The sequence below is a fragment of the Labilibaculum manganireducens genome (genome assembly GCF_002843385.1).
GTDB classification, from domain to species: Bacteria; Bacteroidota; Bacteroidia; order Bacteroidales; family Marinifilaceae; genus Labilibaculum; species Labilibaculum manganireducens.
The window spans coordinates 1-57,671 of record NZ_MVDE01000011.1; the positions used below are offsets into that span (position 1 = coordinate 1).

General features: G+C 35.1%; 48 protein-coding genes. 21 read left to right on the forward strand and 27 right to left on the reverse strand.

Annotated elements, in window-relative coordinates:
• Window positions 1–145: 145 nt before the first annotated feature.
• The 5 genes from BZG01_RS08845 to BZG01_RS08865 form a co-directional block, all read right to left on the reverse strand.
• Window positions 146–760 (reverse strand): cytochrome b/b6 domain-containing protein, encoded by a 615-nt coding sequence (locus BZG01_RS08845; RefSeq protein WP_101309474.1) that lies wholly within the window; start codon window positions 758–760, stop codon window positions 146–148.
• Between the two features lies 1 nt (window position 761).
• Entirely contained in the window at window positions 762–1,724 is a 963-nt protein-coding gene (locus BZG01_RS08850; RefSeq protein WP_101309475.1) for a cytochrome c3 family protein, read from the reverse strand.
• 92 nt (window positions 1,725–1,816) lie between these two features.
• Window positions 1,817–2,221, reverse strand: a complete 405-nt coding sequence (locus BZG01_RS08855; protein ID WP_218973063.1) for a c-type cytochrome — start codon at window positions 2,219–2,221, stop codon at window positions 1,817–1,819.
• Between the two features lie 30 nt (window positions 2,222–2,251).
• On the reverse strand, window positions 2,252–3,166 hold the full coding sequence (locus tag BZG01_RS08860; protein WP_143470867.1) for a DUF5777 family beta-barrel protein: 915 nt from the start codon (window positions 3,164–3,166) through the stop codon (window positions 2,252–2,254).
• Between the two features lie 11 nt (window positions 3,167–3,177).
• A complete protein-coding gene (locus BZG01_RS08865; RefSeq protein WP_101309477.1) occupies window positions 3,178–3,549 on the reverse strand; it encodes a hypothetical protein in 372 nt (123 codons plus the stop codon).
• 337 nt (window positions 3,550–3,886) lie between these two features.
• Here BZG01_RS08865 and BZG01_RS08870 point away from each other — a divergent pair, with 337 nt between their 5' ends.
• The gene (locus BZG01_RS08870; RefSeq protein WP_101309478.1) at window positions 3,887–4,591 is read left to right on the forward strand and encodes a Crp/Fnr family transcriptional regulator; all 705 of its coding nucleotides are present in this window, start codon (window positions 3,887–3,889) and stop codon (window positions 4,589–4,591) included.
• 37 nt (window positions 4,592–4,628) lie between these two features.
• Here BZG01_RS08870 and BZG01_RS08875 read toward each other — a convergent pair whose 3' ends face one another.
• Both BZG01_RS08875 and BZG01_RS08880 read right to left on the reverse strand, forming a co-directional pair.
• The gene (locus BZG01_RS08875; RefSeq protein WP_180327268.1) at window positions 4,629–5,597 is read right to left on the reverse strand and encodes a CobW family GTP-binding protein; all 969 of its coding nucleotides are present in this window, start codon (window positions 5,595–5,597) and stop codon (window positions 4,629–4,631) included.
• Between the two features lie 12 nt (window positions 5,598–5,609).
• Window positions 5,610–6,164 (reverse strand): nitroreductase family protein, encoded by a 555-nt coding sequence (locus BZG01_RS08880; protein WP_245870324.1) that lies wholly within the window; start codon window positions 6,162–6,164, stop codon window positions 5,610–5,612.
• 150 nt (window positions 6,165–6,314) lie between these two features.
• Here BZG01_RS08880 and BZG01_RS08885 point away from each other — a divergent pair, with 150 nt between their 5' ends.
• Genes BZG01_RS08885 through BZG01_RS08895 form a run of 3 tightly spaced genes read left to right on the forward strand, consistent with a single transcriptional unit; the run spans window position 6,315 to window position 8,779 of the window.
• Complete coding sequence (locus tag BZG01_RS08885; protein ID WP_218973064.1) at window positions 6,315–7,430, forward strand: MFS transporter; 1,116 nt, start codon at window positions 6,315–6,317, stop codon at window positions 7,428–7,430.
• Between the two features lie 2 nt (window positions 7,431–7,432).
• Complete coding sequence (locus tag BZG01_RS08890) at window positions 7,433–8,284, forward strand: hypothetical protein (RefSeq protein ID WP_101309482.1); 852 nt, start codon at window positions 7,433–7,435, stop codon at window positions 8,282–8,284.
• Window positions 8,285–8,290: 6 nt separating this feature from the next.
• Entirely contained in the window at window positions 8,291–8,779 is a 489-nt protein-coding gene (locus BZG01_RS08895) for a YchJ family protein (RefSeq protein WP_101309483.1), read from the forward strand.
• Between the two features lie 59 nt (window positions 8,780–8,838).
• Here BZG01_RS08895 and BZG01_RS08900 read toward each other — a convergent pair whose 3' ends face one another.
• Entirely contained in the window at window positions 8,839–9,498 is a 660-nt protein-coding gene (locus BZG01_RS08900) for an aspartate kinase (RefSeq protein ID WP_101309591.1), read from the reverse strand.
• A gap of 172 nt (window positions 9,499–9,670) precedes the next feature.
• Here BZG01_RS08900 and dapA point away from each other — a divergent pair, with 172 nt between their 5' ends.
• The 14 genes from dapA (at window position 9,671) to BZG01_RS08975 (ending at window position 28,606) form a co-directional block, all read left to right on the forward strand.
• Window positions 9,671–10,558 (forward strand): 4-hydroxy-tetrahydrodipicolinate synthase, encoded by an 888-nt coding sequence (gene dapA, locus BZG01_RS08905; RefSeq protein WP_101309484.1) that lies wholly within the window; start codon window positions 9,671–9,673, stop codon window positions 10,556–10,558.
• A gap of 407 nt (window positions 10,559–10,965) precedes the next feature.
• Entirely contained in the window at window positions 10,966–11,748 is a 783-nt protein-coding gene (locus BZG01_RS08915; RefSeq protein ID WP_101309486.1) for a hypothetical protein, read from the forward strand.
• 370 nt (window positions 11,749–12,118) lie between these two features.
• The gene (locus BZG01_RS08920; protein ID WP_143470868.1) at window positions 12,119–14,212 is read left to right on the forward strand and encodes a hypothetical protein; all 2,094 of its coding nucleotides are present in this window, start codon (window positions 12,119–12,121) and stop codon (window positions 14,210–14,212) included.
• A gap of 52 nt (window positions 14,213–14,264) precedes the next feature.
• Window positions 14,265–15,293 carry a DUF6340 family protein gene (locus BZG01_RS08925; protein WP_143470869.1) on the forward strand — a complete coding sequence of 343 codons (1,029 nt, stop codon included), beginning with the start codon at window positions 14,265–14,267 and terminating at the stop codon, window positions 15,291–15,293.
• Between the two features lie 89 nt (window positions 15,294–15,382).
• Window positions 15,383–16,621, forward strand: coding sequence for a M48 family metallopeptidase (locus BZG01_RS08930; protein WP_101309489.1), 1,239 nt, complete (start codon window positions 15,383–15,385; stop codon window positions 16,619–16,621).
• A gap of 4 nt (window positions 16,622–16,625) precedes the next feature.
• On the forward strand, window positions 16,626–17,864 hold the full coding sequence (locus BZG01_RS08935; protein ID WP_101309490.1) for a competence/damage-inducible protein A: 1,239 nt from the start codon (window positions 16,626–16,628) through the stop codon (window positions 17,862–17,864).
• 252 nt (window positions 17,865–18,116) lie between these two features.
• Complete coding sequence (locus tag BZG01_RS08940) at window positions 18,117–19,451, forward strand: TolC family protein (protein WP_101309491.1); 1,335 nt, start codon at window positions 18,117–18,119, stop codon at window positions 19,449–19,451.
• Between the two features lie 26 nt (window positions 19,452–19,477).
• On the forward strand, window positions 19,478–20,563 hold the full coding sequence (locus BZG01_RS08945) for an efflux RND transporter periplasmic adaptor subunit (RefSeq protein ID WP_101309492.1): 1,086 nt from the start codon (window positions 19,478–19,480) through the stop codon (window positions 20,561–20,563).
• Window positions 20,564–20,597: 34 nt separating this feature from the next.
• Window positions 20,598–23,828, forward strand: a complete 3,231-nt coding sequence (locus BZG01_RS08950; protein ID WP_101309493.1) for an efflux RND transporter permease subunit — start codon at window positions 20,598–20,600, stop codon at window positions 23,826–23,828.
• 22 nt (window positions 23,829–23,850) lie between these two features.
• Window positions 23,851–24,159 carry a hypothetical protein gene (locus BZG01_RS08955; RefSeq protein WP_101309494.1) on the forward strand — a complete coding sequence of 103 codons (309 nt, stop codon included), beginning with the start codon at window positions 23,851–23,853 and terminating at the stop codon, window positions 24,157–24,159.
• A gap of 19 nt (window positions 24,160–24,178) precedes the next feature.
• Window positions 24,179–24,367, forward strand: a complete 189-nt coding sequence (locus BZG01_RS08960) for a YgaP family membrane protein (RefSeq protein WP_101309495.1) — start codon at window positions 24,179–24,181, stop codon at window positions 24,365–24,367.
• Window positions 24,368–24,499: 132 nt separating this feature from the next.
• On the forward strand, window positions 24,500–27,166 hold the full coding sequence (locus tag BZG01_RS08965; RefSeq protein ID WP_101309496.1) for a COR domain-containing protein: 2,667 nt from the start codon (window positions 24,500–24,502) through the stop codon (window positions 27,164–27,166).
• Between the two features lie 132 nt (window positions 27,167–27,298).
• Window positions 27,299–28,129 (forward strand): YecA family protein, encoded by an 831-nt coding sequence (locus tag BZG01_RS08970; protein ID WP_101309497.1) that lies wholly within the window; start codon window positions 27,299–27,301, stop codon window positions 28,127–28,129.
• 15 nt (window positions 28,130–28,144) lie between these two features.
• Entirely contained in the window at window positions 28,145–28,606 is a 462-nt protein-coding gene (locus BZG01_RS08975) for a 3-oxoacyl-ACP synthase (protein WP_101309498.1), read from the forward strand.
• A gap of 29 nt (window positions 28,607–28,635) precedes the next feature.
• On the opposite strand, the gene BZG01_RS08980 is transcribed toward BZG01_RS08975, so the two are convergent.
• The 15 genes from BZG01_RS08980 to BZG01_RS09050 all read right to left on the reverse strand — a co-directional run bounded on the left by BZG01_RS08980 (window position 28,636) and on the right by BZG01_RS09050 (window position 47,237).
• Complete coding sequence (locus BZG01_RS08980) at window positions 28,636–29,034, reverse strand: hypothetical protein (RefSeq protein WP_101309499.1); 399 nt, start codon at window positions 29,032–29,034, stop codon at window positions 28,636–28,638.
• Window positions 29,035–29,078: 44 nt separating this feature from the next.
• A complete protein-coding gene (locus tag BZG01_RS08985; protein WP_101309500.1) occupies window positions 29,079–29,480 on the reverse strand; it encodes a NifB/NifX family molybdenum-iron cluster-binding protein in 402 nt (133 codons plus the stop codon).
• Between the two features lie 228 nt (window positions 29,481–29,708).
• Window positions 29,709–30,881 carry a DUF418 domain-containing protein gene (locus BZG01_RS08990; RefSeq protein WP_101309501.1) on the reverse strand — a complete coding sequence of 391 codons (1,173 nt, stop codon included), beginning with the start codon at window positions 30,879–30,881 and terminating at the stop codon, window positions 29,709–29,711.
• A gap of 191 nt (window positions 30,882–31,072) precedes the next feature.
• Window positions 31,073–31,648 carry a porin family protein gene (locus tag BZG01_RS08995; protein WP_101309502.1) on the reverse strand — a complete coding sequence of 192 codons (576 nt, stop codon included), beginning with the start codon at window positions 31,646–31,648 and terminating at the stop codon, window positions 31,073–31,075.
• Window positions 31,649–31,869: 221 nt separating this feature from the next.
• The gene (locus BZG01_RS09000) at window positions 31,870–33,903 is read right to left on the reverse strand and encodes a tetratricopeptide repeat-containing sensor histidine kinase (protein WP_180327269.1); all 2,034 of its coding nucleotides are present in this window, start codon (window positions 33,901–33,903) and stop codon (window positions 31,870–31,872) included.
• 352 nt (window positions 33,904–34,255) lie between these two features.
• The gene (gene corA, locus BZG01_RS09005) at window positions 34,256–35,320 is read right to left on the reverse strand and encodes a magnesium/cobalt transporter CorA (RefSeq protein ID WP_101309504.1); all 1,065 of its coding nucleotides are present in this window, start codon (window positions 35,318–35,320) and stop codon (window positions 34,256–34,258) included.
• 362 nt (window positions 35,321–35,682) lie between these two features.
• Window positions 35,683–36,750, reverse strand: a complete 1,068-nt coding sequence (rsgA, locus tag BZG01_RS09010) for a ribosome small subunit-dependent GTPase A (RefSeq protein WP_101309505.1) — start codon at window positions 36,748–36,750, stop codon at window positions 35,683–35,685.
• 471 nt (window positions 36,751–37,221) lie between these two features.
• Window positions 37,222–37,926, reverse strand: a complete 705-nt coding sequence (locus BZG01_RS09015) for a peroxiredoxin (protein ID WP_101309506.1) — start codon at window positions 37,924–37,926, stop codon at window positions 37,222–37,224.
• Window positions 37,927–38,657: 731 nt separating this feature from the next.
• On the reverse strand, window positions 38,658–39,464 hold the full coding sequence (locus BZG01_RS09020; RefSeq protein WP_101309507.1) for a rhamnogalacturonan acetylesterase: 807 nt from the start codon (window positions 39,462–39,464) through the stop codon (window positions 38,658–38,660).
• Between the two features lie 59 nt (window positions 39,465–39,523).
• Complete coding sequence (locus BZG01_RS09025; RefSeq protein WP_101309508.1) at window positions 39,524–40,912, reverse strand: glycoside hydrolase family 140 protein; 1,389 nt, start codon at window positions 40,910–40,912, stop codon at window positions 39,524–39,526.
• A 71-nt stretch (window positions 40,913–40,983) separates the two neighbouring features.
• Window positions 40,984–41,733, reverse strand: a complete 750-nt coding sequence (locus BZG01_RS09030; protein WP_101309509.1) for a rhamnogalacturonan acetylesterase — start codon at window positions 41,731–41,733, stop codon at window positions 40,984–40,986.
• Between the two features lie 155 nt (window positions 41,734–41,888).
• A complete protein-coding gene (locus BZG01_RS09035) occupies window positions 41,889–42,854 on the reverse strand; it encodes a family 43 glycosylhydrolase (RefSeq protein WP_101309510.1) in 966 nt (321 codons plus the stop codon).
• 78 nt (window positions 42,855–42,932) lie between these two features.
• Window positions 42,933–44,207, reverse strand: coding sequence for a sialidase family protein (locus tag BZG01_RS09040; protein WP_218973065.1), 1,275 nt, complete (start codon window positions 44,205–44,207; stop codon window positions 42,933–42,935).
• Window positions 44,180–45,280: a pectate lyase gene (gene pelA / locus BZG01_RS09045; RefSeq protein ID WP_101309511.1), complete on the reverse strand. Its 1,101-nt coding sequence runs from the start codon at window positions 45,278–45,280 to the stop codon at window positions 44,180–44,182. The genes BZG01_RS09040 and pelA overlap by 28 nt, the downstream gene beginning before the upstream one ends.
• A 97-nt stretch (window positions 45,281–45,377) precedes the next feature.
• Window positions 45,378–47,237 carry a glycoside hydrolase family 28 protein gene (locus tag BZG01_RS09050; protein ID WP_101309512.1) on the reverse strand — a complete coding sequence of 620 codons (1,860 nt, stop codon included), beginning with the start codon at window positions 47,235–47,237 and terminating at the stop codon, window positions 45,378–45,380.
• 145 nt (window positions 47,238–47,382) lie between these two features.
• Between BZG01_RS09050 and BZG01_RS09055 the strand changes: the two genes are divergently transcribed.
• A complete protein-coding gene (locus BZG01_RS09055; protein WP_101309513.1) occupies window positions 47,383–48,597 on the forward strand; it encodes a helix-turn-helix domain-containing protein in 1,215 nt (404 codons plus the stop codon).
• Between the two features lie 210 nt (window positions 48,598–48,807).
• Here BZG01_RS09055 and BZG01_RS09060 read toward each other — a convergent pair whose 3' ends face one another.
• The 4 genes from BZG01_RS09060 to BZG01_RS09075 all read right to left on the reverse strand — a co-directional run bounded on the left by BZG01_RS09060 (window position 48,808) and on the right by BZG01_RS09075 (window position 55,188).
• Entirely contained in the window at window positions 48,808–50,259 is a 1,452-nt protein-coding gene (locus BZG01_RS09060) for an efflux transporter outer membrane subunit (protein ID WP_218973066.1), read from the reverse strand.
• Window positions 50,237–53,389: an efflux RND transporter permease subunit gene (locus BZG01_RS09065; protein WP_101309514.1), complete on the reverse strand. Its 3,153-nt coding sequence runs from the start codon at window positions 53,387–53,389 to the stop codon at window positions 50,237–50,239. The genes BZG01_RS09060 and BZG01_RS09065 overlap by 23 nt, the downstream gene beginning before the upstream one ends.
• A gap of 37 nt (window positions 53,390–53,426) precedes the next feature.
• Window positions 53,427–54,584, reverse strand: a complete 1,158-nt coding sequence (locus tag BZG01_RS09070) for an efflux RND transporter periplasmic adaptor subunit (RefSeq protein WP_101309515.1) — start codon at window positions 54,582–54,584, stop codon at window positions 53,427–53,429.
• Between the two features lie 115 nt (window positions 54,585–54,699).
• A complete protein-coding gene (locus tag BZG01_RS09075) occupies window positions 54,700–55,188 on the reverse strand; it encodes a GbsR/MarR family transcriptional regulator (RefSeq protein WP_143470870.1) in 489 nt (162 codons plus the stop codon).
• Between the two features lie 774 nt (window positions 55,189–55,962).
• Here BZG01_RS09075 and BZG01_RS21545 point away from each other — a divergent pair.
• Both BZG01_RS21545 and BZG01_RS09080 read left to right on the forward strand, forming a co-directional pair.
• Window positions 55,963–56,130 carry a hypothetical protein gene (locus BZG01_RS21545; protein ID WP_180327270.1) on the forward strand — a complete coding sequence of 56 codons (168 nt, stop codon included), beginning with the start codon at window positions 55,963–55,965 and terminating at the stop codon, window positions 56,128–56,130.
• Window positions 56,131–56,257: 127 nt separating this feature from the next.
• Window positions 56,258–57,415 (forward strand): right-handed parallel beta-helix repeat-containing protein, encoded by a 1,158-nt coding sequence (locus BZG01_RS09080; protein WP_101309517.1) that lies wholly within the window; start codon window positions 56,258–56,260, stop codon window positions 57,413–57,415.
• The last annotated feature ends 256 nt before the right edge of the window (window positions 57,416–57,671 follow it).

A 57,671-nucleotide genomic window follows, 5' to 3' on the forward strand; every position in this document is an offset into this window, starting at 1 on the left:
ATCAATTACTAATGGATAGATTTTTAATTGTGTTTGGGATAAACCCAAACACGAAGAAAAATAAAGAAAAAGTCAGGCAACTCAATAATTTTGGTTTAATAGCTGCATAAAACTTAACGAACTATTGTTATTTAAGGTGTTGATTTTAATGCCAACCTGTTATCATACTTTTAAAATTACTGCTAATAGAACTTCCTATCGTACAAACATACAAATGAATAAACAAAAACAGAGATAAAATAAAACCAATAATCACATGTACAATTGCCGTTAATAATAAGCCGCTGAATCCAAATACTTGAGGAACAATAATTTCAGGAAACAACATAGCAGCACCACTGGCAATAATAATAGGAAATCCAACATACATGGCGGTAGAGTATATAAAACGCTGCATTGGATTAAATTTATTTTCAGCCGATATTGGGTAGGGTGCATCCTGTTTTTTAAACATTCCAAAAAGGTAGTATACCGATTGGTTGAAGATTCTGGTCAATAATCCTTTAGTTTTCATTTTGTATTGTTTTCCGTTTGATGTAAACAGATTCCCAATAAAAAAAAGAAGGTAATTCAGACTTATGAGAATGCCGCAAAGGTTATGAAGCTCAACAGATCGTTCAAAGGAAATTAACAAGGGATTCTCAGGATTTGAATATTGCATACTAACTCCAGTAACCAAAAGGGTAATAAAAAGTATTGCATTCATCCAGTGCCAAATACGAATCCAAATTGGATATAAATAAAGTTTTTCGCTAGCCATATTATTTACGTTTAAAGATTCTGAAAAGGGTGTGAATGAAAATTCCTGATAGTACCAATCCAAAAATAATTACACTTAATATATTCAAATACTTATTACGGTTCGCACCTATAACGTACGATTCATTTATAATTACCGCGTTAATGAAACCATTGCTTTTGCGGGATTCCATACTTTTGTATTTGTACAGACTGGCCATCAAACGTGAGTTTTCAGAATGACATTTAGTGCATTCCCGAATAGCATTCTCTTTTGGCATAACAACGTGGCTTATCAGCAGGCTGTCATTTAGTTGTGTATGACACTCAATGCATCTAACATTCTTAAAATGAAGTTCTTGGTTTGGCAACCAGCTGTGTGTTTTAAGAATATTGATGTTTTCCCTTTCGGTAAGTAATTCAAATTGACTTATATCAGCATGACATTTTAAACAAATATTATTGTCGTAAGTAACTGTTTCTGAAATTTTACCACCTTTGCTTGCCTGTGTTTTGTACGAATGTGGATTATGACAGCTCCAGCAGTTGAAGGCATCAGGTGCCCGATTGTAATGCATACTCTCATAAAACGCTTCTTCAATCTCATCAAAATGAAATTTAGCATACTCAGGATCACCACCATGGCAATCATTACATGCATACATAAGTCCCATTCGTAAATTTCCAGCATGAGGAAATGATTCATATTCAGGTGAATGGCAGTCGGTGCACTTGAACATTCCATGGTTCGATTGAGCAAAAGCGATTGTGTCAATAAATCTATTGTTACACATTGCCTCTTTTATCTCAAGGCCAAAATCTTCATTCATATATTTGAATGTGTGATTTCCATGACATTTAAGGCATTTTTGGTTTTTGTTGCTGCCAGACTGATTTTCTTCATTTGTTTCCTGCCCGAAACCAAGAGAAACAGTGCAAAGGAAACTTACAATCAGAATAATATATTTAAAATTGCTTAGATTCATGCTTAAGTTATTAAGTGTTGCAATTTGTCTTTATTAAAATTTCAGAAAAAAAGGGTATAATTATTATACCCTCTTAATTGCACGAATTTCGATTATTTTTTAAATGTACGCATGTAGTTTACAAGTGCCCATCTTTCTTTTTTACTAGGAATTTTAGTCTCGTAGTTAGGCATCTCATCTCTTCCGAAGATAGTTTTGTACATGATCTCACCATCAGATTGACCTTGGAACTCAGCACCTGAAAAATCGCCAGGGAATGTTTTTAGACGTGCCGCTTTTGGTCCATCTCCTAATCCTGCATTACCATGACATGAACGACAATGCTTCATGTAAACCATTTTTCCTGTGTTCACACTAGCTTTATCATTAGCCAATGGGTTTTCCATGCTTTTATATTCTGCAGGCACTTTCCAGGCTTCAGCTTTTTTCTGTTGTGCGGTAAATGCAAATCCAACAACCGCAATTGCGATAAGGATAAAAAATTTCATTTTTTTCATAATTAATTTCTTTTAATTAAGGAGAATGAACTAGAATCTTACTAAGATATTGAACCCTACAAGAAAGTCGCCGTCTCCAATTTTATTTTTATTGTATAAAATGTTCCTTTGCGGAGTAATTCCCTCATAGTTCGACATAAACACCTGGAACACATGAGTACTAGTACCAATTTCCATACCAAAAGTTAAGTTGGCTTCAGGATCGGTTTGATCTGAATTGGTAAATTCTCTCATATCATCAATGTTTAAAGGCTGATCATATTCAAAAAACACAGACATTGAAGGTGTAACTTTAGCTCTGCCAGAAAGGGTAATTGCTACCTTATCGTGTTCAACCAAAGAATCAGTTTTATTAAAATGAGTAAAACTAGGAGCTAATTGCAACGAGATATTCTCATTAAATTTGTGTGCTACTATTAACTGAGAAAAATATCCCAATCTATCCGAGAATGCATAGTCATTACCAAAAACAACTTTATCTTGAGAATTAATAGATAGATTTCCGTATAATGCTACAGAAACTGGAATAGAATTGGATTCGGTTTGTGTAAAAATTCTATATTTTCCATGGAATTCCTGCAATTTATAGTCCTTAGTATATCCGTAGCCCAACATGAATTTTTCTGTAATACCATAGTTTACCCCCATGCGAATGTTTGAGGAAGCATAAATACCAAAAACGTCTTCCAATCCATTCTCTACTAATCCGAAACGGTGTTGAATATGTAATTCAAATTCGCCGGCGAATGGAGTTACTGTAGTTTGAGTTTCTCCAAGAAGTCCAGACTCAAAAGTACCGGTAACAGGATCGTTTGCAAATTCATCTTCCTGAGCAAAGCAGTTTTGTGAAGCACTCAGTACGACAGCAAAAAACAAGAAGAATGGGAACATCCATGAAAAAGTCATTTTCATAAATTTTTGAATTGAATATTTAGATCTTATCATAGTGTATAGTTTTAATTGTCGTTAGCACCTCGGGTTATCCACTCAAGAATTAATTGTTTTTCAGTTGCTGAAGCTCGGGTACTGTGAGATCCTGATTGTAATTTTGTATACAATTCGCTGGAGCCTGGAAGATCAACATTGATATAACCTCCGTTTGTTAATGCATTAAATGCATTGGATGCTCTTAAATCCGGATTAACTCCACCGTCATGACAGTTGATACAATTAGAAGTGAATATGGGCACGATATCCGCACTAAACGAGATTTCCTGATCTGGTGGGATTACGATTTTATCCACTTGAATGGTATCGTATTCGCACGAAACAAAACACAGAGTTGTTAGGAAAACCAGTAAAAGACTTACTAAGTTGTTCTTTTGCATAGTATTGAGATTTTAAATTTAAGTACTAATTAGTGATTAAAGAGATTAAACCATTTACACTAAAGATAAATATTTGCCTTTACCGCAATAGGTTTGATACACCGAGATTTATTTTATGAAAAAAAGGAATTTGTCTAATACAAATCGACATTTATCAGTCTTTTACTAGGCTTATCTCAGTCTTTTTTTTATATTTAATAGTTGCTAGAAAAAAAAACAAATTTTCTGTAGCTGTTGCAAAGCAATTTTTATTTGAAATTCACTATTTGTTTTTGGGAAATTTTCTGATAGATTTGATAACTAACTACTAATTTGTACCCTATATCTCTAAACTACTATGGCTAAATTTTCAAAATCGGATAATTGCAAAAATTGCCTCGATTGCAATATGCGAATACCGATGTTAAGTACTCTTTCCCGCCCCGAACTAATTGAATTGAATGAGAATAGATTTGAAGTAAAGTTTAAGGCTGGTGAAACAATCTTTAAACAAGGTACCTCTGCAACTCATCTATTAATTTTAACAACAGGTTTGGCAAAATTATATGTGGAAGGTGTTCAGGATAAACAGTTGATAATTAGAATCATTAAGCCTTGGGAAATTATTGGGCAGGCATCTTTGTATTTTGATAACAGACATCATTATTCAATTGCAGCACTTGATAATACCACAGCTTGTTTTATAGAAATAAGTGCTTTTAAAAAAGCAATTCAGACAAATCCTCTCTTTGCCGAGGAATTCATTAAGAATTGCACTCAAAAAGGAATTTTTTCCTTTGAAAAAATGGTGAGTTTGTCACAAAAGCAGATGCATGGCCGCATAGCCGACGGACTTATTTATCTTTCTGGTAAAGTGTATGAAAATCTGAACTTTGATTTGCATCTTTCAAGACAAGATGTTGCGGATCTTACCGGTATGTCGAAGGATAGTGCGATTAGAATTCTAAAAGAATTTCATAATGAAGGCATTATTGAACTGGATGGCAGAAAACTGAAAATATTAAATTACGGACAACTGGAGCGAATTAGCGAAACAGGTTGAAAATACAATAAAAACGAGAGGATATTTCCTCTCGTTTTTATTGTACAAGAAGTTCATCAAGATTTCGTTCGATTACTTTTCGATTCAGATTTTTTCCAATTATTACAATCTTACTTTCCTTTATCTCATCTTTTTCCCATGTTCTTCCAACGGTTGCTTGTATTTGAGTATGTACAGATTGTAGTATAATTCGTTTGTCAACACCTTCCAGATATAGAATTCCTTTAATTCGGTAGATACTTTCCTGATTAAATTTCAGAAACGCATCCAGCCACATCCCTAATTTCATTTGATCCATTGGAATTGAAGAGGTGTAGCACATGTTTTCAATTCCATGCGATATTTTATTTGGGGAACTAGCGTTTGCTTCAAGTCCTAAAACAAATTGGTAAACCTTTGCAGGATCATAAGAGAAGGAATCAAGTAAATTTTTGTTTACCGGTTTCGCAAATACACATTCTTCAATTCGGGCAAACTTGTTAATCCTTTCAACCTCTGTTTTAACCGCATTTGTCTTTTCACGACCAGCTATATCCGTTTTATTTATTAATATTTGGTCCGATATTGCAATTTGTTTGGTTAGAACAACTTCCTTCTCTAGAATATCAGATGCATTTTCGGCATCAACCAGACAAATTACGGCGTCCAATTCAAATTCTTTTTTTATGAACGGATCAGTAATAAATGAAGCTAAAATACTACCTGGATCCGCAATTCCGGTAGTTTCTATAAGAAGGTGATTGAATTGATGATTTGATTGAATCAGATTTTTTAAAACGACATACAATTCATCATTCAAACTGCAGCAAATACAACCATTACTTAATTCAAAAATGTTTTCGTTTTTAACGTTGGCAACTAATTCAGAATCAATGTTTACTTCACCAAATTCATTTTCGATAACTGCGAATTTTTTATTAGGATAGCTCGATATTAAGTGATTAAGCAGACTGGTTTTTCCTGCGCCTAAGAAACCGGTAATTACAGTAACTGGAATTTTTGACATAATCATATTCATTTAAAACTTTTCCCAATGCACAATTTCATCCAATGATTTCCTTGTCTTTTGAGGAGGTATCCTGTCCGATGGATATCCTAAAGATAAAATTGCAACCGGTTCAATATAATCAGGCAAATTGAAAAAATCTATGCATTTTTGAATGTGAAAATTGCAGATCCAACAAGTCCCCAATCCAAGTTCTGTTGCCTGAAGAGTCATATGATCGATGGCAATCGCAGCATCAATATCACAATGATCTTTACCATCCTCACTTCGTTTCCATGATTGGGTGTGATCACCGCAAATTACGATGTAAACAGGAGCTTCTTTAAACCATTCACGATGATAAATTTCGGAGAATTTTTTGTGATTCTCAGGCTCCCGAACTACAATAAAATGCCAGGGTTGATTGTTCACTGCTGAAGGTGCAATTTGGCCGGCCTCTAATATTTTAATCAATTTTTCTTGTTCTATCTCTTTCGATTGATAGGAGCGAACTGAATATCTTTTCTGGCTAAGTTCTTTAAAATTCATTTCTTCATTTATTAATGCCTGCTCTAATACTTTGTACAAAATTGTGAAATTAATAAGACATGATGCTCATGATTTTTCATTTTGTTTAGCATGTTGGTTTTGTTCTGTGCCATTCACAACATTTTTGTACCTTTGGCAATCATTTTTTAGAGGAGAATATAGATGACGAAAGAGCTAAAGAAAAATATCATGTTCCAATATCTGATGTTATTGGTAATAGCTGCCACGGCGGGACATCAGGGGTGGAGAACCTTATTTAATAATTTCGCAGTAGAGGAAGTTGGCATTAATGGATTTCAGGTTGGTGTCATTCAGTCTGTGAGAGAAATTCCCGGCTTTTTGGCTCTTTTAGTTGTGTATTTATTGTTGGTAATTAAAGAACATCGTTTGTCGGCATTATCAGTTTTAATTGTTGGTTTGGGAGTTGCTTTAACTGGTTTTTTCCCTTCGTTTTTAGGCTTAATAATTACAACAGTTATCATGTCTGTGGGATTTCATTATTTCGAGACAACAAATAAATCCCTGACACTGCAGTATTTTACGATTGAGCAGGCTCCTGTTGTATTTGCTAAGCAAAGAAGTTGGTCAGCCATAGCAAATATTAGTATGGGTGCTTTTGTTTATGGAATTGCACATTTCATTTCAATAGAAGCGAGCTTTATCTTAATTGGTGCCGTTGTTTTTTGTCTTGGCATTTGGGCATTTTTCTGGGATCCGGCAGATAAAAATATTCCTCTTCAAAATAAGGGGATGGTTGTAAGAAAAAGATACTGGCTTTTTTATATTTTGAATTTTTTGAGTGGCGCCCGTCGTCAGATTTTTGTTGTGTTTGCTGTTTTTATGCTGGTGCAGAAGTATCATTATACAGTTCAGGATGTAGCAATTCTATTTGTAATAAATAACGTTATAGCCTATTTTGTTTCTCCCATGATTGCAAAAGGAATCAATCGATACGGAGAACGAAAAATGTTATCACTGGAATATATTGGATTGGTTTTCGTCTTTTTAGGATATGCTTATATTGAAAATGCTCTTATTGTAGCCGGATTATATATTTTGGATCATATCTTTTTCGGTTTTTCGATGGGAATCAATACGTATTTCCATAAAACAGGCGATGCAAAAGATATTGCGCCATCAATGGCGGTGGGTTTTACAATTAACCACATATCTGCTGTTGTTATACCAGTTGTTGGAGGTTTGTTATGGATGGTAAACTGGAGAATTCCGTTTGTATTTGGTGCCATTCTTTGTCTTGTATCACTTGGATTTGTTCAAAAAATAAGAACAAATACTGAAATTTAATTATGAAGGAAAAAGAAAAAATATATCAGTCTCTTATTGAGATGTACAATCATGGGATTCAATCGAAAGACCCAAAAAAAATTCGTGAATTCTTAAATGACAATTCTGTTGATCTTCTAAAAGAAGAAGCTCGGTTTTATTTGGAAATTCTTCAATTACGTGCGGCTTCATTTTCTCTGTTTGGAGAATTAAATGAGGCCGGAGAAGAGTATCGTAAGGGATATTTATCTTGTTCGACAAGTGGCAAGTGGGTGTATGGTCTGAATTGGGCTTTGCAGTTTATGGCAGAATTTTCGTTTAAGCGCGGGAAGGAGAAAATTCACGAATCAATGAACAATGGAATTAAAGTTCTGGATCAGGCTTTAATTGATTTGCCGTTCGATAAATACCGCGACTTTTATTATTTGTGTCTTTCGAATGTGAAAGCATTTATGCTTTTAAATTCTGATAGAAGAGAAGAAGGATTAGGAGTTTATACCGATTGTAAATTTATACCGGTTCCTATTCCTGAATACAATGATAAGGAATCTTTACAGGTTCTTTTTGCTCATTTCACAAAGGGGATTGCTGTTGCCATTGAGTTGAAAAACTATGATTTATTAATGAATCTGATGAAGGTGATCTCCATCGATGATCAAACCTTACAATCTGAAGGGAGTTTGTTCCGGATTTTCTACGAGACTCTGGTAAGTGCCTTCGATATGCGTGCTGAATTTATTACGGAGTTTAATGCGATGTTTAAAATAAAGGATGTTTTAGAAAGTACAACTCCTCATTTTGCGAGGTTTTTAGCTTTAATTGGAGAACAGGATCTGGATAAATTAGACCTGTTTTTTCAGGAATCTTATAGTTAGCAACCGATGGAGAATAATTGTTTTTGCGGCAATAATACAGCATACAAAGAATGTTGTGGTGCAATTCATTCAGGCAAACGAAAAGCGGTTACGGCAGAAGATTTAATGCGTAGCAGGTATTCTGCTTTTGTTCTTGCCGATATTGATTACATTTTAGCTACTTATTCATCCGAAACATGTCCTTCCGATCAGAAAGAAGAGATTTTAGAATGGGCTCAGTCGGTTGAATGGCTTGGATTGAAAGTGATTCACACCGAGAAAGGAAAAGAATTTGATTCGGTTGGATGGGTAGAATTTCAGGCCGGTTTTATAGAAAAAGAACAGAAGCAAATTATGCATGAAAAATCCTTTTTTAATAAGGAGAATGGAGTTTGGGTTTATGTTTCCGGGGAATATCCAAAGCTTAACAAGGAGGAAAAAGAGAATCTACCAAATAGAAATGATCTGTGTTTTTGTGGAAGTGGCAAAAAGTTTAAAAAGTGTTGCTTAAAATAACAATGAAATAATAAAATGGCTGTTTTCAATAAAACAGCCATTTCCATTAAAATATATTTCTAATTCTTTCCCATATTCTTCAGTACAGAAAAAGTTTTGTCGATATCAGTATCATTTACAACAAGAGTAAATTCATTTGTGGTTGAGATTACTTCACGAATGTTGATGCCGGCCCATGCGATATTCTTAAGTATAAAATAGTAAAAGCCAAGCTGTTGACTGTTTGTTGAAGGTAATTTTAATGTAACAGATGATAAATCTTCACTTTTACTTACGAGCATTTCAGTACTAAATACTTGTTCTACTTTTTCTCTTAAAGTATTGCTTACAACTAAATTAGATTCGAAAACCCCCTGAACCATGGTGTAGAAAAATTCCTGATTAGGACCAATAGATTTTAACAATTCTGTGTGTTTTTCAATCAGGGTATTTGAGTTTTTATAGGTAAAATCGACTAATTGTGAGCGAACAATAATATCACCTACATTGGTAATAACTTCCTTTAAACCTGGATTGATTTTCACTTCCAGACTTGGAGCTAACCTGTTCAGGGCCATGATTATTGCACCGAGTTTAACCGGCTTTTTTACGCTCTGTTCAACCTGATCCTGAATTTTACGTGCCAATGACGAAATGTTTATTAAACCATCTACCAAAGCTTCTGCCAAAAAGGGTTGTGAGCTAACTATTTTTTCTACAACTTGTGGAATTGTTATCATGAATTGAAGTTTGTGTTGAAAAACCATACAAAGATGTTCAAAAATTAACAGAATGTAGAATTAATGAATAAATTTTCTAAAAATTTCGTTCATTTTATTGTAGAATCTATATTTGCAGCCGTTAACAAAATCTTGCGGATGTCTGCAAGTAATAATCAAGGAGTATATATAAATGAGAAAAGCTTGGCAAGGATCTATTGTTGCTATTGTAACACCTTTTAATATTGATGGTAGTATTGATTATACTGCTTTTGATAATTTGATTGATTTTCATTTGAAAAATGAAACTGACGGAATTGTAGTTTGCGGAACCACTGGGGAAGCTGCCACTCTTACTAAAATGGAGTATGCGGAACTAATTAAACATACAGTTGAAAAGGTGAATAAACGAATTCCGGTAATAGCGGGTTCCGGAACAAATTCAACATCCGAAGCAATTGAAAATTCTTGCCTGGCTGAATCTTTGGGTGTTGATGCAATTTTGGTTGTGTCGCCTTATTACAACAAACCAACAAGAAAGGGTTTGAAAGATTATTTCTCTCAAATTTCTACAGCGGTTACTGTTCCAATTATTCTTTATAATGTACCTGGAAGAACCGCCGGCAACATTCCTGCTGATTTGGTTGTGGAATTAGCAACGGAATTTGAAAATATCGTGGGTATCAAAGAGGCATCCGGGAACTTAGAGCAAATGGCTTGTATCTTGAGAGATAAACCATCTGATTTTATGGTTTTTTCGGGCGATGATGCTTTGGCTTTTCAAGCTGTTTGTATGGGAGCAGATGGAGTTATTTCAGTTGTTGCCAATTTAATCCCTAAGGAATTTCATAATTTAATGTTGGCAGCCTCTAAGGGTGATCTGGCTAAATCAAAAGAAATTTATTTTAAATATCTGAGATTAATTCAATTGTGTTTTATCGAGTCGAACCCAATACCTGTGAAAACAGGTTTGGCAATAATGAATAAGTTAAGCGAAGAGTTTAGATCTCCTATGTCTGTAATGATGGATGAAAATAGAATTTTATTGGTAAATGAAATAACCAAATTGAAAATGATTTAAATAGTTAAAGCTATTAATTGAATATAGAGCCACTTTTTAAGTGGCTCTTTTGTTTTGGAAAATTATCATTTTTTTGGTGCTGTATTTTACTGTGATGTAGTGGAATAAGCTTATCTGGAACTGAGCTTCGACTTTCGTTTGATAAGGAAAAACAGCTTTGTTTTTAAAAATTACAATGATAAATTGAAACCAATCAGATGATAATAAGTACAAGAGCTTAGAATCACAGTGTTTTTCAATATAGAGAAGATTGCTTAAATTTAAATTCATTTGGCAGGAATGCTTAATGAAAGCGATTATATATTTAAAGAATTTGTTGATAAAATGCTCTGATTATTGCAGCAAAAGTTGTCATTTTATTAATAAATTTAGATGTTATAAATTGATTTAAAGGAAGTTTGCCAAATATGAATAAAGATTTACTCTTTGCCTTAATTCAAAATCCCTACTTAATTCCTGGTATTTATAATTATTGTGATGGTTGGTGTGAAAGATGCAGTTTTACCGGTAATTGTCTTAATTATAAAATGATGGAAGAGGGTGTGCCTGATTTAGATGTTTCTAATACCGATGCTTCTTCAGCAATGGATAATCTGGATGAGATGTTTCAGTTAAGTATGGAGTTGCTGAAGCAAGCAGCAAAGGATTTAGGAATGGAAATGCCTGAACAGGATGAAGATTTTGATGCTGAAGAAGAAGAGAAAAAAGATGACTTGATATTTAAAGGCCAAATAATGAGACAGGCCGATAAATATTCTGAATTGGTAGACCAATGGTTTGCCGAATTTGAAGCACTCCTTTTTGTAGGAAGTGTTAGTCTCAAAGAGTTACTGGACTATAAGGATGAAGAGGAGATGAGTGAAATTGAAAAAACAGTTTTTAATTCTTATGAGATAATTCGCTGGTATCAGTTTATTATTCCGAGCAAACTCTTTCGCTCACTTAGAAGTAAGACAAATACAGAAGAAACAGGGAATGAATTTTACAAACATGACAGTATTGCATCTGGTAAAGTAGCATTGCTGTCCATTGATGAATCGATTAAGGCCTGGACTTGTTTTATGCAGAAATTTCCTGAAACAGAGGATCGAATGCTGCCATTGTTACTGATACTTTCAGGTTTACGGACTATAGTCGAGAAGGTATTCCCCGAATCAAGAGATTTTATAAGACCAGGTTTCGATATCTAATCAATCCGCAATTGATAGCATCAGATTTTTAAAGCGTTGCATCATATTCAAATGAATTTTAGAAGATAGTTTTTATACCAAATAAGAGAGTATATAACGCAAAAAAAGTCGGTAACCAGCCGACTTTTTTTCTACTCACTTTAAACCTTAATCTACTATATGAAAAAACTACTTTTTGTTCTTTTGTACATTACAAATGTATGCATGAATCAAGTTAATTGGTCTAAACAAGTGTTAAAGAAGATTAAATCTTTAATTTAACCTTATTTTAAGATTAAAAACCATTGGATTATTAGTAGAGATTGTTGGATTTTAAACCAGCATTTAAAGTTTGTTTGTTAAATTTGTTGAAATTCTAAAATTATTAAAATTGAATATCACCATAGTTACCGAATACTCATTATGGTGGGTATTGCCCTTTGCTTTAGTTTCTTTATTACTTATTGTTTTGGTTTATTTTTTCAAAAAACCATACCATAAGGATCTTTCTCTGCCCAAAATCTACATTTTAGCTTTTTTGCGGGGGCTTTCCATTTTATTACTTCTGATACTACTGTTGGAACCAAAAATTAAATATGCTTCAGAAAAAATTGAAAAACCATTATTAGTTTTTGCTCAGGACAATTCAAAGTCTCTTAAATTGAATAATGATTCTTTATTTTATTTGAATGAATACCCTTCTGAAATAGAAAAATTTCTTGAGACTTTGAATTCTGAATTTGAGATTAAGAAAATTAGTTTTGGAAATAAAGTAGAGGAACTATCTAATTATAATTATGCCGAGGCGAATACAAATTTTTCAGATTTGTTTCAATTTTTGAAAAACAATTATGGAAATTTAAATAATGTACAGGTTCTTCTTGCCAGTGATGGTCTTTACAATAAAGGCGGTAATCCCAGATATGATGTACAAGACTTGAATTTTCCGATTCACACATTACAATTGGGGGACACGGCACGCATTGAGGATGTTTCAGTTATATCAGTTAAAACAAATAAATTAGGTTTTATAAAAAGTAAATTACCCGTTAGAATTGGCGTTAAAGCAACTAATTTAGATTCGGAATCAATACGATTGAAAATTTACAATGGTTCGGCGAAATTGATTGATGATGAATTTCAGATTAATAACAATTCATTCTTTATCGAAAAAGATTTTTTTATTACTCCGGAAAAAGCAGGTTTACAGAAGTTTAGGGTAGAAGTAATTGCAACAGGAAAGGAACATTCCAAGAGTAATAATCAATACGAGTTTGTGGTTGATGTATTTGATAATCAGAGAAAAATAGCAATTTGTTTTGATAAATATCATCCTGACATAGCAGCTATTCAATCGGCGATTAATGAAAATTTAAATTTTACTGTTGAGTTAATTAATCTTGCACAGAAACAAGCTGATCTTGAGAAATACAATCTGGTAGTTCTGTATCAAATTCCATCTCATCTTAATTCATATTCAGGTTTTTTGCAGCAAATTCAACAAAAGGAAATTCCTGTTCTAATGGTTGTTGGAGGCAATTCGGATATAGAAGCTTTAAATAAGTTGAATTTGGGTGTGAATTTGTTGAGAAATGAAGGTTTATTCTCCGAATCATCTTTTGTTGGAGATGAAACTTTTAACTTGTTTGATTTAAAGAGATCAAAGATGGAAATTTTTGAGAAAATGCCGCCCTTGTTATCTCCTTTAGTGAATTGTGAATTTACTTCTGAACATCATATTGTTGGATATCAGAGTATTAAATCAGTACGAACGGAAGAACCTCAAATTGTTTTTTCATATACTGATAAACAGAAAATTGCGTGGATTTTTGGTGAGGGAATCTGGCGATGGAAATTGCACTTGTCTCGAATGAATGATTCTCCTGAAGTATTTTTTGATTTGATCAATAAAATGGTGCAGTATTTATCTTTGAAGATTAATCGTAACCAACTGGTGGTTAACTACCCAAAAAATATCTCCGAAGGGGACGAAATTGTATTTGATACTGAGATATACAATAAAAGTTACGAGTTGGTTAATCAGGCGAATTTGGATTTTACCTTGATAAATCAAGCGGGTAAATCTTTCAACTATAATTTTGAAAAACGCTCAGATAAATACCAATTAAGAATAGGTTCTTTGCCAAAAGGCAATTATTCATTTGTTGTTAAAACCCAGGATAGTGAAAATGTTTTGGAGCAAAAGGGACAGTTTATTGTTAGCTTAAACAGTAATGAAGCTAAAAATTTACAGGCCGATCATAAAATACTTTCGCAAATTTCAAGTTTAACTGGAGGTAAGGTGTTTAAACCTGACGAACAAGCGGAAATGAGAACCAGCATTAAAGAAAATGAGCATTCAAAATCTATTTTATCAGAGGAAACGAAATATGGTAATTTAGCTGAGATGCTATTTGTATTAATTATAATTATCATATTAATGATATTGGAATGGTTTTTGAGAAAGTATTGGTTAGGGATTTAAATCTGAAATTGAAAAAAATCAAACGAATTAATCGTAATCAGCAGTAAAATATATGAAAAGGATATTTTTAATTGTCACCTCATTATTTTTATTATCATCTTGTCAAACTCTTTCATTGTACAGTTTTCAAGGACTTAATGCGCCAAAAATTTTAATTCCTGCTGATGTGAAAACAATAGGCTTTGTTGATAGAAATACCAGTTTTAAGATTGATACTGTGAGTCAGTATTATCTTATAAATAGTACTCTTTTAACTGATACAACAGATTACTCTACAGATATTTCGACGAATTGCTATTTGGGTTTTACTGAGAACTTATCGGAGTATTTAGCCATGGATTCTATTCCATTTATTCAGTTGGATAAAAAGGAAATATCAGGTGACAGAGATTATACACCAATGAAATGGGAACTTGTTGACAGTATCTGCGAGAGTAATGGATCTGATATTTTAATCTGTTTGGAGGATGTACAGTTATATAATAAATACACAGTATTTGAAGACATACTGAATTATGGGATTACTGATGCGAATTATTTTGCTGTATGGAGGATCTATGATCCCTTAAAACAGACATATCTGGATGAACAAATCGTAATTGACAGTTTGTTTTCGGAAGTTACATCGCCTTCGTACAATCGGTTAATAGAAGAAAAACTGCCCAAAAGAAAAGATCTTTTTAAGGATGTTTCTTATGAAATTGGAAATCAATATGCAGATATGCTTGCACCTAAATGGATTGATATTACTAGAAAGTATTTTGCCTCCGGAGATGATCGTTTAGCCATTTCAAAATATTATATTGATCAGGGGGATTGGGAGACTCCAATTTCGTTATGGACTGAGATTTCAGATGAAAAAGATGATAAACTTGCAGGAAGAGCTTCTTATAATTTAGCTGTGGCGTACGAAATTAAAGAAGATTATGTGCAGGCAAATCGTTGGATTCGGAAATCAATTTTTCATTATAAAACATTAAAATCTTTGCCATCCGAATTTAAATTAGTTACAGCATACACATTAGAACTTCTGGAGAGAACCAAAAACAAAGAGAAATTGGATCTTTTTTTTGGAGAGTAATTTTATTTTAAAAAAATATACAAGCCTGATGAGTATTATTCTATCAGGCTTGTTTAATTTTGAGATCTCAAATTTTAATACAAAACTACATGACATCAACAGTGCTGCTTTATATCATACTGGGAATTTTAACTGCAGATTTTATTTTAGAACGATTTCTTGAATTTCTGAATCATAAGAAATGGTCGCCAATTCTTCCTAAAGCATTAGAAGGGATTTACGATCAGGAAAAATATAGTCAGTCACAAAATTATCAGAAGGACAAATTGATGCCTTCGTTAATTTCATCGGGAATTGGTTTCATTGCCACGGTATTAATGATTAGCCTTGGTGGTTTTGCATGGGTTGATGAGTTCGTCAGGAATTATTTTGAACATCCAATAGCAATTGCTTTAGCCTTTTTTGGTGTGATTTTGTTTTTTTCCAGTTTACTGGGATTGCCTTTTTCTTACCATTCAACATTTGTAATTGAGGAGAAGTATGGTTTTAACAGAACAAGCTTAAAAACTTTTGTATTAGACAAATTGAAAGGCGGATTGCTAAGTATTGTAATTGGCGGTGGCCTATTGGCTTTATTAATATGGATTTATTTGCAGACCACAACAAACTTCTGGTGGATGGCGTGGTTGGTAATTGCATTTTTCATGATTTTTATGGCCATGTTTTATTCGTCCTTGTTGGTGCCTTTGTTTAATAAGCAAACACCTCTGGAAGATGGAGAATTAAAAGATGAGATTAGCAGGTTTGCAGGTAAAGTAGATTTCAAATTGGATAATGTATATGTAATGGACGGTTCTAAACGATCTTCGAAAGGAAACGCATATTTTAGCGGACTTGGATCAAAAAAGAGAATTGTCCTGTTTGACACATTAATTAATGATCTTACAAAGGAAGAGATTGTTGCGGTTTTGGCGCATGAAATTGGACACTATAAAAAGAAACATACACTTAGCGGCATATTTTTATCCTTACTGCAAACCGGACTGATGTTTTACATTTTTTCTTTGATTATTGCCAATCCCTTACTTTCGGAAGCATTGGGAGCAAAGCAGCAAGGATTTCATTTGGGATTGGTTGCCTTTGGAATTTTGTATTCTCCGATATCAACCTTTTTAGGTTTGGGAATGAATATTTTATCACGAAAAAATGAATATGAAGCCGATGATTATGCCTTAAAAAATTATGATGGGAAAGCTTTAGGAGATGCTTTAAAGAAACTATCTGTTAGTTCTCTTAGCAATTTAACGCCACATCCGGTATATGTGTTTTTTTACTATTCACATCCAAGTCTTTTACAACGATTAAAAGCATTACAGTTAATAAAATAAGCAAATGCAAGCAGAGATAATTACAATTGGTGACGAAATTCTGATTGGTCAAATAGTGGATACCAATTCAGCCTGGATGGCTAAAGAATTAAATGGAATAGGTATTAATGTAGGGAAAATAACCAGTATATCCGATCAGGAAGCTGATATAGTAAATTCCCTGAAACAGGCAATGGAAAGAGTTTCCCTTGTTTTAATTACGGGAGGTTTAGGACCCACGAATGATGATATTACTAAAAAGACATTGAGCGATCTTTTTGAAATGAATCTGGTGCAGGATGATTTTTTATTTGCTAAAGTGGAACAAAGACTTGGGCAGAGAGGGATTCCTATGAATCGTTTCAATCGGGAACAGGCTTTGGTTCCTGATGGTGCAAGAATAATAACCAATAACCATGGTACAGCTCCTTGCATGTGGTTTGAGAAAGATGGTAAGGTAGTTATCTCGATGCCTGGAGTTCCTTTTGAAATGAAGGGAATTATGCAGGACGAAATTTTACAATCATTAAAACAACATTTTTCGACACCGGTTATTTTGCACAAAACAGTAATGACTCAAGGTATTGGAGAATCTGTGATGGCGGAAATGCTTGAAGATTGGGAAGGAAATTTACCCGCTTGTGTGAAATTGGCATATTTGCCTTCTCCTGGAGTTTTGCGATTACGAATGAGTCTTTCGGGAGATAATTTGGCAGAATTAGAGAAAATTATAGAGGAGCAGTTGTCTGCGTTGAAAAAAATAATTTCCGCAAATATATTTGGCTATGATGATGAACCCATGGAATTGACCGTAGCTAAACTGTTATCCGATAAGGGAAAGACTTTGGGCACAGCAGAGAGCTGTACCGGAGGGAAAATTGCTCACCTAATAACATCTCATGCGGGCAGTTCTTCTTATTTTAAAGGCGGTGTGGTAGCATACTCAAATGGAGTGAAGGAAAATATCTTAGGTGTGAATGGTGAGGATTTGGAGAAATATGGTGCGGTAAGTCAGCAGGTAGTGGAACAAATGGCTATTGGTGCCAGAAAAGTGCTGAATACCGATTATGCAATTGCAACATCAGGAGTTGCAGGACCCGATGGAGGAACTCAGGAAAAGCCGGTTGGAACTGTCTGGATTGCTGTTGCGGGACCCAATGACCTTATTTCTAATCGATTTGATTTGTATAAAAATAGAGAACGAAATATTCAGGTGGCATCTTTAAATGCACTAAATATGCTGCGGAATTTACTTCAAAAGTAAAGGATAATATTGTTTTTATATTGAGAGGCTTTCCGTTTAGTGGAGAGCCTTTTTTTTATCAATTTTGAATGTGATACATTTCACTTTTACCAAATTTAGTATTGCAATTGGTATCCTAAATATCTAAATTTCAGTTACTATAAATAAAATCAAAGTTAAGATAAAAATATATTAAAGCTACAAACATGTAGATATTTGGATATATGGATATTGTTGTTTAGATTTGAATCGAAATTAAAAGAACAAATAAATATGCGAAACCTTAAAATCTATTTCATTTTACTCTTAGTTGCGGGCTTTTCAATAAAAGGGAAATCACAAGCAGTAGAAATGAAGTTAAGTTTGAAAGAAGCTTTAGTAAAAGCTTCCGAAAACAATTGGGAAATTAATAAGGCGAAGGCTGAGGGAAGAGTTGCCAAAGCCGAATTCCGTCAAACAAATTCTGTTTTTTTGCCGATAGTGAATCTTTCACATTCGGGAGTTGTAACAAACGATCCGTTGAGCAGTTTTGGATTCAAATTAAAGCAGGAGATAGCCACACAGGCTGACTTTAATCCACTCTTGCTAAATGATCCTGGTCAGACTAAAAATTTTAATACTAAAATTGAGGTTCAGCAGCCATTAATTAATATTGATGGAATTTATGGCAGAAGGGCTGCGAATGCAAAAATGCAGGCTGTTGATTACAAAACAGAGAGAACAATCAATTTTACAAAGTTTGAGGTGAAGAAAGCCTATTATCAGCTCGAATTGGCTCAAGAGGCAGTTTCAGTTCTTCAATTATCAAAAAAGGCAGCTGTCGAAGCACTACAAGTTACTGAAAACAATTTGGCGCAAGGCTTTGTGCAGGAAGCAGATCTGTTATCTGCAAAGGTACGGGTTTTGGAATTGAATAATCAGTTAGCAGATGCACGTAATAATCAGAAGAGTGCAGGAGAGTTTTTGGCCTACCTTTTGGGTTTGGATATTAATGTGGTGATTGTTACTACAGATTCTTTGGAGAAAAAGCCTTCCTTGTTAAATGGTTTGGAGCAAGATTTTCAAATTGAAAATCGTTCGGATTTGAATGCCTATAGAAAGAGTGTTGAAGCAAGAGAAAGTATGCTGAAATCAGAAAGAATGCAGTTTCTTCCGCGGTTAAATGCATTTGGTGCATACGAATGGAATGACGATAAACTTTTTGGAACATCAGCAAATAATTACATGATTGGGGCAAGTTTATCATGGAATTTATTCAGCGGGTATAAAAATATTGGGAAGGTTCAGAAAGCGAAGGCCGAGCTGAAAATCTCGGAGTTAAACTTCGCTGAATATGTATCCAAAAACAGTATGGAAATTCAATCTGCCAAAAGAAATCTGAAAGTGGCATATGATAAAATCGAATTGAGCAAATTAGCCAAAGAGCAGGCAGAAGAAGCATTTCGAATACGCACTAACCGATACAAGCAAGGATTGGAAAAAACTACTGATATCTTATATTCTGAAACGGTTTCGATGGCACGGAATCTTGATTATATAAACAGTTTATACAACTATCATGTTGCAGTTTTCCAATTGGAATTATTACTGGAAAAAGAATTACAATAAACAATCATACTAAAGCATCTACAGATATGAACTCAAGAAATTTTTTAATTATAGCACTGATCACATTAGGTGGATTATTATTACAATCGTGTGGAAGTGAAAGCAAGGTAAAGGAGACAGAGAAGGCTGATGTTAGCGTAGCAGTAGGAACAGCTAAATTAACAAATCAAGCTGAAACAATGAGTTTTTCAGGTAAACTGGAAGCTGAAACACATTCGAATCTTAGTACACGAATTATGGGTCAAATTGCTAAGATTAATGTAGAAACAGGTCAAAAAGTAAATAAAGGCCAGGTTTTGGTTGAAATTCATGCAAAAGATATTCAAGCGAAAAAGGCACAGGTGAAAGCTAATGAACTGGAAGCAGAAGCTGCTTTTAAAAATGCAAAGAAAGATTACGATCGTTTTACTGTATTGTTTGAGCAAAAGAGTGCTTCACAGAAAGAGTTGGATGATGTAACAACACAATACAATATGGCAAAAGCCAGATTGGAAGCTGTTAACGAGATGGGTATTGAGGTAGAGGAAATGCTTAGATATACTACTATCAAGGCTCCTTACAATGGTGTGATTACTAGAAAATATATGAACGAAGGTGATTTGGCATCTCCGGGAATGCCATTGGTTGCTATTGAAAAACAAGGCGAATTTATGGTGATGGCCCGAATTCCTGAATCTGAAATTTCGAAAATCAAACAAAATGATCCGGTGTTGGTTCAAATTAGTGCATTAGGCGATGTTAAAATACCTGGTTTTGTTTCGGAAGTCAATCCATCTTCTCAGTACACCGGAAATCAGTTTGAAGCAAAAATAGTTTTGAAGCCTGCCAATGAACAAAAAAATAATCTGTACAGTGGTATGTATGCAAATGTTTTGATTGAAAAAGGCGGAATGCCATCTATAATGATTCCAGCAAGTGTTTTGATTCATAAAGGCCAGTTGACAGGTATCTATACCGTTAGTCAGGGTGGAACAGCAATATTGCGATGGCTAAGACTGGGGAAAACTATTGGTGATCAGGTTGAAATTCTATCGGGCTTAAACGATGGTGAGAAATACATCGTCTCCTTTAAAGGAAAAATTTGGGATGGAGCAAAACTTACTATTCAATAAGTACAGCTGGTAGTTACAATAAATAAAAAAACATATGAAAACAGGATTTGCAGGCCAAATGGCCAAACTATTCATAAATTCTAAATTAACTCCGCTTTTGATGGTTGCCTTCATGGTGATTGGCATGTACAGTGCTTATTTAACGCCAAGAGAAGAAGAACCACAAATTGATGTACCCATTGCTGATATCTTTCTAAGATATCCAGGTGCCAGTCCGGCTGAAATTGAATCGAGAGTTATGCAGCCACTAGAAAAAGTAGTGGCTAATATACCAGGTGTTGAATATGTTTATTCTACATCAATGCCTGGACAGGCAATGTTAATTGTTCAGTTTTATGTTGGTGAAGACATTGAAAGATCTTTGGTTAAGATGTACAATGAGATCATGAAACACATGGATGAAATGCCAAAAGGCACTTCCATGCCTTTAATTAAAACACGTGCAATTGATGATGTTCCGGTATTGGGATTAACATTTTGGAGTGAAAATTATGATGATTTTCAGTTAAAAAGAATAGCACAGGAAGTAAACAACGAAATAGAAAAAGTTAATGATGTTTCGGAGACCAAAATAATTGGCGGACGTTCGCGTCAAGTAAGAGTTGTTCTGAATCGGGCACAAATGGCTGGTTATAACATTGATGCTTTGAGTATTGCCCGGCAGATTGAAATATCCAATCAGCAAATAGGATCAGGAGCATTTAATAATCACGACACCGAATATTTAGTTGAAACAGGTCGGTTTCTTGAAAATTCAGAAGATGTTTCAAATCTGGTTGTTGGTGTATACAATGGCAGTCCAATTTATCTGAAACAAGTTGCTGAGGTTGTTGATGGTCCGGAAGTGCCGTCGCAATACGTGAGTTTTGGTTATGGAAAAATAAATGAGGCTAAGGAAGCTGCAAAAGGAAATTACCCTGCTGTTACTATTTCAGTGGCCAAACGACGGGGGGCTGATGCAATGAAAGTTGCGGAACAAATTTTAACAAAGATAGCTGTTTTGGAACAGGAATTAATTCCTGCCGATGTTCATGTTGAAATAAGCAGAAATTACGGTGAAACTGCGTCAGACAAAGTTTCGGAGCTGTTGATGCATCTTTTAGGAGCTATTATTGCAGTTACATTTGTTGTGATGCTGGCCATGGGATGGCGTGGTGGATTGGTTGTGTTTTTATCAGTGCCAATCACCTTTGCCTTAACCATGTTTAGTTACTATTTTCTGGATTATACATTGAACAGGATTACCTTGTTTGCTTTGGTCTTTGTTACGGGAATTGTGGTTGACGACTCCATTATTATTGCGGAGAATATGCACAGGCATTTTAAAATGAAACAGCTGCCGTTTATGCAGGCGGCCTTGCGTTCAATTGATGAAGTAGGGAATCCAACAATTTTGGCAACTTTTACTGTTATTGCTGCAGTTTTACCAATGGTATTTGTGTCTGGTTTAATGGGACCTTATATGAGCCCGATGCCAATTGGAGCATCCATTGCAATGATTTTCTCCTTACTGGTAGCTCTTACCATCACTCCTTATCTGGCTTATCGCTTATTGCGATTTAAAGAAAAAGATGATGCTGATGAGAAGGCTTTTAAGCTGGAAGACTCGATGGTGTACAAACTTTATTCAGCTACGATTTCGCCCATGCTGGAATCAAAATGGAAGAGGTGGAGTTTTATTGGTACAGTGGTTGTTCTTTTACTGGCTTCAACTACATTGGTTTATTTTAAACAGGTTGCTGTTAAAATGCTTCCCTTCGATAATAAGAACGAATTTCAGGTAGTTATTGATATGCCCGAAGGAACTACCCTTGAACGTACCGCTGTTGTTGCTAAAGAATTGGCAGCTTACATTTCTCAGCAAGAAAATGTAGTTGATTATCAGACTTATGTAGGGACAGCAGCACCAATAAATTTTAACGGTTTGGTTCGTCATTACGATTTGCGTCGTGGTTCGAATGTTGCTGATATTCAGGTGAATTTAACTCATAAAGATGAGCGTGACGAGCAAAGTCACGATATTGCTAAGTTAATGAGACCTGCATTGCAGGAGATTGGAAAGAAATTTAATGCCAATGTAAAGGTTGTTGAAGTTCCACCGGGACCACCGGTAATGTCGACTTTGGTGGCAGAAATTTATGGTCCTGATTTGGAGGAACAACGAAATATTGCAGCTCAGGTAAAGACTCTTTTTGCCAAAACTGATGATGTTGTTGATGTTGACTGGTTGGTTGAAAATGATCAAACCGAATTTCAGTTTAATGTGAACAAAGAAAAGGCAATGTTGGCCGGAGTTTCGACTCAGCAAGTGGTTCATACTTTAAATATGGCATTGCAGGGGCAGGAAGTTTCCCAATTGTACCAAGAGTCTGAACACAATCAGGTTGGGATTGATTTACGATTGCAGGAGAAGGATAGAAGTAGTGTTGCCGATCTGAAGAGAATCAATATTTTATCACAATCGGGGCAGTTGGTTGCTTTGGGCGATATTGTTGATGTACATGAAAGAATTAAGGAGAAAAGTATCTACCGTAAAAATCAGAAACGAGTGGTTTACGTTACTGCGGATGTTGCCGGGAAATTGGAAAGTCCGGTTTATGGAATCATGAACATAGCTAAAAACCTAAGTGATGTTAAGCTTCCTGAAGGTTATGATTTAAAAGAGGAATATACTCAACAACCGTTTTTAGAAGATAATTACAGTTTGAAGTGGGATGGGGAATGGCAAATAACCTATGAAGTTTTCCGCGATTTAGGAACTGCTTTTGCTGTGGTGTTGCTGGTTATCTATTTGTTGATTATTGGATGGTTTCAGAATTTTAAAGTTCCTTTTGTAATGATGATTTCAATTCCATTATCTCTTGTTGGAATTTTGGTTGGACACTGGTTGATGGGAGCTTTCTTTACCGCTACATCTATGATAGGATTGATTGCCCTTGCGGGGATCATGGTGAGGAATGCCATTTTATTGATTGACTTTATTAATCTTCGTTTGGAGGATGGTATTCCGTTAAAAGAAGCTGTTATTGAAGCTGGAGCCGTGCGCACAACTCCAATTCTGCTTACTGCAGGAACTGTTGTAATTGGAGCTGTTGTAATACTGTTCGATCCAATCTTTCAAGGTTTAGCCATATCACTGATGGGAGGTTCTATTGCTTCAACATTTCTGACTCTGGTAATTGTACCACTTATCTATTATATGACTGAAAAGAAAAAATATCCTGTAATTGACCCTAAATCGAGTGAGATTAAGGACGAGGAATAAATCTTAAACTAATTTAAAACTTATGAAAGTTGTAATCATATTTTGTGTGAGTTCCTTTTATGATGATTTGAAGAAAATCTATCGAACTGCGGGTGTTGGGGCTTATAGTGAGTTTGATGTAAAAGGGTATACTCAAAAACATATTAAAGATGGTCAGGTACCAAACTGGTTTGCCTCTAATAAGGACTATTATGATTCTATCGCTTCTTTTTCCTTTTTAACTGACGAAAAAGGTTCTGAATTACTGAATCAAATTACTCTATTCAACAATGATATAGATTGTTGCAATCCAATGCATGCTTATATGCTGGATGTTGAAAAATTTATTTAAATAATTAGTATAAAATAAGATGAGAGAGAGAATTATTAGAGGCATTGCAGGAACATTAGTGTTGGTAAGCATTTTACTGGCAGTTTACGTAAATATGAACTGGTTGCTGCTGACTGCTTTTGTTGGTTTAAATCTGATGCAATCATCAATCACCAAATGGTGCCTGATGGATGATATTTTAAAGAAAGTTTTTAAAATGGATAATTAATTCATTTTAATTCTAGTTTGGGTATAAAGCTCTGAATGTAAATTCAGGGCTTTATTTTTTGATAGCATAATTTAAGATTCCAGAAATAGTAATTTTTAATTATATATATTTATGTTTTAAAAATTAAGATAAATGAATACAGTAAATATACAGATTGCGCTAAATAGGATTGAAGAAGCTAGAAAATACGATACAAGCCATTTAAATTTAAGTGGTTTACAGCTCACAGAAATTCCGACGGATATTTCGGATATGAACTTTTTAGATTCAATTGATTTAAGTTTTAATAAATTTGTGGAATGCTCAGATATGATTTCAAAATTATATTCCTTATTAAGTTTGAATATTAGCAATAATTATTTACAAGATATTTGCTTTGATTTTTATAAAGAGTATTCAATTAACGAAATTGATATTTCATCTAATTTATTTTACAGAATCCCTTATAATCTTTTACAATTTGATGAAAATAAGATTTGTATTTATTTTGATAATAACCCATTTTTAGATTCTATCCCAATTGAAATCTCCACAGAAGGAAATTTATCATATATCGAGTTTTACCTTGATTCTTTAAAGTCCCAGGATAAGACAAAAAGATTATTTGAAACAAAACTTCTAATTGTTGGTAAGGGGAGTGTAGGTAAAACAACTCTTGTAAAAACTTTGAATGATCCTGAATATAAAGTGAAAATAGGAGAGGAAAATACAACGGAAGGAATAAATATAAATAGATTATATGAAACAGTATATTTTCCTGCCCATAAACCTTACTATTCTTTTTTTAATGATAGAGAGAATCTGTATGAATATGATGAAGGTTTAGGAAATGAACAGGATAAAGAGTCATATATATATATGGGGGATATTTCTTCTTATGGTGAAGGGTTTTCAGATTATGTTGATATATTGAAAGAGCCATATTTAGAAGGAGAGATATTTGTAGAAAAAGATATAAAAATAAATGTATGGGACTTTGGAGGACAAGAAATATTGTATTCTACTCATCAGTTCTTTTTGACGCAAAGATCCTTATACATATTTGTTTGGGAACCTCGTGCTGATAATGAGGAAGAAAGTTTTGAATACTGGTTGAGTATTATTCAGCGTCTTAGTAAAAACTGCCCAGTTATTATAGTTATGAACAAAGCAGATATACGAATTAAAAGTATTGATGAAAAAAATTATCTAGATATATTTAAGAATATCGTCGGCTTTTTTAATATTTCTTGTTTTACAAAAGAGGGGATACAAGAACTTAAACGACAGATACGAGAAACTATTTCAAAATTGCCACACTTAGGTGATAGGTTGCCACAAACATGGGAGAATATTAGAGAAGAATTAGCAAGAAAAGAATTAGATTACATCACTTTTGATGATTTTAAAGAGATTTGTGGATTTAATGAAATTGAGAAAGTAAATCATCTAAGTGGGTATTTAAATGATTTAGGAGATATAATTTATTTCAAAGATGATATTATGCTAAATAATTTAGTAATTATAAATCCACATTGGTTGACGAAGGCTATATATCAACTCATTCATTCATTGCAAGTACAGAAAAACAATGGACTGTTTGAAGCTAATAATTTATCCAAATATTTGAATGATAAACAATATCCCAAAGGGAAACATTATGAACTTTTATCATTAATGGAAAAATTTGAAATTTGTTTTAAAGTGATTGGTTCAAGTAGTCTTTATGTTATTCCAACATTACTCAAAGCGCAATCCCCTTCTATTGAAGAACTTGATAGGTTTAGGATATCAGAAGCGTTAAGATATAAAGTAAGGTATAACTTTTTACCTTCTGGTTTAATTGAAAGATTAATATGTCGTTTGAATAATCATTTAGAGGATAGTCTTTTTTGGAAATATGGAGCCATTTTTAATTCTGAAACATGCAGAGCGTTAGTTGAATTAAATAAAATCAAGAAGTCTATAAATTTATATATTATAGGTGAAATGAAATCACATTTATATACAATTATTACTCATGAGCTTAATCAGATTCATATAGATTTAAAGCTAGAAAAGATTGATTATAAAGAATTGTATGCATGTAGTTGTGTTGATTGTTTAGAAAGTAATCATCCATACATGTTCGAAAAAGAGCTTCTTGCGAAGTATATAATTAAGGGAAGGAAATTAATTGATTGTCGAAATAGTTTAGAGCAAGTTGATATTGAAGAATTAATGATCGGGTATAAATCGGTAAAGGCCAAAGAAAGCCTTATTAGAGATTTTGTGTCAGCGTCTTCTCAATTGCAAACAAGATTAGATTTATTAAAAGGTTTTAATGAAAATCAAATTAACACATATTTCCAAGATCTAATGAGGCAGTATCTTTCTAGTAAAAAGCTAACACTGAATGAGCAATCCCTTAAAGGTAGATCTGAATCAGGTAAAAATCAAGGGGAATTAGATATTGCAGTTGAAACAATTGAAGGTAATACAATCTCGTTTTTTGAAGGTTTTATATTAGCAGGATTAAATACAAAAATAATTGAAACGCATTTAAATAAGTCCATGTTAAATTATGACTCGAATGGGTTAAACGAAAAATATGTTGGCATATATAGTCGAGCGAAGAATTTTTCGTCTTTAAGTGCAAAGTATAAAAATTATATAGATGGAATACAAATAGAAAATGTTGAAATTGAAAGCTCAGAAGATATATCTAATATTTATGTGAACGGATCTGAAATAAGAGTAATTAGAACCAAATATAGAAGAAATAAAATTCAGCTTAACTTATATCATTTACTTATAAATATTTATACAGGAGATTATTAGATTCTGCAACTTTATGTTCTATAATTACTTATATAGTTATATGATATATTATTGTGAAAATTGTTTTAAATTAGAGTTTGCAGAAAGTCAAAGCATATAAAATTGCATATATTTGCCAATAAATTTGACTATATGATACGATCTACTGAACACGCATTCGAAACAATCGATACCCAGCTTAAGGGAATTCCATACGAAGCAATTGATTTCCTGAGAAATCAGGAAAATAGCGAAGAGTTAAGAAAGAAATTGGTTTTCGCCTTTACAAATGCCTACAATGGTGAAGCATACTATTCTGACGAGTACAGAGTGATGCTGCCGGCACCATTATGGTATTGTATTGTTGCAGAGAAACATTTGTCGGAGGAATTGTTTGAGCCATTATTGGAACTGTTTACTGTTGAGGAAGATTGGGATTTAATGAACGAACAGGCTGTATATTTGGCAGGACTGCTTGCCAGAAAATATCCGGAACAATTCGTAGATAAAGTGCTCGGTTTTATTGAAGAAAACATTAAATCAGATAATAAAAAGCCTTATCTCTATTGTTTTGAGGCATTGTATTACGCAACAGAGGAACAGTTTGATCGAATTCATTCCATATTGGATAAGGAGAATTTTCATTGGGTAGATCATTACATTCGTGTATTGGGTGATTTACAGCGCAACAACACTCTTCAAAAATTTAAGGAGATTCTGCCAAAATTCGAAGGTAAGCACACCGCGGTCGAGTTACAATATTATATTGATGTGATGGAAGGTAAAGTTTCTGATTTTCAGAAAGGAACAGCTTTTTGTGAAATGCGCGATGCGGAATGGAAGAACCATTATCAGCAGATGGAGCATATTTTTGCTTCTTCGGAATCGCCTGTTGAGCAAGGTACAAAAATCAATAGAAACGATCCATGTCCATGTGGCTCAGGGAAGAAATACAAACAGTGTTGTTTAAAGAATATGTCGTAATCAGATGTTAATTCTATGAGCAAATACTTAGAAATAAAAAAAGAGTTGTACCTGTATGTATATCAGACAATAGAAGAGAAGTTGCAGCACAATAAGCTGGTCTTGCAGGAATTGAAAGAATCAGCAGGAAGCGAAACCAAAAGCAGTGCGGGAGATAAGCATGAAACCGGACGGGCAATGGTTCATTTGGAACAGGAGAAAATGGCTCAGCAATTTGTCGGCAGTCAAAACATGCAAAGCGTATTGGCTAAAATTGATCCTGAAATTTCAAATCCTTCTATTTCTCTTGGATCTCTTGTAATTACTGATAAACTTCGGTTTTTTGTGTCTGTTGCTTTGGGAAAAGTTGAATTAGACAAAAAGGAATACTATTTGGTTTCTTTTACATCTCCGCTTGCAAAACAATTTATTGGCAAACAAAAAGGAAATACCGTTCAATTCAATAATCAAGACTATGCAATTGAAGAGATTGTATAGCTTGTTTTAATTTGCACATAGTAAGGTGATTACACGCTTTCTAAGCATGTTTCATGTGCAATTCTGCTTATTTCCTGAATTGCTCCAAATAGGTCAGCTAAATCTTCGTCAGTTGGTTCCGACCGATGATACTTTTCCAAAGAACAAATAGATTGGATGTTTTCGTATTTTAAGATGCGCTTTTTAAGCGTTGCATCAATTGGCATCACCTCTTCCAGACCATAAATAAGATCACTGTAAGTGTGATTTTGAGGCATATTTTGATGATAATCCAGTATTGCCATGATGTATCCTTCTAAAGACATCGATAACAAATTGTATCGAACGGTATTTCCCAAGATGCTTTTTTCACCTTTTGGTGTTGCTCCTTTTAGAAATTGATCACCATCCTGCATCCATCGGTTCCAGTTTAATTTTCTTGTTGTCATATCAGGTTATTTACGTGTAACGATTAGTAATAGAAACAATATAATTAGCATCCGGAATTGCATGATCCGCAGGATGTACTGCAATTTGAAACGCTTACATGTGTCACATTTCCATTTACGATTGTGAGAGGATGCAATTCTTCTTTGTCGAACAGTTTAATGTTTTCTTCTAAATTATTTCCCTGAGCGGGATACAAGGCAATTCCCATTTCAGTAAACAAATGAATGGCCATAACTGGCATTTCTCTTATTATCACCGAAAGAATTCCCTTACGTTTTAATGCAAAACTGATGTTGCCAATTTTGCTTGTTAATGCATTGGTTGGAAGCCATTCATAAGTTTTACTCAAGCTATCATATATGCAGTAAGAGGCAGCATCGTCAAATTCTTTTGTAATCTTATTTTTTGCATTTTCATGATCAACCACTGGTATCAATACTTTCATAATCCATTTGTTTGTTAGTCGTTCTAAAAAAGATACCAGCTAACAATCAAAATAAGTACCTAAAACAGATAGGTGTTCAATTTCAGATCATTAACGAATTGCAGGGACATGAAAAATTTCATTTTTGTAGGGATTCATATTGAAAATCTACAAAAATGTATGATTGTAAACATGTGGAGTAAATCATGTTGGAAATTACCGGGGAATTGATATTGCAAAAAGTAAAGCCTATTTTGCTCCCAACCAGGTAGCTTTGTGCCAGATAGCCTCCAATGGACCATGAGAATGTTTCTTGTCCCACCACGTGCAAAACAGACCTAGAATTAGAGCAAGGCTGATACCAATTAACAAGCTGTAAGTCGCACCTGTGTATTGATACATTCCCAAACCGAATCCGTAATAGATGCCGGCACCTAACATGGATTGAAATACATAGTTGGAAAGGCTCATTTTACCTATTGCTGAAAATGGTGTCAGAACATTTCGAAATGCATTGGTGTTGAAGAGTAAAACAAATCCTGATACCAAAAATACCATGAATGAAAGATTACACCATGAGGTTTCGATGGTTTGCACTGAGCGACGAATCGCTTCACTGCCAATTAATCCGCTAAGGTTTTTTTGAAGTATAAACAGGGGAACAAATGCGATGATTGAAATAATAAAAGTCTTTGTCCAAAATTTGGTGTTTTTATCTGATTTAGAAAAAAGATTCATACGACCGGCCAGCATCCCGAATAGAAAAGTTGAAAGAATATGAAAAAAACGACCATTTTCCCAGCTCCAGGCAATAACGGCTCTTTTCCCATTTGTTAAATTGCCGTATACAGTACCAAAAAATGAATCTGCTTTTACGTATTCATCCATTTTGCCGAAATAGGTCCATGATATTGGATTGGCTATTTTAATATCCGGATTTTGTATGGCTTTAAAAAGGTTAAATAATTCGTAAGGCTGAACGAACAGGAGTAAAGCAACAACAAATATCCACTTGTTGTTTAGTTTCACCAAAGGGATCAAAAATAAACCTACAAAAGCATATAGAGTAAGTATATCACCTTGGTAAAATGCTGAGTTTATAATCCCAAAAATGAAAAGAAGCAGCAAACGCCAGGCAAAGCGCGCTCTAAAATCATTGCCTCGTTTGTTTTGATTATTAGTCTGAATAAAAAAGGTTAAGCCAAATAGTAAGGCGAATATCGCGTAGGATTTACCTCCGAAAAGGAAAAACAATGAATCCCAAATCATTTTATCTAAAGAAACCATCCATGCAGGAAGGTTGGCCGGCGAAAAATAAACGTCGAAATGCTCAATATTGTGCAGGAGCATGATGGAGACAAGGGCAAATCCTCTTAATGCATCTACAACGTGCAGGCGGTTTTTAATTGCAGGGGTATTCATTTGTGACTAGCTTGGTTAAACAGAAGTTGCTAATGTAGCTAAGTTTTTTGTTTATGCCAAGGAGAAAATAATCTTCGGTTGGTTGAAATGTAAAAGTGTACTAATCAACCTGAATTAGAATGTTATAGATACTAAAAAATCCGATCGGTTTGGATCGAATTTTGTTTTGTATTTTAGAAAATTAGGATGAATTAGAACGATGCAGCTATTCCAATTTGAAAAACGGAATTTTTAGCATCTATTTCAACATAGTCATCATTGAATATTTTAGTTATTCCAAAGTTGTAGCGGGCTTCGATACTAAATTGTTTGTTAAGGTCAAATTCAAGTCCAAAATCAAAAGATAAATCAAAATCTCTCATGGCTTTGTCATAATCAGCAGTTTCACCGTCTTCCTCAAATTCTGAACTTAAATGAATGCCGATTTGAGGCCCTGCAACTGCAAATAATTTATCGGTTCCAAACATTTTTGCTCGAAGCAATAGAGGAATATTTAAAAAGTTGGTTTTAAATTGCAAATTACTTCCTTCACTATCTTCTTTCGATCCTTGTCGGGAATAAATAAGTTCAGTCTGAAACGCCAAGCATTCTGTGAAATTTGTCCTCATAAAACCACCAAAGTAAATATCGGCTCTGGAATCACCCTTTAGGTCATCTCCGGCACAGTTTGCAAGATTTAAACCTCCTTTTATTCCGTATTTTACATCCTGAGCAAATGAAGATGTGCCAATTGCGATAATGGCAAATAGTAGTACAATTTTTTTCATGTGATTTAGCTTAAAAAATTAAAAACATGCAAACCTACTAAAAGATATTGTTTTTGATATATGTCAAGTTTGCCAAGTTTGTCGATGTTGATCAGAGAAACTTTTTATGTTGTCAAGTTGTTCTGTTTGTTGATTAAGTGGAATGGCATAGACTGCAGTGTTAAGTTTCAATAACCTGCGTGACACGGTAAATTAATAGTTTCGGGGTAGTATTGCTGAATTTATTTGTTTTTGTTAACAGGCAAAGAAAAATACATTTCTGTACCCACGCCAACCTTGCTTTTTGCCCATATTTGGCCATCGTTTTTACGAACAAATTCCTGACAAAGAATCAAACCCAATCCGGTTCCTTTTTCTTCGTTGGTTCCTACGCGTTGAATGTTCTTTTCAATCATAAAAAGATTATTCATTATTTGTTCACTCATGCCAATACCGGTATCGCGTATACAAATTTCAAACACGCCATTCTTCAATTTTCCGGTGAGGGTAATCACACCTCCTGTATTAGAGAATTTAATGGCATTATTAAATAAATTGGAAACAACTATTTTAATGGTTTCCTTATCGGCCCACACTGTTTGTGCATCATCGATATTATTTAGGACATTAATTTTTTTTATTTCAGCCGCCGCCATGTTTGGTAAGATGCCTTCTTCTACCAGATTCTTTATTAGGTGTACCTCTTTATTCAATGAAATAAATCCACTTTGTGATCTGGACCATGTTAATAAATTTTCGAGCAGGGAATAGGTCGATTTTGAGGCATCTCCAACGTGATTGATCATTTCCAGACGTTCATCATCATTATAGTCATTGTAATGATGTGCTAATTCGTTATTAAAACCAATAATTGCAGTAAAAGGACTTTTTAAATCATGAGCAATAATAGAGAAAAACTTGTCTTTAGTCGCATTTAACTTTTGAAGGTTTTCTTCGCTTACTTCTAATTTTTTGATATTGTCCTCCAGAAGTAATTTTTGTTCATTAATAAGTTTATGCTGTGATTTTAAAATGATATTGTTCTTTTTGGATCTTAAAAAGTAAAATGCCACAATTGCAATCGAGAGAATGAGTATAACAATAGCAAGCAAAGCCAGTGTGTACTTGTTTTTCATGATAATAGCAGCATTCTCGGCCTGTTGATTTTTAAGTGCCAATTCAAGCTGTTGCTTCTCTATTTCATTCTTAGCCTTTTGTTCTTCAAATTCAACCAAATACTCAGCTACTTTCTCACTTTTTAAAGAATCGATGGCATTATTTGCCTTTTGCAGCGATTTGTATGCTTGTTTATGATCTCCAATTTGTGAATAGGCTTTGGCACTCATCTTATAAATTTCAGGATATTCTTCCTGTACACCAATAGAATCGGATAATTTTAAGCATTTATCGAGAACGTGAATACTTTCGGAGTACTTTTTTTGTTTGAAAAGCATTTCTCCTTGTTTGCGGTATGCACGCGCCAAGATGTGCTGATAATTATTCTTGATACAAATTTCGCTGGCTTTATCAATATAGTATTTTGTTGAATCAAAATTGTTGATGCCATTGTAATATCCCGATAAGGACAGATACAGATAGGATAGAACGTATTTGCTGTCAATTTTTGGAAGCAAGGATTTAATTTTCAGGTAATCGGACTTAGCCTCTTTAAATTTTTGATTTTCTACCTTTAAAACCCCAATATTGGAATAGGAAATGGCTAAATCTCCCACGTTAGTGGAATTTTGTTCCAAAGCAATGGATTTTTGAAAATAATTTAAAGCCAATTCATAATTATCGAGTCGTTTGTAAATTGCACCAATGTTGTTGCAGCAAACAGACAAACTGGTTGTATCCTTTAATTTTTCTGCAATTTCAAGTGCTTTTAGATTATAATTAAGACTTTTTAATTGATTTGATTCATAGGAAGCCAAATAACTCATGCCACTGTAACAATCCAATAGGTTGACGGAATCTTTTTCCTGAATAAATTGACTAAGAGCCTTATTGAAATTTTCCATTGCCGGCTTTAATTTTGCATCTTGAATTAGTGCGCGGGCAGTGTATAAATGGGATACAGCCAAACCATGATCGTAATTAATCTTCTGAGCCAGCAGCATTCCTTTTTGGCTGTAACGCAGAGAACTGTCAATACTTATACCTCCAAATAAATAAGCCATTTGATTGTAATTATCTACAAGCTGTTCTTGGTTCGATTCAATTCGGTTCTGCTTCTGTAAAGAATCAATTTGAAATTGCTCGCTGTTTTGAGCCATTGAAAGGAATGTAAGGCAAAAAAAGCAGAGACAGAACAGGGCTATTTTGAATGGAAATACTTTTTTCATCATCAATTCTTTGGTAGGGTGCGAAAATAGCCAAAAAAATAAAATATATCAGATTTACAGAACATCTTTTGATCTTATATTGAGGAAACAAGCCGTTAATTCCTGTATCCCGACCAAGGGAAATTTTTCGTTCACAAATAATGGCTTTTCTTGTGAAAACAGTCTGCTAAAATTCCCAATCATTGGTTCATTTTAGTACGGAAGGGTTAAATTCTATATGAAAACCCTCTTTTCGTTGCTATAGAGCGAAATACATAAGAAACCGTTCTGTTTCGGTTTCTTCTCAAAACCATTTTCTTTTCTTAAAATAGATGAGCATTATTACAGCCAAAATGATCATTACCATCCACATAATAAAATAGCTGTATTCGTAATGAAGTTCTGGCACAACATCGAAATTTGTGCCATAAATACCCGCAATAAATGTGAGAGGAATAAAAATGACTGAAAAAATGGTTAAAAATTTCATGATGTCATTCAGCTTGCTGCTTATGGTTGTGTGGTAAATCGTAAGCTGGTCGGAGAGGATTTCACGATAACTGTCTGAAGATTCCGTTGCCTGATTAATGTTATCCTGAAGCTCTTTAAAATGAACATCTGTAGAGTAGGCTATTAATTCCGATTCCATTTTCGAGAGGTTCAGGATCATTTCTCTTGCGGGTTTAATGTTTTTCCGCAAAAAGTTTAATTCACGTTTATAGGAATTAATATCGTCAATCACCGACTGTTTTGGTTCCAGCAGCAGGTTTTCCTCCAAGGTTTCGATTTTTTCCCCAAGCACACTAATGATATAGATATAATTATCGATTACAATATCCAGTAAGGCAAAAGCAAGATAATCTGTGCCCGAATTACGTATTCGTTTTTTATGCTTTCTTATTCGTTCGCGTACAGGTTCAAAAACATCACCTTTTATTTCCTGAAAGGTGATTAAAACATTTTCTGTGATGATTAAACTTAAATTTTCAACCTGAATTAAATCTGTTTCATTATCCTGCCGCAGCATTTTTATGGAAATGAAAATGCAATTGTCGTACTCCTGCACTTTAGGACGTGCATGGGTATTCATTACATCTGCCATAATAAGCTGTTCGAAATTAAAGTCTTTTGCGATTTCCTGCATAATGTCTGTATTATGAATTCCATCGATATTAAACCAGGTTACGGAGTCTTTTTCTTGGTATTTTGGCACTTCGCTTACTGTTTTAACAGCATTCTCTTCCAGATTATTGGCATCGAAATCGATAACCCGCAACAACACATTATCTATTTTTTGTTCTCCCCGAAACAGTAATTCATCCGGCGAAATACCTATTTCCTGTTTTGTTTTTAATATAAATCGTGCCATAGGTTTGCTCTTATATTTTAGTTTTTTCAAATTCCTTACTGTATGGTAATTTCCAGTAATACTTAAATGTAGCCATCATACACAACATGGCAATGGAATTATATGAAAAGATATTGGCAGCTATTTTAGGTGTTGGTGAAGTGGGAGAGAACAGACACCTCAACCCCGGCCCTTCTCCTCGAGGAGAAGGGAGCCTTCTTTCAAAAAAAATGTTTTGATACAGGAGCTGTATTCTCCTCTCCTTAAAGGAGAGGGATAGGGTGAGGTTTTGAAAAGTTATGGAGCGAACAAACTGTTGACGTGCTGAAAGAGATAAGAAAAGCCAACGTGAGGTGGCTTTTACTATTGTATTAGTATACTGTTTAGAACTTATTGTCTTTTCTTTGTTTTTTTACATTTTTCACCATCTTGCCAAAACTTTTATCCTTTTTTTTCTTTTCTTGCACAGTCGATTCAAAATGTGTTTTTTCCCGGTGCATTTTCTGAAAGTTCGCATATGAGTTGGGATCAATTTCACCATTTTCAACAGCTTCTAAAATCGCACAGCCTTTTTCGTGTTGGTGGGTGCAGTCTTTAAACCGGCAATTTTCTGCATATTCCATAATGCCGTCGAACGTTATTTCTAAACCACTGGCCGTGTTTGCAATTCCAACTTCCCGCATCCCTGGGTTATCGATTAAAATCCCGCCATTTTCGAGCACGATTAATTCTCTGTGGCTGGTAATGTGTTTCCCTCGGTCGATACTTTCGCTGATAGCTCCTGTACTCATTAGTTCTTTACCGCTTAGCTTGTTTAGCAGTGTCGATTTTCCCACACCCGAGGAACCCAGCAAACAATAGGTTTTCCCCGTATTTATTAGTGTTGCTAATTGATCCAGTCCGGTATCCGATTCATTGCTGATGGCAATTACAGGAACATCTTTTATGCGTTCCGCAATCAGATTTAGAAAAGTTTCCAACTCGGCAGCAGTAATTAAATCAATTTTGCTAAGAAGTATAATTGGTTCCACATTAGAAGCATAACAAATGGTCAAATACCGTTCTAAACGGTTGATATTAAAATCGCGGTTAACAGACTGTACAATTATGCCGTAATCGATATTTACTGCAATTATTTGTACCTGTCCTGATTTGCCAACTGCTTGCCTCTCAATTACTGAACTGCGGGGGTAGATGGCATGAATGAGAGTTTTTCCTTCATCGAATTCAGAAAATGCGACCCAGTCGCCAACGGCCGGAAAGTCATATCTGCTCTCTGCTGTAAAGCGCAAATTACCTATTAATTCAGAATCAAACTCATTTGTTGGAGTTTTTACAACATACCTTTCCTTGTGTTCCGATATAACCCTACCTATAGCAAATGAATCTAAATTTTGTTCAATTCTATAGCTTTCAAGTGTGTGGTTGTATCCCAAATCTTCGTAAGTCATTATTATTGTGTTTAATAGTAGTTGAATATGGCTGTTTATTGAATTTCAATTTAGCCATCTTTCCCAATTGCACCAAAAAATTTCAGGAAAGATATTGCAACGATTCCAGATGTTGGTGAGGTGGGAGGGAACAGACACCTCAACCCCGGCCCTTCTCCTCGAGGAGAAGGGAGCCTTCTTTCAAAAAAAATGTTTTGATACAGGAGCTGTATTCTCCTCTCCTTAAAGGAGAGGGATAGGGTGAGGTTTTTGAAAAGTTGCGGATTTCTTATGGTGGTTTGTTTTGGAACTTGTTTGTTTTTGTTGGTGTTCGGAAGCGCTGATGGGAAAGATATACCGCTCGAAAGTTTTTGAAAGAGTTGCTGGATTATTTGCTTGTTGAGATTGAGTAATTTTTGAAATAGTACAACTTGATAAAGTAAAAAGAAAAGGCATCTCTATGGAGCTGCCTTTTTCGGTATTGATTAAGAATTAATCGAGAATTTCTTCAATTGTAATGTAATCACCAACACGTCCAGTCATTTTTTCTGCATCAGTATTAACAGGAAGCGTTTTTTTTCCTGGTCTCCATCCTGCAGGACAAACTTCTCCTGTTTTAGTTGCATGTTGCCATGCCTGCACTTGACGTAGAAATTCATTAACATTTCTACCTACAGAATCAGCTTGCACTTCCTGTGCTACACAAATTCCATCAGGGTTAAATAAGAATCTACCACGCAGTGCTACACCTTCTTCTTCGATAAGTACACCAAATGCACGGCTTACTTCCTGATTTCCATCAGCACCTATGGTTAGTCTTAAACCTTTAAGGATTGGTTCAGTTTCAACAAATCTTTTGTGCGAAAATTTAGAATCAACTGATACAGCAAGGATTTCAGTATTTAATTTCTGAAATTCATCATATTTAGCATTCATTGCCGCAATTTCAGTTGGGCAAACAAAGGTAAAGTCAGCAGGATAGAAGCATATTACAGCCCATTTTCCTTTGTAATTATCACTCGATACTGTTGTGAAATGACCTGTGGCAGCATCATAAGCATCCATTGTGAAATTTGGCATTTCTTGTCTTACCATTGTTGAACTCATCGTTTTTTCCTCCTTTACTAATTGATTACTATTTTTTGCATTTTCTACTTGAACTTTTTTTCTGGGTTTTAAACCTGTGTCGCATCCCATAATTTAGCCTCCTGTTTTAAATTTTATTTATCCATTTCTTATTTGATAAAGTTATTTATTATTCTCCTAAAAAGAGAATATTCTCAATTGAAAATGTATATTTCATGATAGGGAAAATTTATAAGAATGATTTTAATTAGAAAAATGCTTCTAAATTTGTATGGTCATTTTGTTTGTTATCAGGTGGTTGTGTTTTGATAATCATCTTTCCCATTTGCAGTAAAAAATCATAAGAAAGATATAGGCAGCTATTTTAGGCATTGGTGAAGTGGGAGAGAACAGACACCTCAACCCCGGCTCTTCTCCTCGAGGAGAAGAGAGCCTTCTTTCAAAAAAAATGTGCAGATATCAGGAGCTGTATTCTCCTCACCAAATTAGAAAAGGGATAGGTTGAGGTTTTTGAAAAGTCGCAGATTCCTTAAGGTGAATAGAATTGGCAACTGGTGAGCGGGAGAGAACAGACACCTCAACCCCGGCTCTTCTCCTCGAGGAGAAGGGAGCCTTCTTTTAAAAAAAATGTTTTGATACAGGAGCTGTATTCTCCTCTCCTTTAAGGAGAGGGATAGGGTGAGGTTTTAAAGATCAGAACAAAAAAATAAGGGGCTTGGAGCCATAAAAAAAAGCCACTGACGTGGCTTTTTAATTCTTAAACGGTTGGTATTGATTACATCTCAAAAATCATTTTTTTCAACTTTGATTGAGAAAACAAATCATAAACATATAAAATGGTTTCATTTCTTTACAGTTTTCATTGCATCAAAAACCAATTTAGCAACAACTTTTGCTCCTTTAGGTTGAAAATGCGTATTGTCTGATTGTCCTTCCGGGTAGGCTTCATATACGCCGGCGGGTAAATTCATAAAATAATTATTAGTTACATATTCCTGACCTTTCCTGCTAAAAGTATCCATAGATAATTGATTTAAATCAATAAAACAGACCTGCATTTCGACAGCAACATCCATGGCTGCTTTTGGGTATTCACCATGAACATTTTCTAAATGACTGTCTTTCCATGGGTAATTTCTGCATACAGGAGTAAGAATAATTGGAACTGCGTTCTTTTCTCTTGTTTGAGATACAAATAATCTTAGGAACTCCTTGTAGCTTTCAATATCGGTATAACGTTCCGGTTTGTTCTGTGCTGCATCATTATGACCAAACTGCATGATTACAACATCGCCTTTTTTCAGGTTTTTACATACTGATCTCCATCTTCCTTCCTGAAAAAAGGTTCTTGTACTTCTACCTCCCCGTGCACGATCATCAATAACAACACTGTCTGTATCGAAAATATTTTTGAAATCAGTTAAATCAGTTCCTGTAAATTGTTCCTGAAATACCTGCCCCCAGCCTGTTACCGGATATCTGGTTTTGTAATAATCTTTACCTTCTTCGTAATTATCAGCATAATCAGCTACGGTAGAATCCCCGATTAGATATATAGTCACTGGTTTCTCTTGCAAGGAAGAGCAACCGAACACAAACAAAATCAATAATAAAAGATTTCGTTGATGAAAAATTAAATTCTTTTTCATTTTTATTAAGTTTTAATTGTTAATTATTTACCCTGTTTCAGGAAACAAATCAATTCTGATCAATCTTTTTCCAATACCAGTACCCAATCATTTCCATTTGATTTATCTCCCGGAGGATCAAAGGATTTTATGCCTTTGGCTTCGAATGTACCTATTTCAATATAGGATCCGTTTCGGGGATTGTACCATGATGCTTTCACTTCGCTTACATCCATTTTTTCCAGATTGATATTCATTATCCGACCAGTATAGGTGTAAATAAATGCATAATCGCGGCCTTTTGCGGCGGATAGATAATCGTATTTTTCGCCTTGCTCATCTGCAATAAGATCTTGTGCAGGAATTCGGTCGAAATAAGATTTTGATAAAATCAATTGCTTCAGGTATTTCATCTGGATGGCTCCCGGAGCATTTAGCGCCGGTTCCCAGTACTCTTTCGAACCATAAGCCGGATTCTCATCTCCTTCCTTGTGAAATTGCATAATGGCATTATTGCCGTAGGTAAAACCGCAGCCACCTGTAAAAACCGACCAGTAAGCATATCTTCTGCAATCAGAGTCGGTCCATAAGGGTTGAGTGGTATCGTGAAGTCCCTGAGGAATACCTTCGTAAGAAGGTTCTCCATCAAGAGTTGGTTTTACCGGAATTTTCGCATAATCAGCAGCAGCATATTTCCAGTTGTCTTCTCCATGATAGGGAAGGTCCGTGTCCTGATCGTATCTTCGGTGTCCCGATTGAAACATATTAAAATCAAGCCAGTTTTCGTTATGAAACCATTCTGATGATTGCATTCTGCCAAAAGGGTGGAAGGTAATCAGCTGTTTCGGACTGTTTTGCCGAATGGCTGATCCAATAGCCTGCCAGGTTGAAGTGGAGTCACAGCCCTTTGTATCGCCGCCATTCATCCAAATTACATTTGAACAGTTTTTATACCTTAGGGCTAACCATGCCGCGTATTTTTGCGCCTCTTGCTCAGACACGATACCGCTTTTTACATTCGATCCCCAAACCGGTACCAGCGCCATGTATAATCCTTTTTGATTCGCTAGATTTATTAGGTAATCGATGTGATCCCAATAGTCGTACTGCTCAGAATTTTCGGCTGAATTTCCCAACGTGGTATCCGGTTGATCAACATGACAGTCTATGAGGGCAGAATCTCCGTAAACATTCACTGCTTTTGTAACATCATGCAAAACCATTGCCTGTATTACATTAAATCCTTTTTGATGTCTGTCTTCAAAATATCTTTCTGCTTCTTCGCGCGTAAGTTTTGTGAAAAGCAACCATCCGGTATCACCCAACCAAAAAAATAGTTCTCCATTTTCAGTAGTCAGAAATCTTTTGTTTTCAGAAATCTTAAGATTGGAAAGTGAGTCTGATTTTGAATTACAGGACAAACACAATAGTAAAAATGAGAATAAAGTGAACAGCGTGGTTTTTTGCATATTTTGAGTGTTTACAATCTGGATGTGAAAAAATGCTTTGTGAACAATTTAGAAAGATACATTCCTGTTATTTATTTTTTAAAATACACGCTAAGTTCAGGCACTTTTTGTGTGATTTCACTTTTGGCAAGATCACAAATCCGAAAAGCTCCGCTTGCCGATAGATGTGTGTCGTCATTTCTGCCATCAGGCAAAGACTCATATTCTCCGGCATTGATGTGTAAGTATAATTTTTTTGAAGCATCTTCTCCATAATTGATAAGAAGTTCTTTGGTTAATTTTTGTAAATCAAGCAACGGAACCTGTTCTGATTCTGCAACTTCCCTAACTACCTGTGGATACATGCCATGGCTCTCTTGAAATACACCATTCTCATCAAATTTTCGACGTACTATAGAGGTGGCTAAAACAGGAATACCGCCTTTTTGCCGTGCTTCGCTTACAAAGCGAATCAAATTTTGTCTGTAATCGGTATCTGGATTGGTATATCTGGTGCTGTCCTTTATTTTTTCATCGTTATGTCCAAACTGAATAATCACATAATCTCCGGTTTGCATATTTTCCAAAACTTTGGCCCATCTTCCTTCATCCCGAAAGCTTTTTGAACTGCGTCCGTTTACAGCATGATTTTCCACATGTATGCCTTCATTTAAATACAGAGGAAAGATTTGACCCCAGCCTCTTTCCGGATTTCCATTCGCGAATGGTTTATTGGCCATTGTAGAATCACCAACAAGAAAAATGTTAGTCTCTTTTTTTTGTGTACAAGAAAATGCAAACAAAATCAGTAATAAAATGATTGTTTTGGATAGGTACTTCATTTTGAATGTTTTTAATTTTTATATGATGTTTGAAAATAATTTATCTCCTTGTCAATTGTATTTGGTTCATTCTTCGTTCGCTAACGCTTGCCTGGCTCGCCAGCAGTTCGCCGCTTATAATAAAAAGAATAAAAGCTCTTTGCATTGTTGTATTGCTAGTCGGCCCGATTTTCCCCAACACCAGCATCTGTTCTTTTTACTTCCTGAATGGTTCCGTCTTCGTTAAAATAAAGGTATTCAGCACAACATTGACGCTGTGTTTTATCGCAGGTTGATTTTGTTTTAAGCCAGCGGTGGTAGAATAAAATCCATTGTCCTTTAAATTCAACAATTGAATGGTGATTATTACTTTCCCCTTCCTGCTGCATAATAACGCCCTGGTATTTCCATGGGCCGATAGGAGATTTGGACATGTAATAGGTAAGGATTCTGTTATTTTCAGGCATGGTATAATAGTAATTTCCATTTCTTTTAAATACCCACGGGCCTTCTCTTTTTGGATTGTATCCGCCCATATCCATTTTAATCAGATCACCTTTAACGCTAAGCATATCGTCAGCCATTTCTGCAACAAAATAGTCGCCTCCACCATTAAAATAGACGTAGGCTTTGTCATCATCATCAACAAAAAGACAAGGATCGTTGGCGTAAGGTTTTTTCCATAAAGGGGCTCTAATTGCATCAACAAAAGGGCCTGTTGGAGAATCACTTACTGCAATCCCTAATCCCATCCATTTTGTGCTGTTTTTAGAATTTACACGATCTTTAAAACCGGTGCCGGCAGGGAAACAGAAATAATATTTACCATTTTTATAGGCACAATCGGGAGCCCAGGCGAAATTATCTGCCCACGAAAGATCATCAACCGATAAGCAGGCGCCATGATCGGTCCAATTCACCAAATCGGAGGAGGAGAACACGTGCCAGTCTTTCATGAAAAAATCAGGCTGACATTCTTCATCATGGGAAGTATAAAGGTACATTTTCCCATCTTTCCATACATGGCCTGAAGGATCTGCAGTTTTGATACTGCTGCCAAAATTAAGTGGGTTTTGAGCAAAGGATATTGATGTATTTACCAGCAAAAATATCAATGCTATTTGTATTGCAAACTGTTTCATCCTATTCTTGTTTTATATAGTAATGGTTGGTATTATTTTTTAATGCGTTTTTTCATTGAAAAAGTGTCCGGCATGTAGCTATTCATTAAGCAGCTGATCCTGTTGCCAGAGCAAACTGTCAATCGGAATTCTGGTTAACTCTGCATCTTCTTTATTGGTAGCATAGGATACGTATAGGTAATCACCCCAGATCACACTTTTGGGATAACTGTATCCAATTCGCTTGTATTTTCCCTTACATCTCATGGGCTGAAGATCTTCGTTACCGCTGCGCAGTAAGTAAGCATGATCAAATGTAAAACCGTCTTTACTTAAAGTGATTGCAAGAGGAAATCGACTTTTGTTTCCCGAAGGATTATTAACCATAAAGGCTGTGCCGTTGGGTAAATTTCCTGCACTCTGCTTCGCTCTGGAATCTGGTGTGTCAACAATTACAGGTGTAGTCCAGCTTAAACCATTGTCTTTGCTAATTGAAGCAAGTTTTTTAAAACTATTGTCTTGATCCCGGAAAATCATGACAATGGTGCTGTCTTTTCTGTAAAACCAACTGGGTTCAATTTCCCGGCTTATATTTTTATTGTTTGCAGGCATGTTAATCATTTTTCCGGATGTCCAACCCGATACACCAAGCGGATCATCAGTATAAAATGGTGTAACTATCAATCCGGGCTGCATATGAAAAGCGGTAATAAGTCTGCCGGTTTTTAATGCATGAACATCCTGTTCAATAATTCCTAAAACAGGTTGTCCATTACTATGTGTAAGAGGTTTTGGCGATTTCCAATGTGTCCCATCGGTAGATGTAATGTATTCGGTATAACCTTCTTTAGCTCCCCCGTTGTTATTGGGCCAATTACAAATATAAGCCACAAGGGTAGTTCCGTCACTCCACCATCCACCGCTTGTTTTTATTCCGTGCTTCCATTTTTTGGTTAATGCAGATGGTTTACTCCAGTCTTTTCCATTTTTACTTCTGCTGTAAAAAACCTGAGTATCTTCACCATCTTCATCAACCAATGAACTTTGCCATTGTGCATAAAGCATTCCTTTAAACGGAAACAGTACTACTCCGTGATTGTATTTATTATCGTTGCTTTGCGGTGCAAATATTGTGATTGTTTCAAGCCCCTTGGCGAAATGGAGTCCCAGAGTTTCGGGCTGATCAAACTTAAAGAGAGAATGTACCTTAAAAGGAACATCACATTCCTGAGCATGCAAGGACAGTACCAGAAAAAATTGAGGTAAAAGTTTAATGATATTTTTAAGTGAAATCATAATTCTCTGTAAAAAGTTATTATCTGCAGGATATGGTGCTGGTTTGGCAGTTATTTTGCATTTACTTTTTTTCTCCATTCAGGATATTTTATCAGAAGTTTTTCAGGAGTATTGGTATACCAGCCGTAACCATTTCGGCGTTCGTAACTAATCTCAGCCAGAGAGTTTCTTTTAATTCCGTCGCGGCTGCAGAAATAAGGCTTGCCTGTTTCTAAATCGTAAAAACGGGCCCATAATGGGGAAGCATTTTTATCTTTAACGATAATTCGATTCTTCTTCCCGTTTTTATCTGTTTCCTGCGTTAATTTTACTCCTTCTATTTTGTTGGCCTCGAACCATTTTACAGCTCCATTAACAGCAGCAATAATTTCCTTGGAAGGCATATCTATCTTCATTAATAAAAGTGCTATATTGACCGATTCGCTACCACTAAACGATGCCAATTCGTATGCACGTGCATTAGCCGGAGCGAATGTTTTTTCATCGTGCTGAGCACACCATACTGTTGGTTGACCATTTACAACAATCTGGGTTTTAAGAATGCATTGAATCCCTTTGTCGAATGCTTTTTTGGCTTTGTCCTGTTGGTTTTTATTTATTTGTAAGGAAGAAAATTCTTTACTGTCGTCAAGTATTTGAAACAAAAATTTCATGGTATTTACCATTGCATCATCATTATAGGTAATATGGTCTGCATAATCACCTTTGTAAGGATAAAACTGTGGCCATCCGCCATTTTCGTATTGCGAAATAAAAATATAGTTAAGTCCTTTTTCAAATGCCTGTTTGTATCGGTCATCACGAAAATGAGAGTATACTTTAGCCAGAAACCGCAGTTCTGATATCGTTGCACCGTTATCGAATGTGGCGCCAATTTCAGATTTATCCTGAATATAATGAGCTTTCTCTGATTCAGAAAATGCGTGATGATAAGGCTTGTTTTTTTCCCATCCTCCAATTTCTTTTTGACTAAGCAACACGTTTTCTGCCACCAATTTCGCATCCTCGGTTCCATACCATTCGGCAGGCATTTTGGTTGATACCTGTTTCCATTTCAGACTCAAATAATCCTGAGTTGTTTGCCTGTTTTTTGCTGAAACAGAAGTTATTGTCAGAACCATGATCATTGAGATCAAATAAATATTTTTCATGTGTTTATGATTATGATTTGTTTTTTGTTGCCATATAAAACTCCCAAATTACACTCATTCTCCTGTGTGTACTTTTTATAGGGTTGTATTTTTGTTTTTACTTTGATTTGGCCGGCGAAAAATAAGTAGTGATTATTTTCTGTTTTTCTTCAATTATATCTCCGTTATTATTGATTCCAACGGCGAATAATTTTTGGTTGTACTCTCCTTTAATTTCGAAATATGCGAAATCCTGAAAGGCAATTTTCTTTATTTCATTGATCATGAGGGGGGCAGGAGTGATCTTTAAATAAGTTTCCAAAGCTGATATAACTGCTTTAGGTAATTCACCAAATGTAATATCTGATTCGGATCGCATGATCTTCCCGTTGGTCAGAACTAAGAGCCGCAGTTCTTTTGACGATTCGAGTTTCAAATTAATGTTGTAGATAATATTTGATTGGGTTATCATTTGGTCAATATTATTGACAGGAATCTGAGGATAATTAGCCGCAAGCGTATTTTTCACAGATTTTGGAAGATCGTTGAATTTTATATTATTGGAATTTAAAATGTCATCTTCGTTATGTTCCAGGTTGATTTTTGGAATTTGAATGTTCCCAACCGTGTTTGTTCCCGAATAATTTTCCTCATTTTCCTGAACATTTGAAAAGCTCATGTTTTGCAGGTTCTTTACAAATGAACCTTTAAAGGTAGAAAACTTGGAATCACGGACATTTACATTATAAATCAAATTTTTACTGTGGCCGTTAAGAAGAAAAGCCCGGCCACAATTTTCGGCATTAATTTTATCGAGATGAATATTATATAACAATGGGCTGGAATCGGATAGGTTTGAACTGTTGTTAATATTGCTAAGTAAAAATGAACCGGTAATCTGATCTGCCTGAATATTTTTTAAAAATATCTCGTGGAGCTTTCCCTTTAGTCCGGCATTGGCGAAAATACGCAAAGCTGTTTCGCTTGTGTCAATTTTTAAATCAGACAGGAAAATATGATTGGCTCCGGCTTGTGTTTGAGAGCTGATAATTACTGCTGAATAAAGAACATTTTCGAAAACTGAATTTTGGATTACGATATTCTTTGAAGCACGATTGTTTGGGATTTTAACCCGCCCAGAAAGAATCTTTACTCCATCGTCAATAAATTGAAATTTTGTACTGTCAACAAGAATATTTTCACTGCTTTCCAATCCAATTCCAATCTGGTCGTATCCATGACTGCTGATTAAGCACTTTTTAATCGTTACATGTTTGCATAAAATTGGGTGAATAACCCAAAAAGGGGCATTTTTAATGCTTACTCCCGAAATATTTATTCGGGAACATTCCAAAAAAGTAATCAAATCCGGGCGGATAGAGTGGCCATTCCCAAATTTACGGTTGATGGGTTTCACATTAGTATTTTCCAGCTTTTTCAATAATTCCCAATCTTTTCTTTCATGAAATTTCATGCTTTTCCATACAGGATCGTTTCCCTGACCGTCGATAATACCTTTGCCGCTTATCTGTATGTCGCTTGCATCTTTTGCATAAATCATGGATGAATAGTTCATGCATGGAATGCCGTTAAACCAGTTGTAAGCTAACGGATATATTTCAGGTTTCGCTATAAATTTGAGTTCAGCACCTTCTTCCAAATACAAATTTATTTTACTTTTCAGAACAATAGGTCCGGTATAATGAATTCCAGGAGGAATTAGAATTGTACCACCACCAAGCTCATAAACATGGTCAATTGCTTTCTGGATTCTTTGAGAATCATCTTTAGATCCAAAATCGATCAGACGTAAAGTATCTGTTGGGATTTTTGCAGACTGTATTTCATTTCTGACTGAATCGGCATATTCCCAGCCATTGGAACTTTCAGGAACCAATTCATTGGATGCATTTTCTTTTTGCCTGTTACAAGCCAGCAATGCCATAATAAGAGCAATACATGAAATAGGAAGTCGCATAACTTTTTTTTGCTAATATAAACGAAAGTCTTATAAACAGGCTGTTATTTTCTGTCATTAACTGTTATTGACCTATTCATTTTTTGTTTTTATGTGTTATTTAAAATGATTTAGTAACTTTCGCAGGACAACCGTAATATCTACCATGAGTAACAATTTCGATGACAATTTCTGGCTGAGTAAAATTGCCGGCAGCAAGTATTTTACATCTGCGAACGATGTTCGATTGCTTCGTTATTTGGTAAGCGCAACACGCGAAGATAAAATTCTAAAAGAAACAGTTATTGCCATTGACGTTTTCGGACGTGATGCTTCATTCGATCCCGGATCGGATTCTATTGTGCGTTCCAATATTTACAATCTGCGTAAAAAGCTCAATTCTTACTATCTGGATGAAGGAAATCATGATGCTGTGCGGTTTGTAATTCCTAAGGGGAGTTATCGTGTTGTATTTGAAGTGACAGAAACAGAAAAAATTGAGCAAAAACCAGAATTGAAAGAAGTAAAACCAAATTCGATGAGTCTCAAATTCTTATTTCCGGTTTCTTTTATTCTGATGTTGATTTTTGCATTCCTTTATTTTTCAGGCAATAGAAACTTTAACACTCAAAAAATAGAAACTGAAAATCCGGTTTGGGATTACTATTTGCAATCGGAAAACCCGCTGATGATCGTTTTGGGTGATTATTTTATGATGCAAAAAACGCGATTCCCGGATAGCAGCTTCAATTACGTTCGTAATCCGGAAATAAACAGCCAAAACGACTTTATGGCCTATCTGGATAAAAATCCGGAGCAAAAAGCCAGTATGAAAAAATTGGGGCAAAGTTATTTTGGTGAAGAAATCCCCAACTGTTTTTTTCAGTTGGTACAAATTTTTCAAAAAGCGCACAAACCATTCAGTATGAAATATGCTTCGGAATTATCATTAAGTGATGTTCGGATGAATGACCTGATTTTTGTAGGCGATTTTGGCACTTTGGGAGTACTTAATCCTTTTTTCGCAAAAACAGGGTTTCATTATTCCAACTTACCCCCGGCAATTTTTATTTTAAATGAACAACAAGATACCACAGAGTATATTTCTCTAAACAATCCTGATCGATCGGTATTCCAGAATGATTACGCAATAGTCTCCAATATTTCGGCTTACGACGGAAAAAAAATCATGTTTTTTGTTTCTTTTCTGCCATTTGGCAAATCGGAAGCATTGTATAAGTTGAGCGAAACATCATTTTTGACTGAACTGACAGATAGTGTTGCTTCTTTTCCAGATGACTGGAATCTGATAATGAAAATTTCAGGTTTGCAATCTACCGGATTCTACTATGAAATTATAAAGTTTGGCAGTATTGAATAAGCTGCGGTTAAGGATGATGACAGGCTGACTTCAAAAGTGAATTAACCACAAAAAAACAGCAGTATGCCAGCTTTAAGCCAATATACTGCTGTTTAATTGATATGCTAAATCAAATATAAAATAAGATTTGACCGGATTGCTAAATTGAAGAACTAACTTCAAAATCATCCTACCGATGCAATCCGGTCAAAATCAACCCACTATTAAATCTTACTTACGATTCCATCCACCACCTAACGAAAGGTATAATTTAACGATGGAATTTAATTGTTGGAATTTTGTATCGATGGTATTAATCTCGGAAGAAAGGGCATTGCTGCGAGCTGTCAACACTTCAATATAAGTCGTGTTTTGGTAGCCGTTGTTCAGCAATTCTTCAGAATATTCAACAGCCTTTTTTAAAGCTTCCAATTCCATTTTCTGGATTTCGTATTTCTTTTGTTCAGACTGATAGCTGTACAATGCATCAGATACTTCTTTTCCGGCATTTAGTATCGATTTTTGAAAATTGTAACGTGCTTCGGCTTGTTGTGCTTTGGCTGCTTCATATCGGGTTCTGATGTTTCGTTTGTTAAAAAGTGGTTGGGTCAGATTCCCAATCGCATTGCTAAATAAAGAGGACGTACTGAACCAATCATCGAAATTGATACTTTCCAAACCTGCACTTGCACTAATACTCAAACTAGGGTAGAAATTGCTGCGGGCAACATTGGTCAGCTCAAAAGCATTCATCAAGCCATATTCAGCAACCATCACATCTGGTCGGTTTCTTAAAAGCTGTGCAGGAAAACCAGTTTGCAATTCAGCCGTAATCTTTTGATCGTCGAGTTTTCCACGAACAATAGTTCCTGCATTTTGTCCCAGCAAAAGAGAAATAGTGTTCTCTAATAGATTCACATTTTCTTCTAAATTTAAAAGAAGAATTTGAGTGCTGTACAACTGTGCCTCAGTTTGTTTCACAGCAGCTTGGGTAACTTGTCCGGCTTCTTTCAGGCTTTTCATTGTTGCCAAACTCTCAGTTCTGTTTGTTACTGTTTGTTTTGCAACATCAACCTGAGCATCTAAGGCAATTAACTGAAAATAAGCAGATGCCAAATTGCCAACTAAAGAACTTTCTACAGCTCTTCGCGAAGCTTCGCTTTGCAAATAACCTGCTTGACTTGCTCTTTTGTTGCTTCTGATTTTTCCCCAGATATCGGCTTCCCATGAAATTGTACCTGTTAACTGGTAATTTTCGTATTCGGCACCATTTCCGCCTGCCGCAATTCCAGTCAGGCTGTTGTCTGATGCTTCATAATGCCCCCCATTAGCACTCATGCTAAGACTAGGCAGATAACCCATTTTTCCTTGTTTGTAATAGGCTTCGGCAGCATTTACACGCTCAATTGCCATCAAGTAATCCAAATTGTTATCCAAAGCTTTATTAATTAAACTTTGCAGGTTCGCATCGGTAAACAATTCTTCCCAAGGCATGCTGGCAAGAGTCGCTGAATCAGTAGTTGAAACGTTGCGGTACTGATCTGAATTCTCTAGCTCCGGTTGCTGATATTTTTTGGCAACAAAACAGGATTGCAGACTGAATGCCGTTACAACCAGACTAAGTATTATATATCTTTTCTTCATCATTTCTTTCTCTATATTATTCTGCAGTTTCCAATTCACTGTCTTCCGGTTTTGGCGCTCCTGTAATTTTTTCCTGAATTGTCTGGAAAATCACGAAGAAGGCAGGAATTACAAACACACCAAACAGGGTTCCAATTAACATTCCGCCAACAGCACCTGTACCTATTGAGCGGTTCCCAACTGCACCGGCTCCATTTGCGAGCATCAATGGTACAATTCCCAGAATAAATGCGAACGAAGTCATTAAAATAGGACGTAAACGTGCTTTTGCTCCCTCAACGGCTGCCTGCATCAATTCCATTCCCTGACGTCGACGCTGTAAGGCAAATTCCACAATCAGGATGGCATTTTTTGCCAGCAAACCAATTAACATGATCAAGGCCACCTGGAAATAAATGTTGTTTTCTAATCCAATCATCTTCACAAAAAAGATGGCTCCAAATATCCCGATAGGAAGTGATAGAATAATGGAGAAGGGTAATATGTAACTTTCATACTGCGCTGCAAGTAAGAAATACACGAATATCAAACTCAGTGCAAAAACTAAAATAGCTTGATTTCCTGCTTTTTGTTCCTCACGTGTCATTCCAGAGAATTCATACCCGTAGGTTGATGGTAATGTTTCTGCTGCAACTTCCTGAATAGCTTTAATGGCATCCCCGGTACTGTAACCAGGATTCACATTGCCGTTAATGGTTGCTGAATTGAAAAGGTTGAAACGGTTAACAACATCAGGACCATTTACTTTTTTCATGTTTACAAACTGACTTACCGAAACCAATTCACCTTGAGCATTTTTAACAAACACATTATTCATCGATTCAAGGGTTTCACGATCTTCGGGAGCAGCCTGAATCATCACACGGTACTGTTTTCCGAACCGGTTAAAGTCGGCAGCATACCAACTTCCATAATATCCCTGAAGGGTTGAAAACAATGAATTTACTGAAATGCCAGCTTCTTTTACTTTCTCTACATTTATTTCCATCTCATATTGAGGGAATCCTGTATTAAAAGAAGTTCTCGCATATTTAATTTCCGGTCGTTGGTTTAATGCACCCAGAAATAGACCACTTTTGGCCATCAAATCGTCAAATTCTCCATTCGACTTATCCTGCAAACGCATTTCAAAACCATCAGAATTACCAAAACCACGAACAGTTGGAGGTGCAAAGAAAAGAATTTGAGCTTCGTTTATTCCAGCTGTCATTCCAAATAATTGCCCAACTATTGCATCTACTTTTTGATTGTCCTGTTTTCGTTCTTTCCAGTTTTTCAATTTAATTACAGCGAAAGCTTTTGAGCCACCTCTGGAGCCACTTAACATACTAAAGCCAACTACAAACATTTTTTCCTGAACAACATCAATACGATTGATAATTGCTTCTACTTTGGAAACAACTTCACCTGTTCTATCCAAAGTACTTCCGGCAGGTAATGAGATGTCACAGAAAATAACTCCTTGGTCTTCGTTTGGTATAAATCCTGTTGCAGTAGTTTTGAAAAACCATCCAGCCAAAGAGATGAAAACGACTAATATTACACCAGTTAACCATTTTCTCTGAATTAAATAGCGAACCGAGTTAGCGTATCGATTAGTCATTACATCGAATCCTGTATTGAATGAAGTGTAAAATCTTTTTAGTAAATTTTGCTTATGCTCTTCACTTGGTTTATGTGGCTTAAGTAAAAGAGCACACAATGCAGGACTTAAGGTTAATGCATTGATTGCTGATATTACAATAGCAACTGCAAGTGTGATTGCAAACTGTTGGTAGAAAGCTCCTGTTGAACCTTTTAAAAAGGATACCGGAATAAACACTGCCGACATAACCAAAGTAATGGAAATAATTGCGCCGGTAATCTCGCTCATGGCCGATATAGTAGCTTTCTTAGCACTCTTCGCACCGTGATCAAGCTTGGCGTGAACCGCCTCAACCACAACAATGGCATCATCAACAACAATACCAATTGCGAGCACTAAAGCAAACAGTGTCAGCATATTAATAGAGAAGCCAAAGAGGTTCAGAAAGAAGAATGTTCCAACAATTGCCACTGGAACTGCTATTGCAGGAATCAAGGTTGATCTAAAATCCTGAAGGAAAAGAAAAACCACTAAAAATACCAAAAGGAATGCTTCAATTAAGGTAGAGATTACTTTACTGATTGATGCATCTAAGAATTCATTGGTATTGAATGGAATCACATAGTCAACTCCTTTAGGAAAATTCTTTTTAGCAGATTGCAGTGTGCGTTCTACTTCTTTAATAATTTCCTGTGCATTCGAACCTGAAGTTTGATATACCGCAACTGCTACCGATGGATGACCATTGGTAATATTATTGGTAGCATAACTAAAGGCACCCAACTCAACTTTTGCAACATCTTTCAGGCGAAGGAAATCACTGTTACCTTCCGAACGAAGAATAATATTATCGTATTCTTCTTTTGTAGAAAGTTTTCCTTTGTAGCGAATAACATATTCGAATGACTGAGATGAATTCTCTCCAAATTTACCAGGAGAAGCTTCCAAATTCTGCTCATTCAAGGCGCTGACTACATCCTGAGGAGTAAGACCATAAGCGGCCATTTTTTCAGGTTTCAACCAAATTCTCATCGAATAATCACGTGAGCCAAAAACGCTGGCATCACCTACACCATTAACCCTTTTGATCATTGGGATTAGGTTGATACGAGCATAATTCTCAATAAATGTTGCATCTAAATCTTCGTTTTCGGTAAAAACGGAAAAGAACATCAAAACACTATTCTGAACTTTTTTTGTGGTTACTCCAGTTTGAATTACCTGTTGCGGCAATTTGCTGTTTACTGTTGCTACTTTATTTTGAACATTAACTGCTGCAATATCAGCATTGGTTCCTAATTCAAAGTAAACACTTATGGTTGCACTTCCATCGTTACTGGCAGTAGATGACATGTAGGTCATGTTTTCTACACCATTAACGGCTTCTTCTATGGGAACAACAACACTTTTCAGCAGAGTTTCTGCATTGGCACCAGGGTAAGTAGCAGAAATCTGCACGGTTGGAGGTGCAATATCAGGGAATTGCTCTCTTGGTAAAGTAGAGAGCCCTAAAACTCCCAAAATTACAATGAGTATAGATATTACAGTCGACAATACCGGCCGTTCAATAAATTTTCTTAACATGAAATGTGATTTTTATTTACAGTTTAAAAACCTGATATTATTTTTTGGAAAATGCTCTGTTGTCTGGTTGAGTTGAAGAGCCGGTTTGTGGAAGTATTTGCATTCCTTCTCTAAGTTTGATTAATCCCTCGGCAACAAATACTTGTCCTTCAGTAAGTCCTTCTTCAATGATAAAATCATTCCCGAGAGTTTCTGAAACAAATACTTCTTTAGACTCTATTTTGTTTTCATTACCAAGAAGATAAACAAAATGTTTTCCCTGCAATTCGAAGGTTGATTTTTGCGGTAAAATAATTGCCTGATCTATGTTAGATGGCAGTTTTATTTTTCCACTAATACCACTTCGTAATAAATTGTCTGGATTTGAGAAAATTGCACGATAGCTAACACTTCCTGTTCTTGGGTTTACCATTCCGTTAATGGTCTCAATTTTCCCTTTTTGATTGTAAATTGATCCATCAGCAAGGATTAACTCAACTTCAGGTAATGCCTTAATCATATCTTTAACACTATTGCCATTCAATTGTCGGTTGAATTGTAATAATTGTTTCTCGTTTAATGAGAAGTAAGCATATACATTACTAATATTGGACACTGTAGTAAGTGGTTGAGATTCTGTACGACCAACTAAGCTTCCAATTCTATAAGGTATACTTCCAACAATTCCGTCAACCGGACTCTTGATAATAGTATAGTCTAAATTTTCTTTGGCATTCATATAATCTGCTCTTGCAGCTATCAACTGAGCTTTTGCAGCATTCAAATTGCTTTCAGATGTTTCTAATTGTACCGCGCTAATGATATTTTTCTCTACCAAAGGTTTTATTTTATTCACATCAACTTGTGCTGATACCACCTGAGCTTTTGCTACTTCAACATTTGCTTCGGCGGCTTTAACTTGCTGATTTAAAGTTTTGGCAGATAATTTAAACAGAATCTGTCCTTCTTTAACCTGGCTGCCTTCATCAATATAAATTTTTTCAATAAAACCATCCACTTTAGGACGAATTTCTATGTTTTGTTCTCCTTCTATATTTGCAGCATATTCTGTGTAAATAGTAATGTTTTCCTTTTTCACTGATTGTACAGGGAATGGCATTGGCCCACGAGCCATTTGTGGTTGTGATGAATCCTTACAAGATGATAAACCAAGTAGGATAATGGCCATACTTGCTAAGATGTAATTTCTTTTCATGATTTGAATAAATGTATAAATTGTTTTTAATTAGTTCCTTTAGTTCTATATATAGCGAACTTGTTGATTGTGCAAGTCCAAATTTGTTTAGGTGTTGGTGTTATTTACCTCATATTTAATTAGTTATTGGGCATTTCGCTTTTATTTGATCACGAAGCTGTTCCAGAAGTCTTACAGTATTTGATAAGTAGTCTAAATAGGGCTGCTGGTCTTCTTCCTTAATAATCCCATTGGCTGTTTTTTTGTACTCTAATATCTGTCCAACCAAAAAGTGTTCTGTTTTATAATCAGCTATTTTTTCTTCAATTCTAGAAATGAATCCAACAGGTGATAAGGTATAGTACTTTTTCCGGTCACCAGGTTTTGTAAAATACACAATCATATTCGATTTGGTGAGACTCTGAAGATTAGTGGAGATCGTACTTTTGCTGGCACCTAAAAAATGAACCAAATCATCAAAAGTGGCTCCATTTTCTTTATTGATGAAAAGGGTAGCGAAAATTCTCGCTCCGATAGGCGATAACTTTTCTTGTCCCTCCATAAACAGACCAAACTTTTCCACTAAATATTTCTTTTCCTCTTCCAAATCTTTCCTGTTTTTCATTTTTCTTAAATTTTTCTGGAACAAATATACATTTAGTTCGGTTTCAACCGAACTAAAAAATGTTAAAAAAATAAAAAGAATCCTATGCAATCGATGGAAGAGCAATAATAAATTTAAATGTATCAATAATTGATATTTCGTTGGGGAAAAAATGGATTCGATTTAACGAAGTTGTTTAAAGGTGTCGAAGTAAAATAATGATAAATGCAAAGATATTCATAGCTGACCAATGCTTTTTTTGTTTCAAAACGTACAGGTATCGATTTAAAAACATCTAACCGTATATTGGTTTTTTCAATCACAAACCGTTGCTTATAAAGTAATTCGTCAAAGAATGAAACGTCATTCTACCATTGCGCTTATTTTGATCAATATTATCAATTACATCACAGATGTAACAATGTTTTCTAAATTCCTGCGCATCAAATCCTGCATCAGCATTAAGAAAAAATCCATCAATACAAAATTGCTTGATTTTAATGAATCAGTCTTATACTTAAAGTTGCTAATAAAATGTTTCACCTGAAATGCTTATTGATATGATAATTAGTCACTTCGATTCGTGTAGTACTTTCACGCACTGTGGATTGTTTCTACACTATATAAATTTGAATTTTTGTTGTTTAGATTGATTAAAAATACTTAAACTTTTGTAACATTCACATTTCCCGTCCGTTAAATGCCTTAGAAAGTTTCAACCCAGTGGATGAAATTTTTTTGGCACAGAATTCTCTAAGTGAGTTGTGAAGTTGAAAAATGTCTAATTAATTACAGATGGCAAAATTGAAAGAGAAAGGATCATATATTGGATTCCGCTTTAAGAGCTTACAAAAGAAAGCTCATTTTGATAACCCTTCCAATAAAAAGAAAGGTTTTGAATTCCTCAAAATCATTCAGTTTTTTACCCCTCACGATATTTTAATGTTGAATCATCCAGAGTGATTACAGCAGTTTTATTCCACAAACTTTGGTTAATATTTGATTAATAATCTAAACGAATAGTTTGGAATGAGGTGTCTTTTTGCAAAAAATATAATAAGAAAATAAACTATCTTTAATAATAATATCAATGAGAAATAAGAGTAGAGTGATTGCAGTAATGATGATATTGACCATGTGGTTTTCGTTTGCAAGTTGTGATGATGAATTAGTTGAAGAGCAGGATTCAACCGAGGTTGTTGAACCAATAGTTGACGAGAATAATGACGGTACAACAGTTGCAGACACTACTGGTGGCACTAATACTGAGAATAGACCAATAATTGAAAATCAGACTTTTAATAAAACCTTGATTATTGATGGTCATGAAAATGATAGTTTGATAATACGCAACTGTACATTTGAAAACATGTCCGATATTGCTCTTTTAATTAAGACTGTAGATCACGTAATTATTAGGGATTGTATTTTCAGGAATCTGCAATCGCATGCGATTTTTTTACAAGCCGGCCAAAGCTCCGATGACATTTTAATTGAAGGAAATGAGATTTATAATGTTTCAGGAATAGGAATATTTGCTGGGGAAGATCATATTAATACTAAGTGTTTGGGTAATATAATTAATGAAGTGGGTCTTGTTAATATAGACGGACACACTCCGCACGGTATTTATTTGTGCGGGAAAAATTTTATGATTGAAGGAAATACCATATCTAAATGTGGTTCGGAAGATGGTAAAGGAGTAGGAATTAGTGTACGATCTTATGGAACCATTTCGAAAAATAAAATTTATGATGGAAAAGCCAGTGGCATATCTTTCTCAAGTGATCATTCTGCTTTTTATGGCACATTATTAATTGAAAACAATGTGATCTTTGATAATTTCGAAAATGCAATTAGTCTTTACATGTCAAATGAAGACTCGCCTCTTGGAAAAGTTACAGTCCGATTTAATACTTTATTATCCGGCAACAAACCTGTTATTTATGCCAATACCTGGAAAAGCATGGAAAGTGAGTTAGAATCTTTAGGAAATATACTAATTAGAACCGATGGAGATATTAATTATGTCGATGTTTCAACATCGAATCCATTTATTGAATCTCAAAATCTGGTAAGTAGCGGGGATCTTGGTTTTTCAGACTTTACAGATAGAGATTTTCATCTGATTTCAGGTTCTAAAGCGCTCAATTTTGCAGTTGGAATTCTTGATTTCCCTCGAAAGGATATGGAAGATAAAAATAGGAGCTCGTCTGATTTAGATGCTGGAGCATACGAAGCTAAATAATTAATAAACGCAAAAATAATAGGATGGAAAGGGGCTGTATCTTGATTGATACGGCTCTTTTTGTATGAAAAATATATGTTTGATAATTTCCATTATCAGGCTGATATTTGTTTTTTACAATATATGTTCTGAACTTGTATGTAGTAGAATTAGAAATGATTTCTAAAAATAGTTACTTAACAGAATGGAGGAATCTGAACCATGTTTTTTGCCTCTTCTGCATTTATACCAGTTAGTATCTAAATTTACTCAATCA

What these genes read in the sequence shown, in the direction of transcription:
- BZG01_RS09015 (WP_101309506.1), bottom strand. Translation starts at nt 37,926, where the DNA reads ATGGGATGCGACACAGGTTTAAAACCCAGAAAAAAAGTTCAAGTAGAA.
- BZG01_RS08895 (WP_101309483.1), top strand. Translation starts at nt 8,291, where the DNA reads ATGGAGAATAATTGTTTTTGCGGCAATAATACAGCATACAAAGAATGT.
- BZG01_RS09035 (WP_101309510.1), bottom strand. Translation starts at nt 42,854, where the DNA reads ATGAAACAGTTTGCAATACAAATAGCATTGATATTTTTGCTGGTAAAT.
- BZG01_RS08965 (WP_101309496.1), top strand. Translation starts at nt 24,500, where the DNA reads ATGAATACAGTAAATATACAGATTGCGCTAAATAGGATTGAAGAAGCT.
- BZG01_RS08985 (WP_101309500.1), bottom strand. Translation starts at nt 29,480, where the DNA reads ATGAAAGTATTGATACCAGTGGTTGATCATGAAAATGCAAAAAATAAG.
- BZG01_RS08850 (WP_101309475.1), bottom strand. Translation starts at nt 1,724, where the DNA reads ATGAATCTAAGCAATTTTAAATATATTATTCTGATTGTAAGTTTCCTT.
- BZG01_RS08960 (WP_101309495.1), top strand. Translation starts at nt 24,179, where the DNA reads ATGAGAGAGAGAATTATTAGAGGCATTGCAGGAACATTAGTGTTGGTA.
- BZG01_RS08915 (WP_101309486.1), top strand. Translation starts at nt 10,966, where the DNA reads ATGAATAAAGATTTACTCTTTGCCTTAATTCAAAATCCCTACTTAATT.
- BZG01_RS08995 (WP_101309502.1), bottom strand. Translation starts at nt 31,648, where the DNA reads ATGAAAAAAATTGTACTACTATTTGCCATTATCGCAATTGGCACATCT.
- pelA (WP_101309511.1), bottom strand. Translation starts at nt 45,280, where the DNA reads ATGAAAAATATTTATTTGATCTCAATGATCATGGTTCTGACAATAACT.
- BZG01_RS09000 (WP_180327269.1), bottom strand. Translation starts at nt 33,903, where the DNA reads ATGGCTCAAAACAGCGAGCAATTTCAAATTGATTCTTTACAGAAGCAG.
- BZG01_RS08940 (WP_101309491.1), top strand. Translation starts at nt 18,117, where the DNA reads ATGCGAAACCTTAAAATCTATTTCATTTTACTCTTAGTTGCGGGCTTT.
- rsgA (WP_101309505.1), bottom strand. Translation starts at nt 36,750, where the DNA reads ATGACTTACGAAGATTTGGGATACAACCACACACTTGAAAGCTATAGA.
- BZG01_RS09040 (WP_218973065.1), bottom strand. Translation starts at nt 44,207, where the DNA reads ATGGAGAAAAAAAGTAAATGCAAAATAACTGCCAAACCAGCACCATAT.
- BZG01_RS08870 (WP_101309478.1), top strand. Translation starts at nt 3,887, where the DNA reads ATGGCTAAATTTTCAAAATCGGATAATTGCAAAAATTGCCTCGATTGC.
- BZG01_RS09030 (WP_101309509.1), bottom strand. Translation starts at nt 41,733, where the DNA reads ATGAAGTACCTATCCAAAACAATCATTTTATTACTGATTTTGTTTGCA.
- BZG01_RS08975 (WP_101309498.1), top strand. Translation starts at nt 28,145, where the DNA reads ATGAGCAAATACTTAGAAATAAAAAAAGAGTTGTACCTGTATGTATAT.
- BZG01_RS08890 (WP_101309482.1), top strand. Translation starts at nt 7,433, where the DNA reads ATGAAGGAAAAAGAAAAAATATATCAGTCTCTTATTGAGATGTACAAT.
- BZG01_RS09080 (WP_101309517.1), top strand. Translation starts at nt 56,258, where the DNA reads ATGAGAAATAAGAGTAGAGTGATTGCAGTAATGATGATATTGACCATG.
- BZG01_RS08925 (WP_143470869.1), top strand. Translation starts at nt 14,265, where the DNA reads ATGAAAAGGATATTTTTAATTGTCACCTCATTATTTTTATTATCATCT.
- BZG01_RS08980 (WP_101309499.1), bottom strand. Translation starts at nt 29,034, where the DNA reads ATGACAACAAGAAAATTAAACTGGAACCGATGGATGCAGGATGGTGAT.
- BZG01_RS09020 (WP_101309507.1), bottom strand. Translation starts at nt 39,464, where the DNA reads ATGAAAAAGAATTTAATTTTTCATCAACGAAATCTTTTATTATTGATT.
- BZG01_RS09025 (WP_101309508.1), bottom strand. Translation starts at nt 40,912, where the DNA reads ATGCAAAAAACCACGCTGTTCACTTTATTCTCATTTTTACTATTGTGT.
- BZG01_RS08990 (WP_101309501.1), bottom strand. Translation starts at nt 30,881, where the DNA reads ATGAATACCCCTGCAATTAAAAACCGCCTGCACGTTGTAGATGCATTA.
- BZG01_RS09050 (WP_101309512.1), bottom strand. Translation starts at nt 47,237, where the DNA reads ATGCGACTTCCTATTTCATGTATTGCTCTTATTATGGCATTGCTGGCT.
- BZG01_RS08860 (WP_143470867.1), bottom strand. Translation starts at nt 3,166, where the DNA reads ATGATAAGATCTAAATATTCAATTCAAAAATTTATGAAAATGACTTTT.
- BZG01_RS09055 (WP_101309513.1), top strand. Translation starts at nt 47,383, where the DNA reads ATGAGTAACAATTTCGATGACAATTTCTGGCTGAGTAAAATTGCCGGC.
- BZG01_RS08855 (WP_218973063.1), bottom strand. Translation starts at nt 2,221, where the DNA reads ATGAAAAAAATGAAATTTTTTATCCTTATCGCAATTGCGGTTGTTGGA.
- BZG01_RS08875 (WP_180327268.1), bottom strand. Translation starts at nt 5,597, where the DNA reads ATGTCAAAAATTCCAGTTACTGTAATTACCGGTTTCTTAGGCGCAGGA.
- BZG01_RS09070 (WP_101309515.1), bottom strand. Translation starts at nt 54,584, where the DNA reads ATGAAAAGAAATTACATCTTAGCAAGTATGGCCATTATCCTACTTGGT.
- dapA (WP_101309484.1), top strand. Translation starts at nt 9,671, where the DNA reads ATGAGAAAAGCTTGGCAAGGATCTATTGTTGCTATTGTAACACCTTTT.
- BZG01_RS08930 (WP_101309489.1), top strand. Translation starts at nt 15,383, where the DNA reads ATGACATCAACAGTGCTGCTTTATATCATACTGGGAATTTTAACTGCA.
- BZG01_RS21545 (WP_180327270.1), top strand. Translation starts at nt 55,963, where the DNA reads ATGGCAAAATTGAAAGAGAAAGGATCATATATTGGATTCCGCTTTAAG.
- BZG01_RS08955 (WP_101309494.1), top strand. Translation starts at nt 23,851, where the DNA reads ATGAAAGTTGTAATCATATTTTGTGTGAGTTCCTTTTATGATGATTTG.
- BZG01_RS08865 (WP_101309477.1), bottom strand. Translation starts at nt 3,549, where the DNA reads ATGCAAAAGAACAACTTAGTAAGTCTTTTACTGGTTTTCCTAACAACT.
- BZG01_RS08935 (WP_101309490.1), top strand. Translation starts at nt 16,626, where the DNA reads ATGCAAGCAGAGATAATTACAATTGGTGACGAAATTCTGATTGGTCAA.
- BZG01_RS08885 (WP_218973064.1), top strand. Translation starts at nt 6,315, where the DNA reads ATGTTCCAATATCTGATGTTATTGGTAATAGCTGCCACGGCGGGACAT.
- corA (WP_101309504.1), bottom strand. Translation starts at nt 35,320, where the DNA reads ATGGCACGATTTATATTAAAAACAAAACAGGAAATAGGTATTTCGCCG.
- BZG01_RS08945 (WP_101309492.1), top strand. Translation starts at nt 19,478, where the DNA reads ATGAACTCAAGAAATTTTTTAATTATAGCACTGATCACATTAGGTGGA.
- BZG01_RS08845 (WP_101309474.1), bottom strand. Translation starts at nt 760, where the DNA reads ATGGCTAGCGAAAAACTTTATTTATATCCAATTTGGATTCGTATTTGG.
- BZG01_RS08950 (WP_101309493.1), top strand. Translation starts at nt 20,598, where the DNA reads ATGAAAACAGGATTTGCAGGCCAAATGGCCAAACTATTCATAAATTCT.
- BZG01_RS08900 (WP_101309591.1), bottom strand. Translation starts at nt 9,498, where the DNA reads ATGATAACAATTCCACAAGTTGTAGAAAAAATAGTTAGCTCACAACCC.
- BZG01_RS09075 (WP_143470870.1), bottom strand. Translation starts at nt 55,188, where the DNA reads ATGAAAAACAGGAAAGATTTGGAAGAGGAAAAGAAATATTTAGTGGAA.
- BZG01_RS09065 (WP_101309514.1), bottom strand. Translation starts at nt 53,389, where the DNA reads ATGTTAAGAAAATTTATTGAACGGCCGGTATTGTCGACTGTAATATCT.
- BZG01_RS08970 (WP_101309497.1), top strand. Translation starts at nt 27,299, where the DNA reads ATGATACGATCTACTGAACACGCATTCGAAACAATCGATACCCAGCTT.